The sequence below is a fragment of the Blastococcus sp. CT_GayMR16 genome, assembly GCF_004570875.1.
Classification (GTDB): domain Bacteria; phylum Actinomycetota; class Actinomycetes; order Mycobacteriales; family Geodermatophilaceae; genus Blastococcus_B.
In genome coordinates, this window is the sequence record NZ_SPQK01000017.1 from 1 (window position 1) to 57,046 (window position 57,046).

Consider the following 57,046-nt stretch of genomic DNA (forward strand, 5'->3'; position numbering starts at 1 on the left):
CGCGGCGGCCAGCGCCCGCGCCCGGCACCGCTCCTCGACGCGCGCCACGACCACCGCGTGCGGGCGATCGAGGTCGGCCCCCAGCCGGCGGGCCCGCTCCCGCAGGCCGTCGGGGTCCCGGACCGTCGGGCCGAGCAGCTCCTCGAGCAGCTCCCCCCGGACCCGGTTCTCCGCCTCGCCCGCCGTCCGGCGGATCAGCAGCAGGAGCGCGGTCACCAGCGCCGCACGCTCGAGGATGCGCTGGTCGGCGTCGGACAGCTCGTCGTCCCGGTGGAGCACCAGACCGCCGAGCAGCTCGCTGTCGACGGTGACGGCCGCCGTCCACCAGCTGCCGTCCCGGACGGTGCGGCCGGTCGCGCGGGAGCGGGTCAGGCCGCCGGCCGGGTCCGGTGGCAGCCCGGCGTCCCCGGGGGTGTCGGCCGGTGTTCCCCGGCCCTCCTCGTCCAGCACGGTGATGGTGCCGCCCAGCGCCTCGGTGACGGCCGCCGCGACGTCCTCCACCCCGCCACCCCGGAGGACGACGTCGATGAACCGGTCGTGCGCCCCCGCGGCCCGCTCCACCGACGCGGTGTGGGCGCGCAGCTCCCGGCTCGCGGCCGACAGCTCGTCCAGCGCGGCCCGGGTCTCCTCGAGCAGGCGGGCGTTGTCCAGCGCGATCGCCGCGTGCGCCGCGAGGGAGCCCAGCAGCGACACCTGCGCCCGGTCGAAGGTCCGCTCGGTGCGGTCGGCGGCGAAGAGGACCCCGATCACCTGGGACCCCCGGATCAGCGGCACGCCCAGGATGGCGACGAGCCCCTCGTCGCGGACGCCGTCGTTGATCTCGTTGGTGTGCCGGAAGCGGGCGTCCTTGAAGTAGCTGGCCGTGGCGTACGGCGCGGCGGTCTGGGCGACCAGGCCCCCCAGGCCGGCCCCCATCGGCAGCCGGAGCGCTTGGAAGCGGGCGGAGACCGAGCCGTCGGTCACGCGCATGTAGGTGTCGCGCCGGGCCAGGTCGTTGAGGGTCAGGTACGAGACGTCGGTGCCGAGCAGCTGCCGGGCGCGACGCACGATCGCGCTGAGCACGGAGTCGACCCCGCGCAGGGCGGCGAGGTCGCTGGCGGTGTCGAAGAGCGCCGACAGCTCCGACTCGCGACGGCGGCGCGCGGCGAAGGCCCCCCGCACCTCCAGGGCGAGGAACTTGACGCGCTCGAGCTCGGCCAGCTCGTCGCCGTCCGCGCCGGCGGCCCGGGCGCGGACCAGCGGCCGCTCGTACTCGATGGCCGCGGCGCCATCCAGGAGCAGCTCGAAGAACTCGATGGCCGACATGGCGAGCATTCTCGTCGGCCCCCTGCCAGGTTCCGCCGCGAGCCTGCGAGCGGTGGGGGGCAGGGGGTCCTTCATCAGTGCGCGCTCCAACCGCCGTCCATCACCAGGGACGTGCCGGTGATGGACGCCGCGGCGGGGGAGCAGAGGTAGGCCACCGCCCCGGCGACCTCCGCCGGCTCGATGAGCCGTTTCACCGCGGCCGGGGCGAGCATCACCTGCTCGACGACCTGGTCCTCCGACAGCCCGTGGGCCTTGGCCTGGTCGGCGATCTGTCCCTCGACCAGGGGTGTCCGCACGTAGGCCGGGTTGACGCAGTTGGAGGTGACGCCGTGCTCGGCGCCCTCGAGCGCGATCACCTTCGAGAGCCCCTCCAGGCCGTGCTTGGCGGTGACGTAGGCGGACTTGAACGGCGAGGCGCGCAGGCCGTGGATCGAGCTGATGTTCACGACGCGGCCCCAGCCCCGTTCGTACATGTGGGGGAGCGCGCCCCGGACGAGCCGGAACGGGGCCTCGAGCATCAGCCGGAGGATGTAGGAGAAGCGGTCGACCGGGAACTCGTGCAGGGGCGCCACGTGCTGGAGCCCGGCGTTGTTGACCAGGATGTCGACGGCGAGGTCCAGCCCGTCGACGGCGGTCAGGTCGGAGAGGTCCACGGCGACCGCCGTGCCGCCGACCTGGGCGGCCGCGCTCTTCGCCGCCTCGGCGTCACGATCGACCACCACGACGTCGGCGCCCTCGTCGGCCAGGCGCACGGCGCAGGCCAGACCGATGCCCGACGCCCCGCCGGTGATGAGCGCACGTCGTCCGAGCAGCGGTCCGGTAGCGGGCATGAGGGGGACGGTAGACGGCGACCGTGACGAGCCACACGGATGTCACCCACACAGTCGAGGGTCGGTGTGTGGCGCCGAGACACATCTGATTCCACGTCGGGGCATGGGGCGATGCCACATGACTGCCGTCACGACCGCAGGCCCGTCGGTGCCCGGCGGGCGTCCGGTCGGCTGAGAGACTCGGCCCCCGACGACGAGCCAGCGGAGGTTCTCCCATGCGCGTGCCCGACCCCGACCGGCGGAACCTGCTGGAGGGCCAGGTCGCCCTGGTCACCGGCGGTGGCGGCAGCCTCGGGCGGGCCACGGCGAGGCTGTTCCTCAAGGAGGGCGCCCGCGTCGTGCTGGTCGACCGCAACGCCGACTCGCTGAGGACGGCGCAGTCCTCGCTGGACGACGTCAACGTCTGGGCCATCACCGGTGACGCCAGCGCGGAGGCCGATGTGGCCGCCGCGATGGACAGCGTGATCGACCGGCACGGCCGGCTCGACGTCGTCGTGGCGAACGCGGGAACCCCGGCGGCGGTCGCCCCGATCACCGAGTTCGACGTCGACGAGTTCGACCGCACGCTGGCGGTGCACGTGCGCGGCGTCTTCCTGGCCTGCAAGCACGGGCTGCGCGTCCTGAGCGACGGCGGCAGCGTGGTGATCGTGTCCAGCGTGGCCGGGGTGCGCGCGGACGCCGGGGTGAGCGCGTACGCCGCGGCCAAGCATGCCCAGGTGGGGCTGATGCGATCGGCGGCCAAGGAGGCCGCGGCCCGCGGCATCCGGGTCAACACGATCCACCCCGGGCCGGTGGCCAACGAGTTCCAGTCCGGGATCGAGACGGGGCTCAGCACCGTCCTGGGCACCGACGCCACCGCGTTCCTCGACCGGCAGATCCCGCTGGGCCGGCACGCGCGGCCGGAGGAGATCGCGCGGTCGGTGCTCTACCTGGCCTCGAGCCAGAGCAGCTTCACCACGGGCAGCACCCTCGTCGTCGACGGCGGGATGAGCACGTGATCAGCCCGGATCGTTGCCCGGGCGCACGACGCCGTCGTCGGCCTGGGCGTCCTCGTCGGTCGTGAGCGTCGCGCTGCCCTCGGGACCGTCGTCGGTCTGGTCCTCGCCGACCGGGCCGTCGGCGGTGTCGGGCGAGTCCTCGTAGCCGGTGCTCTCGGGCTCGGTCATGCGCGCTCCTCGTGGTCGGTCCGGCTGCCGTCTGGGAGCCCATGCCCGGCACCCGGGTGACGAAACAGCGACGGCCGCCGTCCCGGAGGGGACGACGGCCGTCAAGGGGGTCCGCTCAGAAGACGGCCTCGTCGATCTCCATCAGCGCGTTGTCGGTGTTCTCGACGATCGCCCGCTCCGAGGACAGGCGCGGCAGCACCTGGGTGGCGAAGAACCGCGTCGCGGCGAGCTTGCCCTCGTAGAAGAACCGGTCCTTCTCGCCGACCTCGCCGGACAGCGCGGCCAGGGCGACCTCGGACTGGCGGACCAGCAGCCAGGCGGTGATCAGGTCACCGGTGGCCAGCAGCAGCCGGCTGGTGTTCTGGGCGACCTTGTAGAGCGAGGTCATGTCCTCCTGCGCCGCCGTCAGGTGGCCGAACATCGCGGTGAGCATGCCCTGCACGTCGTTGAGCGCGGCGCCGAGGAGAGCGCGCTCCTCCTTGAGCCGGCCGTTGCCGATCTCGCCGTCCACCGTCGCCTTGATCTGCTCGGCCAGCCAGGTCAGTGCGACCCCGCCGTCCTTGACGATCTTCCGGAAGAAGAAGTCCTGACCCTGGATCGCCGTGGTGCCCTCGTAGAGGGTGTCGATCTTGGAGTCGCGGATGTACTGCTCGATCGGGTAGTCCTGCAGGTAGCCCGAGCCGCCGAGGGTCTGCAACGACTCCGCGGTCAGCAGCTGGGTGGCCCGCTCGGAGCCGAAACCCTTCACGATCGGCAGCAGCAGGTCGTTGACCCGCTCGGCCAGCTTCGCCTGCTCGCTGTGGCCCTCGCCCGCCGCCTCTGCCTCGATGACCTGGTCACGGAAGCTCGCGGTGTAGAGGTACAGCGCGCGCATGCCCTCGGCGTAGGCCTTCTGGATCATGAGCGAGCGGCGGACGTCCGGGTGGTGGGTGATGGTCACCCGCGGGGCGTCCTTCGTCGTGGCGGTGAGGTCCGCTCCCTGGATGCGGGTCTTCGCGTAGTCCAGAGCGACCTGGTAGCCGGCCGAGAGGGTCGCGATCGCCTTGGCCCCGACGAACATGCGCGCGTGCTCGATGACCTTGAACATCTGGGCGATGCCGTCGTGCACCTCGCCGACCAGCCAGCCCTGCGCGGGCACCGGTCCGTCGCCGAAGGTGAGCTCGCAGGTCGTGGAGACCTTCAGGCCCATCTTCTTCTCGACGTTGGTGACGTAGACGCCGTTGCGCTCGCCCAGGGCACCGGTCTCGGTGTCGACGTGGAACTTGGGGACGACGAACAGCGACAGCCCCTTCGTGCCGGCCTTCGCGCCCTCGGGGCGGGCCAGGACCAGGTGGATGATGTTGTCGCTGAGGTCGTGCTCGGCGGAGGTGATGAACCGCTTCACGCCGGTGATGTGCCACGAGCCGTCGGCCTGCTGCACGGCCTTGGTGGTGCCGGCGCCTACGTCGGAGCCGGCGTCGGGCTCGGTGAGCACCATCGTGGCGCCCCAGCCCTTCTCCAGCATGAGCCCGGCCAGCTTCTTCTGGTCGGGAGTGCCCAGCTCGTCCAGGACGGCGGCGAACGCCGCACCCGAGCCGTACATGAAGACGGCGGGGTTGGCGCCCAGCACCATCTCGAACGCGGCCCACGTCAGCGCGTGCGGGGCGCCGAATCCGCCCAGGTGCTCGGGGACGTCGAGCCGCCACCACTCGCCGTCGTTGATCGCCTTCATCGACTTCTTGAACGACTCGGGCAGCGTCACCGAGTGCGTGGCGGGGTCGAAGACCGGCGGGTTGCGGTCGGCGTCGGCGAAGGACGCGGCGATCGGCCCCTCGGCCAGCCGGCGGATCTCGGTCAGCACCCCGCGCGCGGTGTCGACGTCCATCTGCTCGAACGGTCCGGAGCCGAACCGGTCCTTGGTGTCGAGGAACTCGAACAGGTTGAACTCGAGGTCCCGCAGGTTGGCGGTGTAGTGCGTCATTGCGCTGGGCTCCCGTGCTCCGTGCTGGTGAGCGGCGGTTTCCTACTCACCAGTAACAAACGGTATTACTCACGGGTAGCAACGAGCAAGTGCTGCGGTGGTGACACGCCCGGAGGGGTTGATTTCGGGAAGCTCGCTACTCAGCGGCTCCTGCGCCGCCCCCGCGCGGCCAGCACGGCTCCCAGCAGTGCGGAGACCAGCCCGCCCAGGACCGCGGCGATGAGGAGCGCCAGGACCAGCGGCGCGTTCACGTCGGTGAAGACGAGGCTGATGTCGACGTTCTGGGTGTTGAAGACGACGAACAGCACCAGGACGACCGTCACGAAGATCAGCAGGGCGAGCGCCACCGTGCGGCCGATCGTCCGGCCGGTGTGGCGGGCGGGCTTCGCGGGACCGGTCTGCGCCGGGCCGGACGGCGGGCCGCCCGCGGAGGGGGCGGTCGTGCCGGCGGGCGCGGACGACGTGCTGGCGGGGAAACCGGCGGTGGGGTCGGAGCCGGGGACTCCGGCCGGGCGCTGTTCGGGAGTGGTCACGTCGCTGAGTGTGATCCGGTCCGGGGCCGTCCGCAGGGCGCGGCTGCACCCGGACCGGGAAAGTTGCCGTTCCGCAACGCTCGACCGACGTCAGTCGCGGTGCGCGTCGGGCTCGGTCTCCGCCGGCGGGTAGCTGGGGCCGGCGACGCCGTCGGGGCCGCCCTGCGACTCCTCGTCCCCCGGCGGCGCCACCTCGCTGCCGAGCGGGCCGGCTTCGCGATCGTCCTTCTCCTCGGGCATCGTCATGAGGCCGAGTGTGCGTCGAATGACGAGACGCCGCTCTGTCGGGGTCTCCCCGCGACGCAGGCCCCGGTGCGCTGGCTGTGGATCTTCGACTCTGTCCTCGAGTGCGGGTCAGTCCTCGAGTGCGGGTCCGGCCTCGTGGTGGGGGTGGCCCGTCGTCCGTTCCGACTGCTTCATGCGCGCCTCGAAGACGTGCCGGTCGCCGTCGGCCAGTTCCTCGCGCGCGCGGGCGTCGAAGTCCCGGAAGGCGGTCCAGTAGTTCGCGTCGAAGTCCTCGACGATCTGGAAGGTCCAGCGGTCGGCGATGACGTTGCGGCCCACCAGGTCGCGGTCGACGTCGTCGGCGAGCGCGGTGTGCCCGGCATTCCGCAGCAGCTCGACGGCGTCCTGGAGCACGCGGTCGGCCTTGCCGGTCAGCTGGTGGAAGCCGTACAGCAGGCCGCGGGCCTGCTCGACGGTCTCGAGGGCCTCGGAGAGCTTGCCGAGCCCCTCGACCGTGGTGTCGTCGAGCTCGGGACGGGTGCGGTCGTTCGTCACCGGCCCATCGTGCGGGGCCGGCGGGGTGAGCGCCTGGTCAGAGGCGGGCGGCGGAGAGGTTGATCAGACGCTCGGCGAGCTGGCGCCCGTGCGACGCGGGGCCGTCGGGACCGAGCAGACCGCCCGAGAGGTACATACCGTCGATGATCAGGTGGATCTGTGCGGCGAGGTCCTCACCGGCGCCGGGCACGATCTCGTCGGCGAGCCGCTCGAGCCGGCCGTAGAGCTCGAACTTGTAGTCGGCGGCCGCGCTGCGGGCCGGGTGCTGCGGGTCGTCGTACTCGCTGCTGACGTTGTTGAACGGGCAGCCGCGGAAGCCGGTGCGGGTCACGTCGCGCTCGACGGCGTCGACGACCGACAGCAGCGCGGCGCGCGGGTCGCCCTCGAGGCGGACCAACTCGGCGTCGATGAACGCCAGCACCGTGGCGGCCTTGCGGGAGAGGTAGGCCCCGACGAGGTCGTCCTTGCTCTTGAAGAGCCGGTAGACCGTCATCTTGCCGAGCCCGGTCTCGCGGACGAGCTCGTCCATGCCCACGCTGCGGGAGCTGCGGCCGGCGAAGAGCCGCTCCGCGGTGTCCAGCACGATCGCCTGACGCTCGGCACGACTCCGGCGCACCGGGGCCCCGGCGTCTGCGAGTGCGTTGTCTGCGGGGGCGAGGGACAGGGCAGCGGTCACGTCAGGGATGGTGCACCACACCGTGACGGATCAGTTCGCGGCACGCCGATGAATGTCGCTCTGTGTGACGAGAGGCGCCCGGGTTGTGCGGGACGCCGGGGAGCGGTGGGGCCGCTGTGGCAACGGAGAGTGACTTCCTTCAGTTGCGGCGCACGCGCCGCGGGTTGGCCAGCATGCGGGTGACGGTGGCGGTCGCCTGCTCGGGGGTGCGCGACTCCTCGGTCTGAGCCTCGGTGGAGTCGTCGGATACTCGGATCTCGTTCTGCATGTCCGCCATGTACACAGCCTGCCCTCGGCGGGCCGATCGGGAAACGCCCCGGACCGGTGATCCTCCCCGTTGGGGCTGAGAGATCGCTCACGTCCCCGCAGGTCAGTGCGGGTGGTGGGTGTCCAGGAGGGGCTCGGCGGGCCGGTTGCGGCGCCGTCCGACGACGGCCAGGACGACGACCCAGGCGAGTACGGCGAGTGACACGATGAAGAAGCTCGGCGGCAGATCCACCATCGCCGACAGCACCAGGCCGCCCCACACCGCGGCCAGCGCGAGCGCCACCGAGATCAGTGCGACCCGCCCCGGCCGGGCCGTGATCCGGAGCGCGGTCGCCGCCGGCGTCACCACCAGCGCGAAGAGCAGCAGGGTGCCGACCACCTGGACGGCCATCGTGATCGTCAGGGCCAGGAGGACGACGAACGCGAGCCCGAGCGCACGCACCGGCACACCGCGGGCCTCGGCGACGGCGGGGTCGACCGAGGCGAACACCAGGGGCCGGGCCAGGACGGCGAGCGTTCCCACCACCGCGGCGGTGAACGCGCCGTAGACCAGCAGCTGGTCGTCGGAGATCGCCAGCAGGTTGCCGAACAGCACCGACGTCGTCGTGCTCGCGTTCGCGCTGGCCAACGAGGCGAACAGGACCCCGAGCGCGGTGGCCAGGGCGAGGATCGTGCCGGTGGCCATCTCGCGGTCGGCCACCTTCCGGCCGAACAGCCCGATGAGCAGCCCGCCCCCGACGCAGAAGACGGCGAGGCCCAGGGTGACCGGTGCGCCGACCAGGATCGCGCCGGTCGCTCCCGGGAAGCCGATGTGGGCCAGCGCGTGCGCGGCGAAGGCGTTCTGCCGCGTGATGACGAAGTAGCCGAGCAGGCCCGCCGCGACCGCGACCAGCGAGCCCCCGATCAGGGCGTGCTGCATGAACGGGCTGCCCAGGATCTCCAGCCAGTTCGACTGGAACTGGACACCGGCGAGTGCACTCATCGCTGTGATCCAGGGGCGGGGTCCCGCCACGCGGCGCGGGTGAACAGGTCGCCCTGCGCGGTGCGGACGACGCCCACCGGGGTGCCGTAGAGGTGGGTGAGGAGCTCCTCCTGCACGACGTCGGTGATCGGGTCGTGGTGCGGATGCCCGTCGAGCAGGTAGATCGCCTCGGAGAGCACCGGCAGCAGGGGGTTCAGGTCGTGCGCCACCACCATGATCGTGACGTCGCGCTCGCGGTGCAGCTCACCGAGCAGCTGGACGATCTCCTGCTGGTTGCGCAGGTCCAGGTTGGCCAACGGCTCGTCGAGGAGCAGCAGCTCGGCGTCGTCGACGATGGCCTGGGCGATGGCGACCCGCTGCTGCTGGCCGCCCGAGAGCTCCGACATGCGGCTCTCGGCGTAGTCGTAGGCGCCCACCCGGCGCAGGGCCTCGTCCACCCGGGCGCGCTCGGCGGCCGAGGTGGGCCGCAGCCCGAACCGGCTCCCCGTCAGCCCCAGCGTGACCAGGTCGCGACAGCGGATGGCGTGCCCCAGGGCGGCGGTGTAGTTCTGCGGGACGTAGCCGATCCGGCGGTTGCCGCGGCGCGGCGGCGCGCCCAGGACGTCCACGCGGCCGCCTGCCACCGGGAGCAGGCCGAGGGCGAGCTGGAACAGGGTCGTCTTGCCGGCGCCGTTGGGACCGATCACGCCGACGACGGCGCCCGCGGCGACGCTGAACGTCCCCTCCGACCAGACCGTGCGGCCCCCGCGGACGACGCTCACGTCCACCATCTCCAGCGCGGCCGGACGGTCGCCACCGGTCGCGGGAAGCACCGTCACGGCGCCCCGGCGAGGGCGTCGGAGACGTCGGAGAACTGGGCGAGCTGCCACGCGATGAAGGAACCGCTCGCGTCGGGCGGCGATTCCGAGACCTCGACCACCGGCACCCCGGCGGCCTCGGCGGCGGCGCGCAGCTGCTCCGGCACGCTGCCGCTGGTCTGCGTGTTGTAGATCAGGACGTCGACGGAGCCGTCGGCCAGTGCCGACTCGAACGCGGCGAGATCACCGGGCGCCGGGTCGCTGTCGTTGCTCGAGGCGCGGCGGTACCCCTCCGGCGTCGCGTCGACCAGCCCGAGCGCCGCGGCCATCCGGTCGAACACCGGCTCGGTCGCGGCGTACGTGCGGCCGGAGACGCTCGAGCCGAGGGCGAGGACGGCGTCGAGGTAGGGGCGCAGGCCCGCCTGCCAGGCGGCGGCGCGCTCCTCGAAGAAGGGAGCGGCGTCGGGGGAGGCCCGGGTGAGCTCGTCGGCCAGGGCCGGGCCGATGGCGTGCACCGCCTCGGGCTCGTACCAGAGGTGCGGGTCGGCGCCGTCGGGAGCGTCGACGAGGTCCGCCACGTCCAGCACCGCGGGCGCGGGGTCCTGGGACTCCACGGCGTCCTCGGCCCAGGAGTCGTAGTCGGCGCCGTTGACGACGACCAGGTCGGCGTCGGAGAAGGCGGCGAGATCGGCCGTGCCGGGCTCGAAGTCGTGCGGGTCCACCGCGCCGGACGCCACGATCGTCGTGACGTTCGCGCAGTCACCCCCGATGGAGCGGACGACGTCGCTCCACTGGCCGACCGAGACCACGACGTCGACGACCTCGCCGGGGCACGCGTCGGCATTGCCGGTCGCGACCGTCGATCCGTCGTCGGATCCGCCGGAGCAGGCGGCGACAGCGAGAGTGGTGAGCGCGACCGCCGTGCGGACGGCGGTGGTGCGGGCGCGGGGCACGACGGCGGTTCTCCTCGTAACTGACAATGATTCCCACTACCAGTATGCCCGACGGGAGCGTCCCGCCGCACGGGGGTCAGGAAGGGCGTCAGCGGGAGCCGGCGACCAGCGGATCCCAGAGGTCCAGGGCGGCGGGATAGGACGCGTAGACGCTGAACCGGTCGATCACGCCGTCGAAGCGCCGCACCACCTCGGTCGGCACGTCCTGTGGCTCGGCGACGACGGCGAACGCGGCCAGGACCTCGTCGTCGACCAGGTCGCGCATCGCCGTCCACTTGTCCTCGCGGCGGCTGACCGACAGGGCGTGCAGTTCGTCGGCGAGGGACTCCCAGCCGTGCACCTCGAGCACCGGGCGGTAGGCAGGCGTACTGCCGTAGAACGCGATCGTCGCCTTCACCGCAAGGGCGGCCGCGGCCATCTCCTCGGCGTCCCGGCCGGTCACGACCATCCCGGGAAGCGTGACGGCGACCTGCTCCCGGGTCCGGCCGGCGGTGGCCAGGCCCTCCTCCAGCGCCGGGATCGTGCGCTCGCGCAGGTAGCGCTCGGTGGTGAACCCGTGCACCAGCAGACCGTCGCCGACCTCACCGGCCAGCCGCGTCATCGCCGGGCCGACCGCCGCGAGGTACACCGGCGGGGGGCCCCACTCGTGCGCGGCGGGGGCGAACATCGGCGTCATCAGGGTGTGCCGGTAGTGCTCGCCCTGGAAGCGCAGCGGGGTGCCATCCTGCCACGCGCTCCAGATGGCGTTCAGCGCGTCGACATACTCGCGCATCCGGGCGACCGGCGGGCTCCACGGCATCGAGAACCGCCGCTCGATGTGCGCTTTGATCTGCGTCCCCAGGCCGAGTACGAACCGGCCGCGGGTGTAGCGCTGGAGGTCGTAGGCGGTGGTGGCGAGGGTCATCGGGGAGCGGGCGAACGCGACCGCGATCGCCGTCCCCACCTGCAGCCGTTCGGTGGCCAGCCCGGCCGCCATCAGGGGAAGGAAGGGGTCGGAGTCGACCTCGGACGCCCACACCCCGGCGTAGCCGCGGGCCTCCAGGTCCCGGGCGGTGGCCGGGATGTCGTCGTTCCCGGTGGACAGCAGCGCGGCGTCGAGGAGCACGGCTGCCGAGCTTGCCCGACAGGGGACCCCCTGGCGAGGTCCGGACCGCCTTCCGTAGGTTCTGCGCCCAGTGGCCGGCAGCGTCGCCGGCCGGCAGGAGGTCGTCGTGGCGCAGCTGGCACCGCTGCTCGCCGACCTTCGGGCCGAGGGGGACGCACTGGACGGCGTCGTCGCCGCGCTCGAGGAGACGGCGTGGCTGGGCCAGACGCCGGCCGAGGGCTGGACCATCGCCCACCAGATCGCCCACCTCGCCTGGACCGACGAGCAGGCGCTCCTCGCCGCGACCGACCCCGAGGGGTTCACCCGTGCGATGACCGACGCCGCTCCCGGCCTGACCGCCGCCGTCGACGACGCCGCGGACACGGGCGCGACCGACGCGCCGGAGCGGTTGCTGGCGCGGTGGCGGGACGGGCGGGCGGCGCTGGCCGAGCGGTTGGCCGCCCTGCCCGCGGGCGCCCGGCTGCCGTGGTTCGGGCCGCCGATGAGCGCGGAGTCCATGGCGACGGCGCGGCTGATGGAGACGTGGGCGCACGGCCTCGACGTCACCGATGCGCTGCACCACCCGCCGTCGGTGTCCGGGCGGTTGCGGCACGTCGCGCACATCGGCGTCCGCACGCGCGATTTCGCCTTCCAGCAGAACGGGCTCCCGCCGCCGACCGACGAGTTCCGCGTGGAGCTGACCGCGCCGGACGGCGGCACCTGGACCTGGGGACCCGAGGACGCCGACCAGCGGGTCACCGGCCCGGCGCTGGACTTCTGCCTGCGGGTCACCCGCCGGCGGCACCGTGCCGACCTTGCTCTCGAGGCCACCGGCCCCGATGCCGACCGCTGGCTGGACCTCGCGCAGGCCTTCGCCGGGCCGCCCGGCGAGGAGCGCCCGCCCGCGGACGCCGGTACGTGAGCGGACCGCTGCGGATCGGCAACGCGTCGGGCTTCTACGGGGACCGGCGGTCGGCGGTCCGGGAGATGCTCGAGGACGGGCCGCTCGACGTCCTCACGGGTGACTACCTGGCCGAGCTGACCCTGCTGATCCTGGGCCGGGACCGGGCGAAGGACCCCTCCCGCGGGTACGCGCGCACCTTCCTGTCCCAGATGGAGGAGTGCCTCGGGCTGGCGCACGACCGGGGCGTCCGGATCGTGGTGAACGCCGGCGGGCTGAACCCGGCCGGCCTCGCGGACGCGCTGCGGGACCTGGCCGGCCGGCTGGGTCTGCCGAGCGCCGTGGCGCACGTGGAGGGCGACGACCTGCTGCCCCGCGCGGCGGATCTGGGGCTCGGGGCGCCGCTGACCGCGAACGCCTACCTCGGCGCGTTCGGGATCGCGGAATGCCTGCGTGCCGGGGCGGACGTCGTCGTCACCGGCCGGGTCACCGACGCCTCGCTGGTGGTCGGGCCGGGTATCGCGTACTTCGGCTGGGGCCGCGACGACCTGGACGCGCTGGCCGGTGCCGTGGCGGCCGGTCACGTGCTGGAGTGCGGTGCCCAGGCCACCGGCGGCAACCTCGCCTCCTTCGACGAGCACCCGCTCGAGCAGCTGCTGCACCCCGGCTTCCCGCTGGTCGAACTCGCCGCCGACGGCTCCTGCGTGATCACCAAGCACCCCGGCACCGGCGGCGTGGTCGACCGCGACACCGTCACCGCCCAGCTGCTCTACGAGATCGGCGGCCCGCGGTACGCCGGCCCCGACGTGGTCGCGCGGTTCGACACGATCCGGCTGGACGACGACGGTCGCGACCGGGTGCGGATCTCCGGGGTGCGCGGCGAGCTCCCGCCGCCGGAGGCGAAGGTCTGTCTCAACGCACTCGGCGGGCACCGCAACGAGGTGACGTTCGTGCTGACCGGCGACCGGATCGACGCGAAGGCAGCCTTCGCCCGTGCGCAGTTCGAGGCCGGCCTGCCCGTGCGGCCGGCCGAACTGGCCTGGTCGACGGTCGGGGTCGAGCGACCGGACGCCGGCACCGAGGCCGGCGCCAGCGTGCTCCTGCGCTGCTCGGCGCTGGACCCCTCGCCCGAGGTCGTCGGCCGCGCGTTCAGCGGGGCGGCTGTGGAGATGGCGCTGGCAAGCTATCCGGGCTTCCACCTCACCGCGCCGCCGGGCACCGGATCCCCGTTCGGCGTCTACACGGCCGCGTTCGTGCCGCAGGACGCTGTCCCGCACGTCGCCGTCCTGCCCGACGGCAGCCGCGTGGACATCGCCCCGTCCGTGCAGACCCATCCCCTCGAGGAGTTGTCTTCGGCACAGTCGTGCTCTGCTTCGCCAGGTAAGCAGAGCACGACCTTCGCCGGACCCACCCGCCGGGCGCCGCTCGGCGCCGTCGCCCGCGCCCGCAGCGGTGACAAGGGCGGGACGGCGAACATCGGACTGTGGGCGGGCACCGACGAGGCGGCTGCCTGGCTCGCGGCCACCCTCACGCCCGACCGCGTGCGCGAACTGCTGCCCGAGGCCGCGGCGCTGCCCGTCACAGTCCACGCGCTGCCGAACCTGCGGGCGGTCAACGTCGTCATCGACGGGCTGCTCGGCCGCGGTGTGGCGGCCAGCAGCCGGTTCGACCCCCAGGGCAAGGCGGTCGGTGAATGGCTGCGCGGCCGCACCCTCGACATCCCGGAGGCCTTGTTGTGACCGTGTTCCGCTCGGCGCTGGATCCGGCGTCGGCGCAGTTCGCCGCCAACCGCGAGGCGATGCTCGACGCCCTCGCGGCCCTGGACGCCGAGCACGCCAAGGCGCTCGCCGGCGGAGGGGAGAGGGCGGTCGCCCGGCACCGGACGCGCGGCAAGCTCCTGCCGCGCGAGCGGATCGAGCTGCTGCTCGACCCCGACAGCCCGTTCCTCGAGCTCTCCCCGCTGGCCGCCTGGGGCAGCGACTTCGCCGTCGGCGCCAGCGTGGTCACCGGCGTCGGCGTGATCGAGGACGTCGAGTGCGTCCTGGTCGCCAACGACCCCACCGTCCGCGGCGGCGCGAGCAACCCGTGGACGCTGAAGAAGACGCTGCGCGCGATGCAGATCGCCCGCGAGAACCGGCTGCCGCTGATCAACCTGGTCGAGTCCGGCGGCGCCGACCTGCCCACGCAGAAGGACATCTTCATTCCAGGCGGGCAGATCTTCCGCGACCTGACCCGGCTCTCGGCGGCGGGCATCCCGACGATCGCGCTGGTCTTCGGCAACTCGACTGCCGGCGGCGCGTACGTGCCCGGCATGAGCGACCACGTCGTGATGGTGGACGGGGGCGCGAAGGTCTTCCTCGGCGGGCCGCCGCTGGTGCGCATGGCCACCGGTGAGATCGCCGACGAGGAGGAGCTCGGCGGGGCCGCGATGCACGGCCGGGTCAGCGGACTCGCCGACCACGTGGCCCTGGACGAGGTCGACGCGCTGCGGATCGGACGGCGGATCGTCGCCCGGCTGGACTGGCGCAAGCGCGGCCCGGTCCCGGGCGCGTCCGTCGCCCTGCGCTACGACGAGGAGGAGCTGCTCGGCATCGTCGGCACCGACCTGTCGCGCCCGTTCGACCCACGCGAGGTGCTCGCCCGGGTGGTCGACGACTCGGACTTCGACGAGGTCAAGCGCCGCTACGGGCCGAGCCTGGTCACCGCCTGGGCACGGATCCACGGCCACCCGGTCGGCGTGCTCGCCAACGCGCAGGGCGTGCTGTTCAGCCAGGAGGCGCAGAAGGCCGCGCAGTTCATCGCGCTGGCCAACCAGAGCGACACCCCGCTGGTCTTCCTGCACAACACCACCGGCTACATGGTCGGCCGGGAGTACGAGCAGGGCGGGATCATCAAGCACGGCGCGATGATGATCAACGCCGTCGCCAACAGCCGGGTCCCGCACCTGTCGGTGCTGCTCGGGGCCTCCTACGGCGCCGGGCACTACGGGATGTGCGGCCGCGCCTTCGACCCCCGGTTCCTGTTCGCCTGGCCCTCGGCGAAGTCGGCGGTCATGGGGCCGGCGCAACTGGCGGGCGTGCTGTCGATCGTCGCCCGCGCCGCCGCCGAGGCCCGCGGGACGGCGTTCGACGAGGAGGGTGACGCCGCGCTCCGGGCTGCGGTCGAGGCCCAGATCGAGGCCGAGTCGCTGCCGCAGTTCCTGTCCGGCCGCGTCTACGACGACGGCGTCATCGACCCCCGCGACACCCGCACCGTGCTCGGCCTCTGCCTGTCGGCGATCGCCAACCGCGAGGTCGAGGGCGTGGGCGCAGGCAGAGGAGACGCCGGCTTCGGCGTCTTCCGGATGTGAGCGCCGTGATCTCCAGAGTGCTCGTGGCCAATCGGGGCGAGATCGCCCGGCGGGTCTTCCGCACCTGCCGCGACCTGGGCATCGGCACCGTGGCGGTCTACTCCGACGCGGACGCAGACAGCCCGCACCGCGCCGAGGCCGACCGCGCCGTGTGGCTGCCGGGCTCGGCGCCTGCCGACACCTATCTGCGGGCCGACCTGCTGATCGACGCCGCCCGCACCGCCGGCGCCGACGCCGTCCATCCGGGCTACGGGTTCCTGTCGGAGAACGCCGCGTTCGCGCAGGCGGTGATCGACGCCGGCCTCACCTGGATCGGGCCGCCGCCGGCCGCGATCGCCGCCATGGGCTCCAAGGTCGAGGCCAAGAAGCTCATGGCCGCCGCCGGAGTGCCGGTGCTGCCCGAGCTGGACCCGACCGCCGTCACCGAGGCCGACCTGCCGGTGCTGGTCAAGGCATCGGCGGGCGGCGGGGGCCGCGGCATGCGCGTCGTGCGGACCCTCGCCGACCTTCCGGCGGCGCTCACGACCGCCCGCGCCGAGGCCGCCTCGGCCTTCGGCGACCCGACCGTGTTCTGCGAGCCCTACGTCGAGGCGGGCCACCACCTCGAGGTGCAGGTGCTCGCCGACACCCACGGCACCGTGTGGTCCCTCGGCGAGCGGGAGTGCTCGCTGCAGCGCCGGCACCAGAAGGTGGTCGAGGAGACGCCGTCCCCCATGGTGGACGACGCCCTGCGCGCCGAACTGGCCGCCGCGGCGGTCGCGGCGGCGAAGGCGATCGACTACGTCGGCGCCGGCACCGTCGAGTTCCTGGCCCGCGACAACGGCACGTTCTGGTTCCTCGAGACCAACACCCGCCTCCAGGTCGAGCACCCCGTCACCGAGTGCGTCACCGGCCTGGACCTCGTCGCCGAGCAGCTGCGGATCGCCGCGGGGGAGCGGCTGCCGGCCACGCCCCCCGAGCCGCGGGGCGCGGCGATCGAGGCGCGGCTCTACGCGGAGGACCCGGCGCAGGGCTGGCGGCCCACCGGCGGCACGGTCCACCGGTTCGCCGTCCCCGGGGTGCAGGCGGAGTTCGACGTGCTCGCCCGGCCCGGCGTCCGGCTGGACGCCGGGATCGTCGACGGCACGCCCGTCGGCACGTCCTACGACCCGATGCTGGCCAAGGTGATCGCCTGGGCGCCGACCCGCGCGGAGGCGGCCGCCCGGCTCGCGGCGGCCCTGGCCGGCGCCAGGGTGCACGGCCCGACGACGAACCGCGACCTGCTGGTGCGCACCCTGCGCCACCCCGACTTCCTGAGCGGCCGCACCGACACCGGGTTCTTCGACCGGATCGGCCTGGACGTCCTCGCCGCCCCGCTGGCCGGTCCGGCCGAGACCGAGCTGGCCGTGCTCGCCGGTGCCCTCGCGAGCGCCGCGGCCCGGCGCCGTGCCGCCCGCGTGCTGGGCGAACTACCGGGCGGGTGGCGGAACGTCCCGTCACAGTTCGCACGAGCGGAGTTCGAGGTGGCCGGGAGGACTGTCGAGGTCGGCTACCGGCACACGCGTCAAGGCCTCCTGGTCGAAGGCCGCAGCGACGTCGTGCTGGTGTCCGCGACCGCCGACGAGGTGGTCCTGGAGGTCGCCGGTGTGGAGCACCGGCTGGACGTGACGATCGCCGGGAATGCCGTCGACGTCGACGGGGACGGCTGGGCGGTGTCGCTGACGGCGCTACCCCGGTTCCCGGACGCGACGACGGCGGTGGCGGAGGGCTCGCTGGTCGCGCCCATGCCCGGGACGGTCACCGCGGTCCATGTGGCCGTCGGCGACGAGGTGCGGGCGGGTCAGCCCCTGCTCGTGCTGGAGGCGATGAAGATGCAGCACCCCGTTGTGGCCGGGAGCGACGGCGTGGTGCGCTCCCTGGACGTCGTCCCGGGGGCACAGGTGGACGCGGGCGCGGTGCTCGCCGTGATCGAGGCAGGGGAACAGTGACGCTGGACTTCGACGAGGGCGACGAGCTGCGCGCGCTGCGGGCGGCGGTGGCCGAGCTCGGCGGCCGCTACGGGCAGACCTACTTCCTGGAGCAGGCTCGGTCCGGCGGCCGCACCGATGCGCTGTGGGCCGAGGTCGGCAAGGCGGGCTTCCTCGGCGTCAACCTGCCCGAGGAGTACGGCGGCGGGGGCGGCGGCATGGTGGAGCTCTCGATCGTCCTGGAGGAGCTCGGGGCGGCCGGCTGCCCCTTGCTGATGATGGTGGTGTCGCCCGCGATCTGCGGCACCGTGATCGGGAGGTTCGGCACCGCCGAGCAGAAGCAGCGCTGGCTGCCGTCGCTGGCCGACGGGTCGAAGACGATGGGCTTCGCGATCACGGAGCCCGACGCCGGATCGAACTCCCACGAGATCACCACCGTGGCCCGCCGGGACGGCGACGAGTGGGTGCTCCGCGGCCAGAAGGTGTGGATCAGCGGCGTCGACCAGGCCGATGCGCTGCTGGTCGTCGGGAAGATGGCCGACAGCGGGAAGGGCACGCTGCGGCCGGCGCTGTTCGTCGTCCCGACCGACGCCCCGGGGCTCACCGCCCACCGGATCCCGATGGAGATCATCAGCCCGGAGGGGCAGTTCCAGCTGTTCTTCGACGACGTCCGGCTGCCCGGCGACGCCCTGGTCGGGCACCCCGACCAGGGCATCGCGCAGCTGTTCGCGGGCCTCAACCCCGAGCGCGTGATGGCGGCCGCCTACTCCCTGGGGGTCGCGCGGCTCGCGATGCGCAAGGCCACCGAGTACGCCCGCACCCGTCAGGTCTGGGGCACCCCGATCGGCGCCCACCAGGGCCTGGCCCACCCGCTCGCGGCCTGCCAGATCGAGATCGAGCTGGCCCGGCTGATGACGCAGAAGGCCGCCTGGCTCATCGACTCCGGCGCCGATGCCGGAACCGCGGCCAACAGTGCCAAGTACGCCGCGGCCGAGGCCGCCGCGCACGCGGTCGACCAGGCGATCCAGACCCACGGCGGCAACGGGCTCTCCCAGGAGTACGGCGTCGCCGCTCTGCTGGCGATGTCCCGCGTCAGCCGAATCGCCCCCGTCAGCCGCGAGATGATCCTCAGCTTCGTCGCCCAGCACGACCTGCAGCTGCCCCGCTCCTACTGACCTGAGGACGACGATGTCCGCACCGCGCATCCACACGAGCGAGTTCCCACCGGTGGAGACCCCGACGACGCCGATCTGGCATACGGTGCTGGCCGGCGCCGCCGAGCGGGGGAACCACCCCGCGCTGATCGACGGCGTCAGCGGCCAGACGATCACCTACGCGCAGCTCGCGCAGATGGTCGACCGGATGGCGGCCGGCTTCGCCGAGATCGGGGTGAAGCCCGGCGACGTCGTCGCTCTGCACAGCCCGAACACCGTTCTCTACCCGGTCGTGTTCTACGCAGCCAGCCGGGCCGGCGCGACGGTCACGACGCTGTCGGCGCTGGCGACCGCCAAGGACATGGCCACGCAGCTCGACGACAGCAAGGCCACGATGGTGATCACCGTCGCCCCCCTGCTGCCGGTGGCGGTCGAGGCGGCCGGCGACCGGCCGGTCTGGACCTGCGACCAGGTCGAGGGGCACCGCAGCGTCCAGGAGCTGCTGGCCGCCACCGGGCCCGCGCCGGAGGTGCACGTCGACGCCGCCGAGGACGTCGCCGTGCTGCCCTACTCGTCGGGCACCACGAGCCTGCCCAAGGGCGTGATGCTGACCCACGCCAGCATCGGCGTGAACCTGGCGCAGATCGACGCGCTGCACACGATGGGCACCGAGGACCGGATCGTCGCCGTCCTCCCGTTCTTCCACATCTACGGCATGACCGTGCTGATGAACGTGGCGCTGCGGAAGGGCGCGACCGTGGTCGTGCTGCCGCGGTTCGACCTCGCCCAGTTCGTCGACGTGCTCGAGCAGCACCGGATCACCCGCGCCTACGTGGCTCCGCCGGTGGTCCTCGCCATGGCCAAGCACCCGGCCTTCGAGGGACGCGACTTCTCGGCGCTCACCTTCATCCTGTCCGCCGCCGCGCCGCTGGACGCAGAGCTCGGCGCGATCGCCGCCCGCCGGATGGGCGCGGAGCTCGGGCAGGCCTACGGGATGACCGAGCTCTCGCCGGGCACCCACCTGGTGCCCGACGGGACCGCTCACGAGGCGCCGGCGGGGACGATCGGCAAGCTCTTCCCCGCCACCGAGGCCCGGCTCGTGGACACCGAAACCGGCGAGGACGTCGGGTTCGGCGAGCCCGGCGAGATCTGGATCCGCGGGCCGCAGCGGATGAAGGGCTACTTCGGCCGCCAGGAGGAGACCGACACCCTCATCGACGCCGACGGCTGGCTGCACACCGGCGACATCGGCACGGTCGACGAGCACGGCTGGTGGCACGTCGTCGACCGGGTCAAGGAGCTGATCAAGTACAAGGGCTACCAGGTGGCGCCCGCCGAGCTGGAGGCCGTGCTGCTGGCCTCGCCCGACGTGACCGACGCCGCGGTGATCGGGGTCTACGACGAGCGGGGGGACGAGGTGCCGAAGGCGTTCGTCGTCCGGGCGCCGGGCAGCACCGCCACGGAGGACGACGTCATCGCCTTCGTCGCCGAGCGCAGCGCGCCCTACAAGCGGGTCCGGCTGGTGCAGTTCATCGACGCGGTGCCGAAGTCGGCCAGCGGGAAGATCCTGCGCCGCGAGCTGCGGGCGCAGGAGAAGGCCGGATCCGCCTAGGCGTCGCCGGTGTCCTCGCCCTCGGCCGGCTGTTCCGGATGCGGGGTGCGGCCGCCGGTCTCGTCGTCGCCGGGCTCGTCGCCCTCGGCGCTCTCGGTGCTGTGCGGCGTCCGTTCGGGCTCGGTCATGGCGGTCCTGTGCCCGGCGGTCCGCGGGGGAAACGCGGGTCAGGCGAGCGGGACGACGGCGGGCGTCCGCGGCAGCAGCGCCTGGACGTCGCCGTCGTCCGGCAGCGCGCCGCGGGCGCCCGGACCGGTGGTCGACAACGCTGCCGCGGTCACCGCGTACCGCACGGCCTCGGGGAGCTCCGCTCCGCGCGCGAGCGCCTGGGCCAGCGCGCCGCAGAAGCAGTCCCCGGCGCCCGTGGTGTCCACAGCGACCACCTCCGGCGGCGCCTGCAGCAGCGCGGGAGTGCCGTCGCGGCGCACCAGCAGCGCGCCGCGGGCGCCGAGGGTCACCACCACGACCGGGCCGACGATGCCGCGGGCAAGGGCGGCCAGCTCGGCAGGCGTCCGGGCGCCGGCGGCGGCGCCGGTCAGCTGCACCAACTCGTGCTCGTTGGGGACCAGCAGGTCGACCAGGCCCAGCAGCTCATCCGGCAGGAGGCAGGGAGGCGCGGGGGTGAGGACCACGGTTCCACCGGCCGCCGCCGCGGCGGCGTAGACGGTGTCCAGCGGCACCTCCAGCTGCAACAGCAGCACGGCCGCCCGGCGCACGGACTCGACGTCGGCGTCCTCGGGGGTCAGCTCCGCGTTCGCACCGGGGACGACGACGATCAGGTTCTCGCCGCTGCCGTCCTCCACCGGGATGGTCGCCGACCCGGTCGGGACCCCCGCGGTGCGCTGCACGCGGCTGACGTTCACCCGCGAGCCGGCGAGCGCGGCCAGCTGACGGTCGCCGGCGGGGTCCTCGCCGACCCGGCCGACCATGTGCACCCCGGGGCCCAGCTGCCCGGCGGCCGCGGCCTGGTTCGCGCCCTTCCCGCCCGGCGCCAGCTCCGCCGATCGGCCGATGACGGTCTCGCCGCGTCCGGGCAGCCGGCCGACCGCGACGAGCACGTCCTCGTTGAGGCTGCCGACGACGGTGACGGACACGGGCACGACCTCCGGGAGCACGAAGCGGGGAACAGCAGCGATCATGGTGCCGTGACCGCCGCCGCGCCCCGCAGAGTGGTCCCGGCGCCGTGACGGCGGCGAGGCGGCCGCGCAACGACCCGGCCCAGTACGACGAGCTGGTGGGCGAGTGGTGGCGGCCGGACGGGGAGTTCGCGGCGCTGCACTGGCTGGCCGCCTCGCGGGCGGAACACATCCCCCCGGCTCCGAGCCCCGACGCGGTGCTGGTCGACCTCGCCTGCGGCGGAGGCCTGATGGCCCCGCACGTCGAGCGGCTGGGCTACCGGCACGTGGGCGTCGACATCGGACGCGCCGGCCTGGAGCTCTGCCGCGCGCACGCGATGCTCCCGGTGCGGGCCTCGGTCCTGGCCGTGCCGCTGGCCGACGGATGCGCCGACGTGGTGGTGGCGGGGGAGATCCTGGAGCACGTCGAGGACGACGTCGGCGTCCTCGCCGAGTGCGCCCGCCTGCTGCGTCCGGGCGGAACGCTGGTGATCGACGCCCTGGCGGCCGGCCGGTTGTCGGTCCTGGTCAACGTGCATCTCCTCGAGCGACTGCCCGGAGGACCACCGCCCGGGCTGCACGACCCCGCGTTGTTCGTGGACCGGAAACGGCTACTCGCCGCCGCCGACCGGTTGGGCCTCGACCTCCGGCTGGTGGGCCTGCGTCCCTCGTTGCGGGAGGCGATCGCCTGGAGGTTCGGACGTCGACCGATGGTGCGGATGAAGCAGATCCGGTCGACGGCCGTCGTCTTCGCGGGTTACGGCCGGAAACGATGAGGCGGCGGACCGGTTGGGCGCCACGTACCGTCGGGGGCATGACGCCGAGCCCGCGCGCCCGCGAGACCCCCGGATGAGCAGCGCGGTCGTCACCGGCGCCGGCTCCGCACTCCCGGCCACGCTGGACCAGGACGCCGTCTGGGAAGGCTATTTCGCCCACCACTACGAGGGTGTGCGCGCGGCCCGCAGGATCTTCGCCGGGGCGGGCGTCCGCCGCCGCCACGCGGTCGCCAGCCCGCTGGACGAGGACCTCAGCGGCTGGGGCACCGGCGCCCGCATGGAGCGTTACGTCCAGGAGGCGCTGCCGCTGGGCAAGCAGGCGGTGGCCGGTGCGCTGGACGCCGCCGGGCTCGCACCGGGGGACGTCGGCCTGTTCGCCGTCGCCACCTGCACCGGGTACGCGACCCCGGGCCTCGACATCCGGCTGGCCAGCGACCTCGGGATGCCGGCCGGCCTGCAGCGGCTGCTGGTCGGCCACATGGGCTGCTACGCCGCCATCCCCGGCCTGGCCGCCGTCAGCGACTTCGTCGCCGCGCGGTCCCGCCCCGCGGTGCTGCTCTGCTGCGAGCTGACCAGCCTCCACGTGCAGCCCGCGCAGCCGGACCTGGAGCAGGTCGTCGCGCACGCGCTCTTCTCCGACGCCGCCGCGGCGGTCGTCGTGGAGCCGGGTGCCTCCCGCGGCCGGCGCATCGCCGGGATCGTCGCGCGCACCGACCCCTCGACCGCCGATCACATGACCTGGGACGTCACGGACCTCGGCTTCCGCATGGGGCTCTCGCCGCGGGTGCCCGACGTGCTCTCCCGGCACGTCGGCGGCGTCGTCGACGAGCTGCTCACCGAGGCGGGCCTGCGGGTCGAGGACGTCGCCGGCTGGGCGGTGCACCCCGGCGGCCCGCGCATCCTCGACGTCGTCCGCGACGAGCTGGGCCTCGCGGAGGACCAGATCGCTACCTCGCGGCGGGTGCTCGCCGAGCACGGCAACTGCTCGTCTGCGACGGTGCTGTTGGTGCTGCAGGAGATGGCCGACGTGGACGGTCCGGTCGTGGCGATGGCATTCGGCCCGGGCCTCACCCTCTACGCGGCCCTGCTGCTGCCCGCGTGACCGAAGCGGTTCCGGTGGGTCCCGGGAGCCCCTAGGCTCCGCACCCCTGGAGCCCCCGCGAGCCGGGAGGAGGCGGTGGCATGGACCCCGTCTCCCCGCCCGTGCGCGTGTTCCTCGTCGACGACCACGAGGTCGTCCGCCGCGGGGTGGCCGAGGTGCTCGAGGACGACCCCGGCATCACCGTCGCGGGGGAGGCCGGGTCGTGCGCCGAGGCGCTGGCCCGGGTGCCGGCCGTGCGGCCCGACGTCGTCGTCATCGACATGCGCCTGCCCGACGGGGACGGCGCGGAGCTCTGCCGCGGTCTGCGCGAGCGGGTGCCGGGGCTGCACTGCCTCGTGCTGACCAGCTACTCCGAGCAGGACGCGTTGGACGCCGCCGTCCGGGCGGGTGCGGCGGGCTTCCTGCTCAAGCAGGTCCGTGGGCCGGCCCTGGTGTCCGCGGTACGCACCGTGGCGGCAGGGGGCAGCCTGTTCGACGACCTGGCGCCGGCCGCGCCGCGCAGCCGGGGACCGGCCACCGCCGGCCGCGAGCGGCTGTCCACGCTCACCGACCAGGAACGTTCCGTGCTGCGGCTGATCGGCGAGGGGCTCACCAACCGGCAGATCGGCGAGCGGATGGGCCTGGCGGAGAAGACGGTGAAGAACTACACCAGCCATCTGCTGGCCAAGCTGGGTCTGGAGCGGCGGACCCAGGCCGCCATCCTCGCCACGCAGCTGCGGGACACCGCGACGGGCTGACCCGCTCAGGCCGCGGCAGGCCGCGGCACCGACCAGGCGACCTCGGTCCCGGAGTCGCCGCTGGAGATCGTCAGCCGGCCGCCGCGGCGTTCGGCGCGGTCGGCGAGATTGGTCAGGCCGCTGCGGACCGTGATCGGCGGCAGCCCGCGGCCGTCGTCGGTGACGACGACGGACACCGCGTCGGTGACCGTCACCGCCACCGTCAGGCGGGTCGCCCGGGCGTGCCGCACCACGTTCGTGACCAGCTCCCGGACCACCGCCACCACGTCGTTGACCAGATCGGGGAGAAGATCCTCCACCTCGTTGCGGATCCGCAGGTCCGGGCGCAGGTCGTGGGCCTCGGTCACCGACCGGACCACCTCACCGATCCGTCGCCGGACCGCCACCGGCGAGGCGTCCTCGGCCTCCTGGAGCTCGAAGATGGACGAGCGGATCCGGGAGATGGTGCCGTCGAGCTCGTCGACCCGTTCGCTGATGCGGGAGGCAACCTCCGGGCTGGTCTCCTCCAGGGAACGGCTGATCCGGTCCAGCGCCAGGCCGGTCGCGAAGATCCGCTGGACGACGTGGTCGTGCAGGTCGCGCGCGATGCGGTCCCGGTCGGTCTGCACCTGCAGCCGGCGCTCGCGCTGCTGGGCGCGCGCCAGCTCCAGGACGACGGAGGCCTGGGCGGCGAAGGCCGACAGCAGGTCGAGCTCGTCGGGGGAGAACGGTTCGCGTCCGGACGAGCGAAGCACGGCGAGCAGGCCTCTGCCGGGGGCGTTGCCCATCGGCGCGACCATGCCCGGGCCGAAGGCAGCGGTCAGCTCGACGACGACCGCCGCGCGCGTGCCCATGACAGGCATCGTGCTGATGTCCTCCATGAGCCGGGAGTCACCGGCCTCGTGGAGTGCGCCCAGGTACGTCCCGGTCAGCGGCAGCCGGACACCCTCGTAGTCGGCGGCCGCATGGCCGACGGCGCTCACGATGGTCATGGAGGAGTCGTCGTCCAGGCTCGGTGCGAGCACGCCGGCCATGTCGGCGTTCGTGAGCGTCGAGACCTGGAGGGACACGGCCCGGAGCACGTCGTCGGGGTCGGCGCCCGACAGCAGGGCCGTGGCCATCTCGGTGGCGGCCTGACCCCATCGCCTGCGGGCCTCGGCGCGCTCGGCCAGCCGGGCGTTCTCGATCGCCATGCCGGCGACCGCGGCGAGCGCCTGGGCCACCTCGACGTCGGCCGGGGTGAACGGGCCGCCGGTGCTCTTCTCGGTGAGGTAGAGGTTGCCGAAGACGGAGTCGCCCACCCGGACCGGGACGCCGAGGAAGGACCGCATCGGTGGGTGGCCCGGCGGAAAGCCGGAGGACGCCGGGTGCTCACCGAGGTCGTCGAGGCGCAGCGTCTCCGGCTCGGCCACCAGCAGGCCGAGGATCCCGTTCCCCGCGGGCGGCTGCCCGATCCGCTCGCGGTCCTCGGGACCCATGCCGACGATCACGAACCGGTCCAGCCGGCGGCCGTCCGGCGTCAGCACACCCATGGCGCCGTAGCCCGCGTTCACGTGCCGTACCGCCGCCTGCACGATGTCGTGAAGGGTGGCTTCCAGCTGGCTGCCGGAGGCCGCCGCCCGGAGGGCAGCGGTGAGCACCGGCGCGACGTTCACGTCGGTGGTCGGCGGATCGGCCAGGTGGTCGGGCGGGGGCACGGCCCGACGGTAGGTGGCCTGGCCGGGATCAGGAAGCGGTCCCGGGACGTGCGATCGGCGGGGAGCGGCGGCCGGTGGGCTGCGGTGGAGCTCAGGCGCCACGGGCGAGACGGCGAGGGGCGGCCGGACGCGCGACCGCCTGGCGCAGCAGGGTCTTGCCCCGCGCACCGACGACGACGAGGTCGGCACCGTGCGTGGCGGCCATCAGCGCCTCGAAGACCGGACGCTCGAGGACCGCGGTACGGGTGCGGCCGTGGACGCCGGTCTCGGCGATCGCACGGAGCACCTGGGCCTCGAGCCGGTTGTGCGCGGCGAGGTGGGCGCGGACCTGGACCCGCGCGGAGCCGTCGAGAGGATCGCCGTCCGGAGCCTGGAGCACGCTCACCGCGACGACGGTCGCCTCCCGGCGCGCGGCCTCGCGCAGCGCCCACACGAGGGCGCCGTGGCCGGCAACCGAGCCGTCCACCTCGACGACGAGCCACGGGTTCTGCCGGCGGGGGAGGAGCGGGGGGAGGCGGAGGGGTTCGACGCCCGGGCTCTGACCCCGTCCGGACGCCGTCGGCCCAGCCGACTGCGGCTCCGTTCCCGGTGCCGAGTCCGGCTCCCAGGACGGTCGGGTGTCGCTCATGAACTTGATCGTTGCGGCACTCTCGGCAGTCCGGCAGGGACCAAGGGCCCGACGGCCGATACGGGAAGCGTACCGACATCGTTTCGCGTGGCTCGGGCTGCGTGTCCACACCCACAGTGACTTCCCAGGCGCTTCCGGGTGACCGCACAGCGCACCGCAGCGCGCCCGGACGTGCGCGAACCGCACAGTCGCAGCGAATCGACGGCTGCGTGGCGATGCTGACGGCCCGCGCCGGCGCCCGAGCGTCACGTTCGCCCGCACGGCTCGTTGACGTCGCGTGCCCGAGCTCTCGAGCTGCGGCGGAGGTGCTCGGAGCCTGAGGGTCGGGGTGTTCCGGATTCGCTCGTGCCCTGGTGAGGAGCGTGGAGCGGGTGACGAGAATCGAACTCGCACTGTCAGCTTGGGAAGCTGATGTTCTACCATTGAACTACACCCGCGAACGCCCGCCAGACTACCTGGCGGCCCTTCCGCAGCGGCCATAGACCCCTCCTCGCAGCACTCCGCTGGACATGGCTGCGCCCCGTCCGCACTGGGGAAGTCGGACGGGGCGCAGCGGTACGGAGGGGTCCCTAGATCGCGACCCCGCTGCAGGACGCCGAGCAGTCCATCGACCAGATGGAGCCCAGTGCGGCGAACTTCGTCGTCCGCACGAGCCGCTCCCCGCCCGGCCCGGTGGCGACGACCGGACCCGCGGAGCCGCCGGAGCCGCCGGAGCCGCCGGAGCCGCCGGAGCCCGAGCCGCCGGAACCGGATCCACCCGTGCCCGAACCGCCGGAGCCGGACCCGCCGGTCCCGGTGTCCGAGCCGCCGGATCCGCCCGCGCCGGTGCCGGTGCCGGTGCCCGTGTCGGGGGTGCCGGTACCGGGCGTGCCGGTTCCGGCGCCGTCGACGTAGGTGAGGGCTGCCGTGAGCACGTCCGTGGTGCCATCCGTGGCGAAGACGTGCACGTCGTAGGCGCCGGCCGTCCGGGCCGGAGCCCGGAAGACCACGCTGGTGGCCGAGGACGAGATCACGACCGCCGACGCCGAGTCCCCGACGCGGACCCGCGGGCTCGTGGGCAGCGCCGATCCGGTGATGGTCACGAGCGTGCCGCCGGCGATGTCCACCGTAGCGGGGCTCATCGAGGTGATCCCGAACGGACCGGAGCCGGGGAACGTCGCACTTCCGCCGACCTCCGGCGCCGGTGCGCCACCACTCCCGGATCCACCGGACCCTGAGCCGCCCGAGCCTGAGCCGCCCGAGCCTGAGCCGCCAGAGCCGCCAGAGCCGCCGGTGCCCGTGTCAGGCGTGCCGGTGCCGGTGCCCGGCGTGCCGGTGCCCGGAGTGCCCGTGCCCGGGGTTCCGGTGCCGGGGTCGGTCGTATCCGGCGTCGTGCCGGAACCGTTCCCGGTGCCGCCCGACCCAGATCCGCCCGACCCGGAGCCGCCACCGCTTCCCGTGCCGGGAGTGCCCGTGCCGGGGGTGCCGGTGCCAGGGGTGCCGGTGCCCGGCGTGCCCGTGTCAGGTGTGCCGGTGCCCGTCGCGCCCGTACCCGGAATACCGGTACCCGAGCCGCCGGTCCCGGGGGTGCCCGTGCCCGGGGTCCCGGAGCCAGGCGTGCCCGTACCGGGGGTGCCCGTGCCCGGGGTGCCTGAGCCGCCGGGCGTCGTCACAGCAGTGCCGACGAGCAGCGGCGCGGCGTAGGTCCGCCCGAGCACGGTCCCGTCCCGGTAGAGCTGCACGGTCAGTACGTAGCGGCCGTCGCCGAGCTCCATGGACGGCGAGAGCGCCAGGTCGTCGAGCGTGTCGGCCGCGCCCAGGGCGAAGACCGCCTCACCCGAGTCGTCGGTGGTCAGCGTGGTGCCGCCCAGCGACAGCTCCTTGTCAGCGACCGCCCAGACCTCACCGTCCTGCTCCATGCCGAGGCCCACCGACAAGGAGTAGTCGCCGCTCACGTCGTCGCCGGTGGCGGTGACGCCGGGCTCGACGACGCCGGCCGGCGCCGTCATCGACGTGAACGTGTAGCGCACGGCGCCGAGCGCGCCGTCGGCCAACGCACCGATCGACAGCCGTCCACCGGTCACCGACTTGCCGGCGAGGGCGGGCACGGGGTCGACGTCGTCCAGCAGTGCCTGCCGGAGCTGGGCGAACGTCGCGTCCGGCCAGGCGGCCCGGTAGAGCGCGTAGGCGGCCGCGACCTGGGGCGCGGCGATCGACGTGCCCGAGACCAGCCGGAAGTCGCCGTCGTTCCAGGTCGTGAAGACCAGGTCACCCGGGGCGAAGAGGTCCACGGCCGTGGCGCCGTAGGCCGAGCTCGAGCTGATCCCGTCGCCGGCGGTCGAGTTGCCGACCGTCACGACGTTGGGCTCGGTCAGGCTGGCCGGGTACAGCAGCGAGCTGTCGCGGTTCCCGCTGTCGTTGCCGGCAGCGGCGACGACGATCACGTCGTGGGCCGCGGCGTAGGCGATCGCTGACCGCAGGTTGTCCAGGGCCCAGCCGGAGGTGGGCCCGCCCCAGGAGGCGTTGATGACGTCCGCGCCGTGGTCGACGGCGTAGCGGATCGCCTCGGCGCCCAGGGTGACGTCGACCGAGGAACCGCTGCCGATGACCAGCGGCATGATCGTGACGTCGGGGGCCACGCCGGCGGTGCCCAGGCCGTTGCCGACCCGCCCGCCGATGACGCCCGAGACGCTGGTGCCGTGCGAGCCGTAGCTGCCGTTGTCGACGTCGGCGGAGTTCGTCGTGAAGTTCCAGCCGTGACAGTCGCCGGCCTTGCCGTTGCCGTCGGTGTCGGCCGCCCCACAGGACTCGGCGGGGTTGTTCCACAGCGCGCCGGCGAGCTCGGCGTGATCGGAGTCGTACCCGGTGTCGACGACGGCGACGATCCGGCCGTTGCCCGTTCCGCCGTCCCAGCCCTCGGGGGCGTCGACGTCGGCGCCGGCCACGGCGGGCAAGTTGCGAGAGTTCGCGCCGGTGTTGTCCAGGTTGTAGCCGTATTGGGGGAAGTAGGGGTCGGTGACCGTGCCGAGCACCGGCACCGAGGGGGAGAACTCGGCGTCCGCGACGCCCGGGAGCACCTCGAGGTGCTGCGGGGCCATGCCCTTGGTGGCCACCAGGGCGCGGCCGTCGCTCAGTCGCTGCGCGCTGACGACGCCGTCCGTGGCCTCGAGGCCCGCAAGGAGGCCGGAGGCGTCGCCCGAAGCGGCGGTGAGCACGTAGCGGGTCAGGCCGTCGTCCGGCCCGAAGTCGGACGCGATCGCGACCGAGGGCAGGGCCCAGGCCGAGTACGCAGCTGCGCCCGCGTATCCCGCGGCCACGGCAGCGGCCAGGATCAACGCCTGGACCCGCTTGCTCTTCATCCATCGCCCCCCGGACGCGCGCCCCCGGACCGTCCGGAGCCGTCCGCCACCGGTGGCCGGCAGCGGACGTGCGTCTTCTCCGGTGATCAACGGCGTGCCGCGGCCGGGGGTTGAGAAGGTTCGCCCGGAGGAGTGACGGGGGCGATTCCCTAGACTCCGCGCCATGCTGCTGTCCGACCGCGACATCAAGGCCTCGATCGCCGAGGGCCGGCTCGGTCTCGAGCCCTACGACGCGGAGCTGGTGCAGCCCTCCAGCATCGACGTCCGGCTCGACCGGTTCTTCCGGGTGTTCAACAACTCCCGGTACACCCACATCGACCCGGCACTGCAGCAGGACGACCTGACGACCGAGGTCGAGCCGGACGGCGACGAACCGTTCGTGCTGCACCCGGGTGAGTTCGTCCTCGGGTCGACCCTTGAGGTGGTCAGCCTGCCGGACGACCTGGCAGCGAGGCTCGAGGGGAAGAGCAGTCTCGGGCGGCTCGGGCTGCTCACCCACTCCACCGCGGGGTTCGTCGACCCGGGGTTCTCCGGGCACATCACGCTGGAGCTGTCCAACGTCGCGAACCTGCCGATCACGCTCTGGCCGGGCATGAAGATCGGCCAGCTGTGCATGTTCCGGCTGACCAGCCCGTCGGAGCACCCGTACGGCTCGGCCGTCTACGGCTCCCGGTACCAGGACCAGCGCGGCCCCACGCCGTCGCGGTCCTACCGCAACTTCACCCGCGCGGAGACCCGTCGTCCGACCTGACCGGGGTCACCACCGGCGGTTCCGCGCCGGCCGCCTCGACGACGTGGGTCGGCGCCGCCCCCGCTGACCAGCCCGGGACGGAACGGTCCACCTCGTCGTCGACGTACCGGGGCCGGGTGACCACCCGGCCGAGGATCGTCAGGCCGACGACGCCGGCGAGCACCAGCACGAACATCCCGGTGTAGCCCCCGGTCACGCCGCGGAGCACCCCGACCAGGAGCGGGCCCGCGGCGGCCAGGAGGTAGCCCAGCCCCTGGACGACCGTGGCCAACGCGGCGGTCGTCTCCGCCGTCCGGGCGCGCAGCGGGATCAGGGTCAGCACCATCGGGAACGTGCCGAGTCCGAGCCCGAGCACGGCCATCCAGAGCCACGGCGCCGCCGTGGGCGCGACCCAGAGCCCGATCCAGCCGGCGGTGTAGCACCCCATGAAGGCGAGCAGCATCGGCCACTGGAGCCGGGGCCGGACGGTCAGGGTCGGGACGAGCATGCTGAACGGGATGCCGATGAGGGTGTTCAGGCCCAGCAGCAGGCCTGCGGTGGCCGCGCTCAGTCCGGCCTCGCGCAGGTACTGCGCCGACCAGCCGACGATGACGTAGGCCTGGGTCGCCTGGATCCCGAAGAACACGGTCAGGGCCACGGCGGTCCGGCTGTGCACCAGTGACCGCATCTGCACGGCGACGTGCGTCCCGCGGGATCCCCCGGCCGTGGCGGGCACGAGCAGCCACGCCAGGACGCCGACGAGGGACAGGACGGCCCAGATACCCAGGGCCCAGCGCCACCCGTCGGCGCCGACCGACGCGGCGATCGGCTGGGTGGCCACCGAGGCCGCCGTCCCGCCGATGCTGAGCGCGGTGCTGTACGCACCCACCAGCAGGCCGGTGCGGTGCGGGAAGTAGCGCTTCACCAGGCTCGGCAGGAGGACGTTGCCGAGGGCGCCGCCGGTCATCGCCAGCACGGTCCCGACGACGAACAGCCAGAACGACCCGGCGACGCCGCGCAGGACGAGACCGCCGGTCATGGCCAGCAGGGCGCCCGCGAGCACGGTGGCGTCCCGGAACCGGGCCGACAGGGCAGGCCCCGCGAAGCCCAGGACGGCGAAGCAGAGCACCGGCAGCGAGGTCACGAGCCCCGCGAGGCCGCTGGAGAGACCCAGGCCGGCCTCGATCTCCTCCAGCACGGGGCCGACGCTGTTGACCGCCGTCCGCAGGTTCAGCCCGGTGAGGACGATCGCGACGCCGATCAGCACCAGCCCCCGCCGGTTCTCTCCGGCGGCGGGGGAGGGGGTCCGTGCGGCGGTGCGGGTCACCCCGGCATGGTCCTCCACCGCGCGCCGCGGGCCGCGCGGGGGCCGTCCGCCCTCAGTGGCCCCCAGCAGCGGGCACTGACGGCAGCATGCGGGGGACCCGGCGCCAGACGGCCCGTTGGAGCGCAAGCGTCGCGGTGGCCGCGACGATGATCCCGGCCAGGTTGATCCCCAGCTGGGTGGCCGCGCGGACGAACTCCGGACCGCCGCCGAGCGCGAGGGAGATCGCCATGTCCGCGGCGGCCGGCACCGTGGTGACGGAGATGAAGACCCCGACGAGCGCCCCGCTCTTCGACGAGGTGAGCGACAGGACCCCTGCGACGCCGGCGAGCACGGCCACGACCAGGGACCAGCGGTCCGGTGCAGTGATGAAGCCCGTCTCCGGACGGTCGGCGCTGAGCAGTTCGGTGCCGAACCAGCCCAGGCCCCGGCCGACGAGGGTGACGGCGGCCGTGAGCCCGATGGCCACGACGAAGCCGACCACCAGGGTGACGGCAGCGCGTCGGGCACTCCGCCTGCGGCCCTGCACCGCGGCGACGGCGAGAGCGGCGAGCGGGGCGAACTCGGGGCCGAGCACCATCGCGCCGATGGTGAGGATCGCGGAGTCGTTGATGATCGCGACCGCGGCCAGGAGCGTCGCGATCGTGAGGAACGCCAGGTAGGAGACCGAGAGCGCGGAGTCGGCGTCGGTCGTCCGGACGATCTGCTCCCAGACCACCGCGTCCGCGGCATCCCCGGGTGCGTCGACCTCCGCCTTCCGGGCGGCGCTGGACACGGCGGCGTCGACCGCTGACATGACGATGGCCCCGTCCTGGTGCACCCGAAGCTCCCGCAGTGCCGCGACCAGCCCGTCGGCCGACTCCCGGGCGACGTCGGCGAGCACCAGGTCCCCGGGTGGGGAGACGGAGGCACCGGGGAGGACGACGAGGTGCGCCGTCCCCGGATTGCTCTCGAACAGGTCGCGAACCCGGTCGGTCCGGTCGGACGGCACGGTCACCCGCAGTTGCATCAGCACGGGCGCAGTTCTAGCCCGGAACGGCGACGGCGCGCGTCACCCGGAGGTGTCGCGCGCCGTCGTCCGACCTCGTCAGGCCTGGGGCCCGTGCTCCGTGGCAGGCGACCCGGCGCCCGCGGGGTCGTCGGCCACGGTGCCGACCTCGGGGCCGGAGTCGGTGCCCGGGGCGCCGACCGGCGCCATCGAGCGGAGCAGGATCTGGCTGACGTCGAGGACCTCGACGTGGTCCTTGGCCTCGCCGTTCTGCTTCTTCGTGTTCAGCGCGTCGCTCAACATCGTGATGCAGAACGGGCAGGCGGTGGAGATGACGTCGGGATCGAGCTCGAGCGCCTCCTCGGTGCGCTCGGCGTTGATCCGCTTGCCGATCTTCTCCTCCATCCACATGCGCGCGCCGCCGGCGCCGCAGCAGAAGCCGCGGTCCTTGCAGCGGTGCATCTCCTGGGTGGACAGGCCCTGGACGGAGTCGAGGATCTCGCGCGGCGGTGTGTAGACCTTGTTGTGCCGGCCCAGGAAGCAGGGGTCGTGGTAGGTGACCTTGCGGTCGACCGGCGTGACCGGGGTCAGCCGGCCCTCCTCCACCAGCGTGCTGAGCAGCTGGGTGTGGTGGATGACCTCGTACTCGCCGCCGACCTGCGGGTACTCCCGCCCGAGGGAGTTGAAGCAGTGCGGGCAGGTCGCGACGATCTTGCGGGTGCCCGGCACGCGGCCCTCGAACGCGGCGTTGAGCGTCTCGACGTTCTCCATGGCCAGCTGCTGGAAGACGAACTCGTTGCCCATGCGGCGGGCCGGGTCGCCCGAGCAGGTCTCGCCCGAGCCCAGGACGGCGAACTCGACGCCGGCGATGTGCATGAGCTCGGCGACGGCCTTGGTGACCTTCTTGGCCCGGTCGTCGATGGCGCCGGCGCAGCCGACCCAGAACAGGTACTCGACCTCGTAGGGGATCGGGCCGTCGACCATCCGGACCTCGAAGTCGAGCTCCTTGATCCACTCCTCGCGGACGTTGCCGCCCACGCCCCACGGGTTGCCCCGGTTCTCCAGGTTCTTCATCATCACGCCGGCCTCCGAGGGGAAGCTCGACTCGATGAGCACCTGGTAGCGGCGCATGTCGAGGATGTGGTCGACGTGCTCGATGTCGACCGGGCACTGCTCGACGCAGGCGCCGCAGTTGGTGCAGCTCCACAGGACGTCGGGGTCGATGACCCCGCCCTCCTCGAGGGTGCCCACCAGCGGGCGGTGCGCCTGGGCGTCGTTGGTGCCCTCAATGCGGGCGTAGCCCGACGCCCAGGCCTGCTCGTCGCTGGGACGAAGGACGTCGTAGTCGGGTGCGGTCTCGCTCGCGGTCTGCGCGCCGAGCAGGTACGGGGCCTTGGCGTACAGGTGGTCCCGCAGGTCCATGATCAGCATCTTCGGCGACAGGGGCTTGCCGGTGTTCCAGGCCGGACACTGGCTCTGGCACCGCCCGCACTCGGTGCAGGTGGTGAAGTCCAGCATCCCCTTCCAGGTGAAGTCCTCGATCTTGCCGCGACCGAAGACGTCGTCCTCGCCGGGATCCTCGAAGTCGATCGGCTTACCGGCCGACGTCATCGGCTGCAGCGGGCCGAGCGCCACGCCGCCGTCGGCCTCGCGCTTGAAGTAGATGTTGAAGAAGGCGCTGAACCGGTGCCAGGCGACGCCCATGTTGAGGATCCGGCTGATGACCACGAGCCAGGTCAGCGAGACCACGATCTTGACGAACGCGACCACCGTCAGGAGGTCGGGGCTGTCGGGCAGCAGGTTCGCCAGGGCGCCGGAGATCGGGTGCGACCAGGCGGGGGCCTCGGTCAGGTCACTGGAGACCTTGAGTGCGCGGATGAGCAGGATGCAGACGCCGACGGTGAGGACGACGGCCTCGACGAAGTAGCCGCGGCCCTCGTTCGACCCGGCGAAGCGGCTCTTCCGGCCCTGGCGGCGCGGGTGGTCCTTCTGGCGCCGGTAGATCAGGTAGAGGATGCCGAGGATCGTGCCGGTGCCGATGATGTCGGCGAAGAGGTTCCAGAGGAACCACTCCCCGATCAGGGGTAGGTGGAAGGACGGGTTCCAGACCTCGCCGAAGGCCTCGACCAGGGTGAGGAACAGGCCGTAGAACCCGACGAACACGAACCAGTGGGCGGCGCCGATGGCCGACCACTTGAGCATCCGGGTGTGGCCCAGCGACTCGACCAGCAGCGTCTTCACGCGGCTCTTCACCGGGCCGAAGCGGGTGCCGTCGGGCTGGCCGGTGCGGATGATCCGCACCATCGCGCGGACCGCCCGATAGGCGAGGACCGACGACACGATCAGGAACAGGACGCTGATCGTGCCCAGCACGACCTGCAACGGGCCCGTCATGTTTTCCTCCCGCGTACGCCTGGTGGCGTTGGTTGCTCACGTCCGCCACACGGCGACGACAGGGTGATCATCGGAGCACCTGGCGTCCCCCGCACCGGCGGGGAGCCGGCGCGCGGATCGCGTGCGGGCAAAGCTGCCTGCACTGCTCCGCACGATAGCTGGCGCCGCGTTCGGCTACTCACCGGTAACCCCGGCGCGCCCGGACGCCTGGAACGGGTCATCGGATCAGGGTGTCCTGGCCGAGCGAGGCCGCGAGCGATCCGTCGGCGGTGTGCACGGTGCCGCGCACGGTTCCCCGCTGATGACTGTTGGAGACCGACTCCAGGTTCAGCAGCGTCCACTCGTCCGCCCGCACGGGGCGGTGCCACCACAGGGCGTGGTCCAGGCTGGTCAGGACGTTCGCCCGCCGGTACAGCCCGGCGGTCACCGACGAGGCGATCGTGACCCCGAGGTCGGAGGCGTACGCGATCGCACTGGCGTGCACCGCCGGGTCGTCGGGCAGCGGATCGGCGGCCCGGAACCACACCCGCCGGCTGAACTCCCGGGTGCCGTCGGGGCCCTCCGGAGCCGGCGGGAGCTCGCGCAGGTCGAACACCGAGAAGTAGTCGGACTCGGCGAGGTACGGCGACCAGGCGCCGGCGGGCTCCTCCGCGTCCGGCGCGGCGGGACGGGCCAGCTGGTACTCCACGCCCTCGGTGTCGGGCCCGGTGCGGTGGAAGGACACGGTCGCGGTGAAGACCCGGCGGCCGTCCTGGTCCGCGTCGACCTGCCGCAGGGTGAACGACCGGCCGTCCCGGACGCGGGAGACGCGGTACTGCAGCGGCCGGCTCGGTAGGGCGACCGCCAGGAAGTGCGCGTGCATCGAATGGGGCGTTCGGTCGCCGTCCGTCGTCGCCATGGCTGCGCTCGTCGCCTGCGCGAGCTGTTGGCCGCCGAAGACGAATGCCGAGTCCCACTCCGGATAGACCGCCGGGACGAACACGTCGTCCCCCCGGGACTCCAGCGTGACCAGGTCGGTGAAGGTGTGGCGGTTGCTCACGGCTGCGAGGAACTCGCGATCGTCTCCGCGGCGAAGGCGTCGATCCACCGGCGGGCCTCGTCGAGGGTGGACTCGGCGGTCAGCCCCGGGATGTGGGTGATCACGCGGGTGACCCCGGCCTGTTCCAGTGCCCCGAGGTCGCCGCCCTCGGGCGCGAGAGACGCGGTGATCTCGAACGGATGGTCGCCCAGGCCGGCCTCGCTCCGGGCCTTGGTGAGCCCGGCGATCCGCCCTGCGATCTCGTCGACGTCGCTGGAGCCCAGTTCCATCCACCCGTCACCCATGAGCGCCGCCCGGCGCAGGGCGGCCGGCGAGGTGCCGCCCAGCTCGATCGGGATGGACGGCTTCTGGATCGACTTGGGGCGGAAGTGCACGGGCCCGAAAGAGAAGTGCTGCCCCTCGTGCGTGATCGGGTCCTGGCCCGACCACAGCCGGCGCAGCAGCGGGATGATCTCGTCCATCCGGCTGCCGCGTTCGGCGAACGGGACGCCGGCCGCGTCGAACTCGTCCTTCAGCCAGCCGACCCCTGCACCGAGGGTGACGCGCCCGCCCGACAGCCGGTCGAGCGTGACGACCGAGCGGGCGGTCACCAGCGGGTGCCGCAGCGGGAGGACGTAGACGTTCGTGCCGAGCCGGAGGGTCGTCGTCGCGGTGGCGATCCCCGCGAGCATCACGAACGCGTCGTACAGCGGGCTGTCCGGCGTGATGGGGGCGTTGCCGTCGGACGCGTACGGGTACGTGCTCGGCAGCGTCGCCGGCAGGACCAGGTGCTCCCCGAACCACACCGACTCGAAGCCGGCCGCCTCGACCTGCCGGGCCACGTCCGTGTACCAGCGGGGCCGCAGGCCCACCAGCGTCAGTCCGAACTTCATCTCTCCGCCTTCGTCTGCCCAGGTCGTCGGGACACGCGGCGCTGCCGGAAGGCGGGGGCCGTGGACGCGTCGTCCCCGATATCGACAGGTGCTCGGTATCTCCCCGAGGAAAGCAGGCCGCGTCCGAGTTGTCGATAGGCATTCGATAACTGCGGACGCCGAACCGAATGTCGCCGTGTGGTGGCCAGGTCCGCGCTGCAGCGCGGCCTTGGCCACGACACCCCGGTACCGGGTCAGCTGACGCGGAGCACGCCTCGCTCCCGCGCGGTAGCGCTGTAGCGCCGTCCGGAGGGCCGTGGACGCGCCAGGAGACTGCGGAGGGGGTCCTCGACGCGCCTCCAGTTCGCTCCCAGGTCTGCCTCCGCGATCCGCACGACACCGATGTCCAGAGCCCGGAGTTCGTCCTCGCGGCGCTTCTCGTCCCACAGCACCTGCTCGGGCGAGCGACCGCGCCAGGGGTCGGTGTACTTGACCCGGCCGTCGAACTCCACCGCGACCGCCGCCTCGTCGAACCAGGCATCGACGACGGCGATCAGTCGGCCGCCCACTCTGATCTCGACCTGGAGCTCGGGTGAGGGCAGTCCCGAGCCCACGATCCGCAGCCTGCCGCGCGTCTCCAGGGGCGACTCGGCACGGCCGTCGGTGAGCGAGAGTGCCCGCTCGGCCTGGCGCCCCCCGGGCCACCGACGGGACCGGGCGGCCGCGTCCAGGAGTTCCGCGGGCGTCACCTTCCCGGTGAGCACGCCGGCATCCATCGCGACGACGGCGTCCTCCAGTGGCCAGTCGCGGGCGCAGTCGATGAGGGTGCGGGCCGCCGTGGTGAACCGGAGCGCACCCCGGGTGCCGATCTCGTCGGGACCGAGCGGTGCGCGGGTCACGAGGAACCCGCTGCCGCGACGCCCGTGCGCCGGGTCGGTGAGCCGGACGTCGGAAGCCTGCTGTCGCCGAAGCGGGACGCCCCACAGGCGGGCGGCCGAGAGGTGGCTGATCGCCGCCGTCGGCCGGTCGAGGGCAAGGAGCACCGCCAGGCACTCGAGCCGGTGCCGCCGGCTGCCGGTGTCGGCGCGGGCGAGCTCGTCGGCCGTGACGTAGATGCCGCGCCGGAGTCGGTGCCAGCGACCCGACGCGCAGAGGTGGCGGATCTCAGGGTGCCCGTACCCGGCCCGGCGCGCATCGACCGCGGTGAAGACGCCGTACTGGCGTTCGGCGACGGCGCGCAGGAGGGGATGCACCCGTGGAGTCTGCGATCTTGCGCGTCGTGGCGGCGGGTGCCTGTGGACGACGCCGCCAGGGCCGCGCTGTGGTTGCGAGGACCGCGCTGCAGCGCGGTCCCGGCGACTGCACCGCGGTACCGAGGTCACGGAGATCGACCCACAGGAAATTGGTCGGGACCCGGGAACACGGCCCGGATGCCTGCCGTTATCGTGGGCAGGAAAGTTGAGCGGACCACGCGCAAGATGGTGAGAGCCCTCAGCTCCTGGACCAAGCACCACCCCAGCACCCGGAAAGAGAGGCCATCCCCATGGCTCGAGCGGTCGGAATCGACCTCGGCACCACCAACTCCGTCGTCACCGTCCTGGAGGGCGGCGAGCCGACGGTCATCGCGAACTCCGAGGGCTCGCGCACGACGCCGTCGGTCGTGGCCTTCGCCAAGAACGGCGAGGTCCTCGTCGGCCAGTCGGCCAAGAACCAGGCGGTCACCAACGTCGACCGCACCATCCGCTCCGTGAAGCGGCACATGGGCACGACGTGGAGCACGGATGAGATCGACGGCAAGAAGTACACGCCGCAGGAGATCTCCGCGCGCATCCTGCAGAAGCTGAAGCGGGACGCCGAGACCTACCTGGGCGAGCCGGTCACCGACGCCGTCATCACCGTCCCCGCCTACTTCGAGGACGCCCAGCGCCAGGCCACCAAGGAGGCCGGTGAGATCGCGGGCCTCAACGTCCTGCGCATCGTCAACGAGCCGACCGCGGCCGCACTGGCCTACGGCCTGGACAAGGGTGAGACCGAGCAGACGATCCTCGTCTTCGACCTCGGCGGCGGCACCTTCGACGTCTCCCTGCTCGAGATCGGGGACGGCGTCATCGAGGTCAAGGCCACCGCCGGCGACAACCACCTCGGTGGTGACGACTGGGACGAGAAGGTCATGACCCACCTGGTCAAGACCTTCAACGCGTCCAACGGCATCGACCTGTCCAAGGACAAGCTGGCCATGCAGCGCCTCCGCGAGGCCGCTGAGAAGGCCAAGATCGAGCTCTCCGGCGCCCAGTCGACCAACATCAACCTGCCGTACATCACGGCCGGTGCCGACGGCCCGCTGCACCTCGACGTCACGATCACGCGTGCGGAGTTCCAGCGGCTCACGCAGGACCTGCTCGACCGGGCCCGCGCGCCGTTCAACCAGGCGATCCGGGACGCCGGCATCTCCGTCGGCGAGATCGACCACGTCGTCCTCGTCGGTGGCTCCACGCGCATGCCGGCCGTGTCCGACCTGGTGCGTGAGCTGACCGGCGGCAAGGAGCCCAACAAGGGCGTCAACCCGGACGAGGTCGTGGCCATCGGTGCCGCGCTGCAGGCCGGTGTCCTCCGCGGTGAGGTCAAGGACGTCCTGCTCCTCGACGTCACCCCGCTGTCCCTGGGCATCGAGACCAAGGGCGGAATCATGACCAAGCTCATCGAGCGCAACACCACGATCCCGACGAAGCGCTCCGAGATCTTCACGACGGCCGACGACAACCAGCCGTCCGTGCAGATCCAGGTCTTCCAGGGCGAGCGCGAGATGGCGGCCTACAACAAGAAGCTCGGCATGTTCGAGCTGACCGGTCTGCCCCCGGCGCCCCGCGGCGTCCCGCAGATCGAGGTGGCCTTCGACATCGACGCCAACGGCATCGTCCACGTCCACGCCAAGGACCTCGGCACGGGCAAGGAGCAGTCGATGACCATCACCGGCGGCTCGGCCCTCCCGAAGGACGACATCGAGCGGATGATGAAGGACGCCGAGGCGCACGCGGACGAGGACAAGAAGCGCCGCGAGGAGGCCGAGACCCGCAACCTGGCCGAGTCGCTGCAGTACCAGACCGAGAAGTTCCTGGCCGAGAACGGCGAGAAGATCCCGGCCGAGAAGAAGGACGAGCTCGGCGAGGCGCTGACCGACCTGCGCAGCGCCCTCGGCGGATCCGACATCGCCGCGATCAAGGCCGCGCAGGAGAAGGTGGCCCGCGTGTCCCAGGAGGTCGGCGGCGCGCTCTACGCGCAGCAGGCCGAGGCGGCCGGCTCTCCCTCGGGCGACGCCGGTGACGGCCCGGCGGCGGAGGGCTCGTCGAGCTCCGACGACGACGTCGTCGACGCCGAGATCGTGGACGAGGACACCGACAAGAAGTGATGACACCGCCGGACGCTTGGGGAGGGCGGCCATGACAGAGCCGCGGGACGAGGAGACGCCACGGGTCGTGATCCGCGACAAGCGGCGCATCGATCCGATCAGCGGCACGGTCCGGGTGCCGGCCGGCGAACAGCCGGCCGGCACCACCCCCGCTGGAACCACAGCCCCGGTCCGAGAGGAATCCATGAGCGAGCACGAGACCCCGGTCGTCGACGAGGTGCCGGCCGTCCAGCCCCCCGGCGGGGCCGGGGGAGGGGACGTCGCGGCCCAGCTGGCCGAGCGGACCGAGGACCTGCAGCGGGTCAGCGCCGAGTACGCCAACTACCGGCGGCGGGTCGACCGTGACCGCTCGCTGGTCGTCGACCAGGCGGCCGAGAAGTTCGCGCTGCAGCTGTTCCCGATCGTCGACGACATCGAGCGGGCCCGTGACCACGGTGACCTGACCGGTGCCTTCAAGGTCGTCGCCGAGCGCGTGCTCGGCCTGCTCGACGGCCTCGGCGTCGAGGCCTTCGGCGCCTCGGGCGACGCGTTCGACCCGGCACTGCACGAGGCCGTCATCCACGACACGTCGTCGGAGGTGAGCGTCCCGACCGCCACGACGGTGCTGCGGCAGGGTTTCCGCCGCGGGGACCGTGTCCTGCGGACGGCGATGGTCGCGGTGACCGACCCCGAGTCGCCGGCACCGGCGGCCTCCGCGCCGCCGGGCGACGAGCCCCCCGCCGGCTGACCGTCGGCCCAACACACAGAAAGGGGGCGCCCGATGAGCACCCGGGACTTCATCGAGAAGGACTACTACGCCGCCCTGGGCGTCCCGAAGGACGCCGATGCGGCGGCCATCAAGAAGGCCTACCGCAAGCTGGCCACGGAGCTGCACCCGGACAAGAACCCCGGCAACTCCGAGGCCGAAGCGCGCTTCAAGGACGTGTCCGAGGCCTACGACGTGCTGTCGGACACCAAGCGCCGCGGCGAGTACGACGACGCGCGGCGGCTCTTCGGCGCCGGCGGACGCGGCGGGGGCTTCCCCGGCGGGTTCCCCGGTAGCGGCGGCACGCAGGACTTCGACCTCGGCGATCTGTTCGGCGCTGCCGGTGGCACCGGCGCGGGCGGTCGGGGCGGCGGCGGTCTGGGCGACCTGCTGGGCGGCCTGTTCGGCGGCGCCGGTGGCGCGGGGTCGGCCCGATCGCGCAGCCAGGCGGCGTCCGGCCCGGCGCGGGGCCAGGACGTCGAGACCGAGGCGACGCTCTCCTTCGACGAGGCCGTCCTCGGCGTCACCGTGCCGCTGCGCATGCAGAGCCCGGGCACCTGCCCGACCTGCCACGGCAACGGCGCCAAGCCGGGGACGAGCCCGCACACCTGCCCGGTCTGCCAGGGCGCGGGCGTCACCAGCCGCAGCCAGGGCGCGTTCGCCTTCTCCGAGCCCTGCCGCAACTGCCGCGGCACCGGCTCGGTCGTCGACGACCCCTGCCCGACCTGCTCCGGCAGCGGCGTGACCACCCAGACCCGCACCATCACCGTCCGGATACCGGCCGGCGTCAAGGACGGCCAGCGCATCCGGCTGGCCGGCAAGGGCGCGCCCGGCCGACGCGGCGGACCGTCCGGCGACCTCTTCGTCGTCGTCCACGTGTCCGAGCACCAGCTGTTCGGCCGCAAGGGGGACGACCTCACGCTGACCGTGCCGCTCACGTTCGCCGAGGCGGCCCTCGGGACGACGCTGACGGTGCCCACCCTCGACGGGACCGTGTCGCTCAAGGTGCCGGCCGGGACCGCGAGCGGCCGGACGCTGCGGGTGCGCGGCCGCGGCGTGCCCGGCAAGGGCAAGGCGGGCGACCTGCTGGTCACTCTCGACATCGCCGTCCCGGTGCGGCTCACCCCGGCGCAGCGCAAGGTGATCGAGAACCTGGCCGAGGAGATGAACGAGGACCCGCGGCCGCAGATCACGGCCGCGGTGCAGGCGGGGAGCGAGAAGTGACCGAGCCGGCGGAGGTCGCAGGGTCCCAGGACGCCGCGCGCGCCGTGGCCGAGGACGCCGCCGTCTTCGTGATCTCGGTGGCCGCCGAGCTGGCCGGCATGCACGCCCAGACCCTGCGGCAGTACGACCGGCTCGGCCTCGTGAGTCCCGGCCGCACGGCCGGCGGAGGCCGCCGGTACAGCCCGCGGGACGTGGCGCTCCTCCGCGAGGTGCAGCGGCTCTCCCAGGAGGACGGCGTCAACCTCGCCGGCATCAAGCGGATCATCGACCTGGAGTCGCGGGTCGAGGCGCTGCAGGCGCGGGTGCACGAGCTGCTGGAGGAACTCGAGATGTCCGAGACGCGGCGGATGGCCGCCGAGGCCGCTGTCCCGGCCGGCTACCGCCGCGACCTCGTGCCCCAGCGCCGGCCCAGCTCGGCGCTGGTCGTGTGGCGTCCCCGGACCGACCGATGACCGGCCGCCCCGCGCCCGACGCGCACGAGGCCTTCGTGCAGCTGGAGCGCGAGATCGGCCTGCTCCTGCGCCGCTCCCGCGCGATCTCCGCCCGCCTGGCCGGGGAGTTGCACCCCGACCTGGACGGCGCGGCCTACGGACTGCTGGCCCTCCTCCAGGACACCGGTCCCCTGCGGGCGAGCGACCTGGTCGCGCGGCTGGGCCTGGACAAGAGCACGGTCAGCCGTCAGGTCGCCAACCTCGTGGACCTAGGTTTCGTCGACCGCGCGGCCGACCCCGTGGACGGTCGCGCCCAGGTGCTCACCCCCTCGGCCGAGGGGTCGGCGCGGCTCGCCCGCGTGCGCGACGTCCGCCGGGCGCGCTGGGAGGCCGATCTCGCCGACTGGCCCGCCAGCGACGTCGCCCTGCTGGGGGAGCTGCTGAACCGCCTGAACCGGCTCGGCGAGGCCCGCGAGGCCGAGGTCGGCGCGGGCGGCACCGTCCGCTGACCACGACGGACTGTCCGAGCGGGAAGTCAGCAAGCGCCCCACCCTGAGCCACCCCTACCTGGGGACACGCCGAACGACAGAACGTTGTAGACGCCAACCAACTAGGTGTATGGTTGCGGTCTGCAAGTATCCGTCGCAGCAAGGATCCCCATGCCCATCACCCCGGAAACGCGCGACCGGCTGACGTCGAGCGTCGCCCAGCTGGTCCGTACCGGCCGCCACGTGAGCGCGCGTGCCGCCACCCAGCTCTACGGCGAGCTGCCCTCCTACGGCTGGGCGTTGCTCGTGCCGCTGCAGCGCGACGGTGACCAGCGCTGCAGCGCCCTGGCACTGCAGGTGGGCGTCGACGTCTCGGTCGTCAGCCGCCAGCTCGCCGTCCTGGAACGTCTCGGGTACGTCGAGCGGCGCCCCGACCCGCACGACGGGCGGGCCAGCCTGCTGCGCCTCACGCCGGCCGGCGCCGAGGCGCTGGCCGCCACCCGCGCCCTCCGTGCCGACTGGGCCCTCACCGCCCTGGCCGGCTGGGACGAGTCCGAGGCGAGCCTGCTCAGCGACCTCCTCGACCGTCTGGTGACCGATCTCGACCCGGTCGGCGCCGTCCACCCGACGGCCGCCCGTTCCGCCGTCCCCAGTCCCCGATGACCTCCACCCGCACCGAGCTTCCCTTCAGGAGAACCGTGAGCAGCACCATCGCGCGCCCCGCCGACACGTCGGAGGAGGCAGTCGCCGCGCCCAGGGACGTCGTCCCCGCCGTCCAGCAGGGCCAGATGACCCACCGGCAGATCCTCGAGGCGCTCTCGGGGATGTTGCTGGCGATGTTCGTGGCGTTCCTGTCCTCGACCGTCGTCTCCAACGCCCTCCCCACGATCATCACCGACCTGCGCGGCAGCCAGAGTCAGTACACCTGGGTCGTCACCGCGACCCTGCTCTCCTCGACGGCCTCCACCCCGATCTGGGGCAAGCTCGCCGACCTCTTCAGCAAGAAGCTGCTGATCCAGCTCTCGATCGTCATCTTCATCGTCGGCTCGATGCTCGCCGGCTCGTCGCAGTCGGTGGAGACGCTCATCGCCTGGCGTGTGCTGCAGGGCCTGGGGCTCGGCGGGCTGCAGGCACTGGTGCAGATCGCGATGGCGGCGATGATCAGCCCGCGCGAGCGCGGCCGGTACTCCGGTCTGCTCGGCAGCGTGATGGCGGTCGCGACCATCGGCGGCCCGCTCCTCGGTGGCCTCCTGGTGGACACGAGCTGGCTCGGCTGGCGCTGGTGCTTCTTCGTCGGCGTGCCCTTCGCCGCGGTGGCCCTGGTGCTGCTGCAGCGGACCCTGCACCTGCCGGTGACCAAGCGGGACGTGTCCATCGACTACCTGGGTGCGGCCTTCCTCACCGCAGGCGTCTCGGCGCTGCTGATCTGGGTGACCCTGGCCGGTGACAGCTTCGCCTGGATGTCGACCGAGACCGCCCTGTTCGTCGGCGGCGGGCTGCTCGCGATCGCGGCATTCATCGTCACCGAGCTGCGGGCCAAGGAGCCGATCGTCCCGCTGCGCCTGTTCCGCGACCGGACGACGACGCTGGCCATCGTGGCGAGCATGGCGGTCGGTGTGGCCATGTTCGGTTCGTCGGTCTTCCTCGGCCAGTACCTGCAGATCTCGCGCGGCTACTCGCCCACGGCGGCCGGTCTGCTCACGGTTCCGATGATCGCCGGGCTGCTGCTCTCCTCGACCGTGTCGGGGATCCTGATCACCAGGACCGGCCGCTGGAAGCACTTCCTCGTCGCCGGCTCGATCCTCGTGGTGGCAGGCTTCGCGATGCTGTCGACCATCGACCACGAGACGAACATCGTGCTGCTCGGCGGTTTCCTGTTCGTCCTGGGCGTCGGCATCGGCATGACGATGCAGAACCTCGTGCTGGCGGTGCAGAACACCGTGGCCGCCACCGACCTGGGTGCGGCGAGCTCGGCAGTCGCCTTCTTCCGCAGCCTCGGCGGCACGATCGGCGTCTCGGTCCTGGGCGCGGTGCTGAGCACCCACGTCGGCGATCTGATCGTCAAGGGTCTCGCCGCCGTGCCGGGTGCCGCGGCGGCGGCCGCGGGCTCCGGCAGCGTCGGCCTGGCCGACTTCGCCGATGCCCCGCGGGTCATCCAGGACCTCATCCGGGTCTCCTACGGCGACGCCACCGGGCGGATCTTCCTGATCTCGGCGGTCGTCGCTGCGATCGCCGTGGTCGCCATCGTGTTCATCCGCGAGATCGCGCTGCGCACCCAGAGCGGCACCGAGCGGCTGGCGGAGGAGACGGTCGACGCCTGATTCCGAGCGAGCGCGACGGCCCGTCTCCCCTGCGGGAGACGGGCCGTCGTCGTCTCACTGCTCCAGGGCAGCGTCCAGCGTGATGTCGACGCCGGCCAGCGCCTTGCTGACCGGGCAGCCGGCCTTGGCCTCCTGTGCAGCCTTCTCGAACTCGGTGGCGTCGAGGCCCTCGACCCGGCCACGGACGGTCAGCTTGATCCCGGTGATCATGAACCCTCCGCGCTCCTTGTCCGGCCCGAATCCCACGTCGGCGGTCACGTCGAGGCTCTGTGGCGTACCACCGGCTTTGGCGATGCCCCCGGAGAACGCCATGGCGTAGCAGGACGCGTGGGCCGCGGCGATCAGTTCCTCCGGGCTGGTGCTCCCGCCGGCCTCGTCCGACGTCCGCTTCGGCCAGGAGACGTCGAAGGTTCCCAGGCCGGAGCTGGCCAGTTCTGTCCGGCCGGACCCTTCCTGCAGGGTGCCGTTCCAGGCGGTGCGTGCGGTGCGAGTGGGCATGGGACTTCCTCCGGACCGGGCGCTGCCCACTGTTGGACGGCGCATCCTCCGGCCCTTACCCCGGCGCCGTGCGCCCTACCGTCCGCAGGTCAGGTAGGGGCGACCGGGGAGGTGACCCGCTCGGTCAGCAGCCGCAGCTTCGCCTTCAGGTCGTCGAACTCGCCGGTGTCGAAGCCGATCGCGCCGATCATCTCCTCGGAGATGGTGAACGCCTTCTCCCGCAGGGCGCGGCCCTCGTCGGTGAGCGCGATGGAGACCGAGCGCTCGTCCTCGACGCGCCGGTGGCGGGTGACCAGACCGGCGGCAGTGAGACGCTTGAGCAGAGGCGAGAGCGTGCCGCTGTCGAGCGCCAGCCGTGATCCGAGCTGCCCCACGGTCTGGTGATCGGTCTCCCAGAGCAGCATCATGACCAGGTACTGCGGATAGGTCAGGCCGAGCGCGTCGAGCATGGGCCGGTAGCGCGCCGTCACCGCTCGGGAGGCGGCGTACAGAGCGAAGCACAGCTGGTCGTCGAGCGCCACGCTCGGCGACGGCAGGGCGGTCATGCGTGAAGTCTAGGACGCCGGAGCCCGGCGGGTCGCGGCGTCGCCTCTCGGTGGCGTAGCGGCCCGGCGAGTGGACGTCCTGAGGTTGAGCGGAACAGACTCAACTTGGTATCCGTTGCACCCAGCGACGACACGCGGCCGGCAGTCCCGGTCGCCCGACAGCCGAGAGGACGCGCGCCCCCGACCATGGAGAGCAAGCTCACCACCCGTTCCCAGGAAGCCATCGCCGCCGCTCAGCGGCTCGCCGTCGACCGCGGCCAGGCGTCGCTGGAACCGCTGCACCTGCTGTCCGCGCTGCTCGAGCAGACCGACGGCATCGCCGGCCCGCTGCTGAAGGCGGTCGGCGCCGACCCGGCCGACGTGCGCGCCAAGGCCGAGGCCGCGCTGCGGCGCATGCCCAGCGTGAGCGGCGCGACGGTGTCGGCCCCCTCGCCGTCCCGTGAGCTGCTGCGCGTCATCAACGCAGCCGGGGAGCAGGCCAGCGCCCTCGGCGACGAGTACGTCTCGACCGAGCACCTGCTGGTCGGGCTGGCCGGGTCCGAGGGCGAGGCCGGGAGCGTGCTGGTCGGCTCCGGCGCCACCCGCGACACCCTGCTGGCCGCCTTCCGCACCGTCCGCGGCAACCGCAAGGTCACCACGCCGGATCCCGAGGGCACCTTCCAGGCGCTGGAGAAGTACGCCGTCGACCTCACCCAGCGGGCGCGGGACGGCAAGATCGACCCGGTCATCGGTCGCGACAACGAGATCCGCCGCGTCGTCCAGGTGCTGTCCCGGCGCACCAAGAACAACCCGGTACTGATCGGTGAGCCCGGTGTCGGCAAGACGGCGATCGTCGAGGGCCTGGCCCAGCGGATGGTCGCCGGCGACGTCCCGGAGAGCCTGAAGGGAAAGCGCCTCATGGCGCTGGACCTGGCCTCCATGGTGGCCGGGGCCAAGTATCGCGGCGAGTTCGAGGAGCGACTGAAGGCCGTCCTCCAGGAGATCTCCGATTCCGAGGGGCAGGTCGTCACCTTCATCGACGAGCTGCACACGATCGTCGGCGCCGGCGCGACCGGCGACTCCGCCATGGACGCCGGCAACATGATCAAGCCGATGCTGGCCCGCGGCGAGCTGCGCATGGTCGGGGCGACGACGCTCGACGAGTTCCGCGAGCACATCGAGAAGGACCCGGCCCTGGAGCGCCGCTTCCAGCAGGTCTTCGTCGGCGAGCCCTCGGTCGAGGACACGATCGGCATCCTGCGCGGGCTCAAGGAGCGCTACGAGGTCCACCACGGCGTCCGGATCACCGACACCGCCGTCGTCGCCGCCGCGACCCTGTCCGACCGCTACGTCACGGCCCGCTTCCTGCCGGACAAGGCGATCGACCTCGTCGACGAGGCGGCCAGCCGGCTGCGCATGGAGATCGACAGCCGGCCCGTCGAGGTCGACGAGGTCGAGCGCGCCGTCCGCCGGCTCGAGATCGAGGAGATGGCGCTGACCAAGGAGGACGACGAGTCCTCCCTGCAGCGGCTGGCCGCGCTCCGTGAGGACCTCGCCAACCGGCGCCAGGAGCTGGCCGAGCTGACCTTCCGCTGGCAGCAGGACAAGACCGCCATCGAGCGGATCCAGCGGATCAAGGAGGAGCTCGAGCACGTCCGGCTCGACGCCGAGCGCGCCGAGCGGGACGGCGACCTCGCCCGGGCCGCAGAGCTGCGCTACGGCCGGCTGCCCGAGCTGGAGAAGGCCCTGACGTCCGCCGAGGAGTCGGTGCAGACGGGGGAGTCGATGCTCAAGGAGGAGGTCGGCCCCGACGACATCGCCGAGGTCGTCCAGGCCTGGACGGGCATCCCCGCCGGCCGACTGCTCGAGGGCGAGACGCAGAAGCTGCTCCGCATGGAGGACGGGCTGGGCCGCCGCGTGGTCGGCCAGCCGGACGCGGTCCGCGCCGTGTCCGACGCCGTCCGCCGGGCGCGTTCCGGGGTGTCCGACCCCGACCGTCCCACGGGATCGTTCCTGTTCCTGGGCCCGACCGGTGTCGGCAAGACCGAGTTGGCCAAGGCGCTGGCGGAGTTCCTGTTCGACGACGAGCGGGCGATGGTCCGCATCGACATGAGCGAGTACTCCGAGAAGCACTCCGTGGCCCGGCTGGTCGGGGCTCCCCCCGGCTACGTCGGCTACGAGGCGGGCGGGCAGTTGACGGAGGCGGTGCGCCGTCGTCCGTACACCGTCGTGCTGCTCGACGAGGTCGAGAAGGCGCACCCCGACGTCTTCGACGTCCTGCTGCAGGTGCTGGACGACGGCCGGCTGACCGACGGGCAGGGCCGCACGGTCGACTTCCGGAACACGATCCTGATCCTGACGTCGAACCTCGGCTCGCAGCTGATCGCCGACCAGTCGGTGCCGGAGGAGCGACGCCGCGAGGCGGTCCTCGAGGTGGTCCGGACGCACTTCAAGCCGGAGTTCCTCAACCGGCTCGACGACATCGTGGTGTTCCGCGCCCTGGGCAGCGGGGAGCTCACCGGCATCGTCGACATCCAGGTCGGCGTCCTGGCCCGTCGCCTGGCGGCGCGCCGGCTCACCCTGACGGTCACCGACGCCGCCCGGGAGTGGCTGGCGCTCAACGGGTTCGACCCCGTGTACGGCGCCCGTCCGCTGCGCCGGCTGGTGCAGTCGGCGATCGGCGACCAGCTCGCCAAGGCGCTGCTCGCCGGCGACATCCGGGACGGCGACGAGGTCGTCGTCGACGCACCGGAGGACTTCACCGGTGCGGGCGAGGGTGGATTGTCGGTCGCCCGCGGCTGATACCCGCAGGCATCGGGTCGCCGGTGTGGTGGCCGGAGGCCCACCACCCCCTGTGGACGGCGCCAGCAGCCCGGGCGCAAACCGTCCTGCCGTGCCCGGGCGGCTGCGCGCCGCGGACGGACGTCGGGCGGAAGTCCCCGCTGTCGCCGTCGGTCACGAGGAGGCAGCCGATGTCCCTGGGTTCCCGCTGGCGCCGGGTCGACGCCGAGCACTGGGTCCACCGGCTGGGCATGCTCCAGACGACGCTGCTGGTCCTCCTCGCCGGATGGACGGTGCTGTCCGGCTTCGTGGTGGGCCTCGTCGCGGCCGTGGTCCCCGCGGCGCTGGCCGCACTGGCCGGCTGGATGACCGCGGCCTGGCGGCGGGACGAGCCCTGGTCCTGGCCGGCCTGGGTGTGCGCCAGCGGTGCCGGCGCCGTCCTGTCGGCCACGCAGCTCGTGGTCGGCGGTCCCACGTGGGCGAGCTGCAGCGGCCTGGCCCTCGCCGTGCTGACGCTCGTCCTGCTCGCCCACCCCGACAGCCGGGCACGGTGGCTCTCCCCGTCGCCGCCTGCCGTGACACGGTCGGGCGACGACACGCGTGCCGACGCTGGTGAGGGCCGCGGCCGTGGTTCATGATCGCCGCAGTACCGGAGATCGTCGAAGGGCATCGCAGATGACGTCAGGACAGGGCGAGAACCAGCCGGGGGGCCCGTACGGCCCGCCGCAGGGCTGGAACGCACCCCCGCCTCCCGGCCCGCAGTACCCGGGTTACGCGCCGGCGCCCTCGGCGCCGACCGGCTACGGGGGGCCGCAGTCGATGGAACGGCCGACCACCGTGCGAGCGGGCATCGGTGCGTTCGTCGCCAGCCTGCTCGTCGGGTTGATCTCCTCGGCGGTGACGTTCGCCGACTTCGACGCCTTCGTCGCCCGGGCGATGGCAGCCTCCTCCGACACCCCGGACGTGACGGAGGACCTCATCCGCACCTCGCTGATGATCGGCATCGTCGTCGGGCTCGTCTTCGTGGCGCTGGAGGTGCTCTTCCTCTGGTTCGCGTGGAAGGGGCACCAGTGGGCGCGGATCGTCCTCTGGGTGCTCGGCGGCCTGTCCCTGACGTTCGGCCTGATCGGACTCGCCGGCAGCAGCGGACAGACGGGCTTCACCACGTCGATGGGGGCGTTCGGGCTGCTGTTCACCGCCGCCGGGGTGCTGCTGCTCGCGATGAAGCCGTCGAACGAGTGGTACCGGTTCCGCAGCTGGCAGCGGGCGACCGGCCAGGGCTGAGGCGGCCTCAGGCGCGGCTGCGCAGCCGGGGCACCCACGTCCCGGTCGTGCGGGACAGCAGGCTCGTCACGGCGGCCGCCGAGAGCACGAACAGCAGCAGGGACGAGACGGTGATGCCCCCGGCGGCGAGCATGGAGAAGAGGGTGAGGAGCGCGAGCACGAAGCTCGCGGCCAGCCCGATCCAGCGCGCCCAGGGCTGACGGCGCGGCAGGAACCACGCGGCCAGCGCGAGGATCAGGCCGATCCCCAGGTAGGGGATCAGGGCGAGCAGCACGAACCGGCGGGCCTCCGCCTCGGTGACGCCGTCGCCCTCGCTCACAATGCGGTCGACGGTGACCCCGAAGCCGTACCAGAGCAGTCCCGCGTTCACGAGGAGCAGCGCGGCGAGGACGCCCATGGTGATCGCGGCGACCCGCACGGACACGGGCATCACGGACGGCGCGTCGCCTGCAGCAGGATCGTTGCCCTTGGCGGGCTCGGACGCGGCGGGCTGGAGTGGGGTCGGCACGCCGCAAGCCTGACAGACCGACCCGAGGCCGCCGACGGGACGCGGTCGGCCGCGCACCACGACTGCGCAGCCTGCCGGCCATCCGGATCGGGGCCGAGGGGCGAAGCTAGGGCGTGACCATCTCCGTGCAGGCTCCCGCTCCCGTCCCGGGTGCGGCTCCTGGGCAGGGCGGTGGCCGGGGCTCGCGGCGTGCGCTCGGGGCGCTGGCGGGCCTGCTCGCCGCCGCCGTGGCGCTCGGGGCGGCCGAACTGGTCGCGGGCGTCGTCGGCCCGGCGTCCTCGCCCGTCGTCGCGGTCGGGGACGCCGCCATCACCCTGACGCCGGAATGGCTGAAGCAGTTCGCCATCTCCACCTTCGGCGCGAACGACAAGGTCGCCCTGGTCGCCGGGACCCTGATGGTGATCGCGCTCTACGCCCTGGCCGTCGGGCTGCTCGGCCTGCGCAGCCCCCGCCTCGGGGTGCTCGGGATCGCCCTGTTCGGGGGGATCGGCGCGGTCGCCGCCCTCACCCGGCCCGAAGGCGGACCCCTCGCCGCGCTGCCCTCGGTCGCCGGTGCCGCCGCCGGCGCCGTCGCGCTGCTCGCGCTCCTCGCCCCGCTCACGCGGCCGGCCACCTCCACGGCCGAACCTGCCCGGAACGGCCCGCCCGGCGACGAGCGGGTGATCGACCGGATGCGCGGCATGCTCGGATCGGTCGACCGCAAGGGCACGGCGATCGACCGGCGCGGCTTCTTCCTCACCAGCGGCGTGGCCCTGGGCGCGGCCGCCGTCGCCGGGGGCGGCGCGCGGCTCCTGCAGCGTCGCTTCGCCGTCGCCCAGGCCCGGGACGACCTCGTGCTCCCGGTGCCCGCGTCCCGGGCGCCGGCGCTCCCGGCCGGAGCGGACCTGGCCGAGACGATCGACGGCGTCACCCCGCTGTTCAGTGCGAACCGCGACTTCTACCGCGTGGACACCGCGATCGTCGTCCCGCAGGTGCGGCCCGCGGACTACCGCCTGTCGCTCACCGGGATGTTCGACTCCGCCCGCAGCTTCACCCTGGCCGACCTCTACGGCCGCGCCGACCTCATCGAGCGCGACATCACCCTGACCTGTGTCTCCAACGAGGTCGGCGGGACGCTCGCCGGCACGGCCCGCTGGATCGGCGTCCCCCTCGGGGCGTTCCTGCGCGAGAACGGGGTCGGGCCGGGCAGCACGCAGCTCGTCTGCCGGTCGGTCGACGGGATGACGATCGGTGCGCCGACCCGCTCGGCCCTCGACGTCGGGGACGCGATGCTGGCCATCGGCATGAACGGCGAGCCGCTACCCGTGGAGCACGGCTTCCCGGTGCGGATGATCATCCCCGGCCTCTACGGCTACGTCTCGGCCTGCAAGTGGCTGACCCGCATCGAGGCGACCACGTTCGAGGCCTACGACGCGTACTGGGTCGAGCGCGGCTGGGCGGCCGACGGCCCCATCAAGATCGCTGCCCGGATCGACACCCCGGCACCGTTGCGCGCCTTTCCCGCCGGGCGGCGGGCCGTCGCCGGGGTCGCGTGGGCGCAGACCCGTGGCATCTCCCGCGTCGAGGTGCAGGTGGACGACGGCGACTGGATCGACGCCGAGCTCGCACCCGAGGTCGACGCCGATCTGTGGCGCCAGTGGGTGCTGCGGCACGACTTCGCGGCTGGGCGCCATACCGTCAGCGTGCGCGCCACCAGCTCGGACGGCGAGGTCCAGACCGACACGCGGGCCGACCCGTTCCCGGCCGGTGCGAGCGGCCGGCACACCATTCAGGTGGACGCTCGCTGACCGCAGCGCCCCGCCGGGACCGCTTCCGCGGCCTGCGCCCGCCCCGTCCGCGACAATGCGGACCACGGACAGGACAAGGAGCACCAACCACGTGAAGACCACACTTCCCGGCCGCGGCGTCCTCGTCGCCGCCGTCTCCACCCTCGCCGTCACGCTGAGCGCCTGCGGCTCGGACGAGCCATCCGACGGCAGCGCCTCCTCCGGCTCTGCCGCCACCGCGAGCGAGACCGCCGAGAGCACCGCGCCGGCGGCCGCCGCCGGACCGTTCGGCCCAGGCTGTGCCGCCGTCCCCGCCGACGGGCCGGGCAGCTTCGCCGGCATGGCAGCAGCCCCGGTCGCCGCCGCGGCGAGCGCCAATCCGGCGCTGTCGGCGCTGGTGCAGGCGGTCACCGCGGCCAACCTGGGCGACTCGCTCAACACGCAGCAGAACATCACGGTCCTGGCGCCGGCCAATCCCGCCTTCGAGGCCATCCCGGCCGACGCGCTGCAGGCGCTCCTGGCCGACAGCGCCCAGCTGACCGCCGTCCTGACCCACCACGTCATCCAGGGCCGCCTGACCCCCGAACAGTTGGCCGGCACGCACACCACGCTGAACAACGACGAGGTCACCATCGAGGGGGCCGGCCAGAGCTTCACCATCCCCGGCGAGGGCACGATCGCGGGCACGGACGCGTCGGTGATCTGCGGGAACGTGCCGACGGCGAACGCCACCGTCTACGTCATCGACCAGGTGCTCACGCCCGCCGGCTGACCGCGCCCGGATCCGGGCGCTCAGTAGGGTCGGGCGCATGACGGCTCCTGCGCACCTGCCCGACCGCGACCGGCTGCTCGAGCTCATCGTCTCCCTGGCCGTGGTGCACGGGAAGGTCACGCTCTCCTCGGGGCGGGAGGCCGACTGGTACATCGACATGCGCCGGCTGACGCTGCACCACGAGGGCGCGCCGCTGGTCGGCCGCGTGATGCGTCAGCTCACCGGCGACCTGCGCTACGACGTCGTCGGGGGGCTCACCCTGGGCGCCGATCCCGTCGCGACGGCGATGCTGCACGCGGCCGCCGACGGCGAGGGCTGGCTGGACGCGTGCGTCGTCCGCAAGGCCGGCAAGGCGCACGGGCTGCAGCGCCGGATCGAGGGACCGGACGTCGAGGGCCGCACGGTGCTCGTCGTCGAGGACGTCTCCACCACCGGCAGCAGCCCCCTCACGGCGGCTGAGGCGCTGCAGGAGGCCGGCGCGGAGGTCATCGGGGTGGCGGTCATCGTGAACCGCGGCGCCCGGGAGGCGGTCGAGGCGGCCGGCTTCGAGTACCGGGCCGCCTACGAGCTGACGGACCTCGGCCTCGCCTGACCCCGGGAATGATCAGGAGACCTGATCATTCGGGGTCCTGGCTCACCACCGATGCTGAGCCAGGACCCGAAACGATCAGGTGACCTGATCATCAGAGCACGTCGTACGGTTGAGCGGTGACCACGGCAACGGCGGCGTGGGTGACCGAGCTGCAGGACGCGCTCGGCACCGGGAGCGTTCTCCTCGATCCCGATGTCACGGCGGCCTACGCCCGTGACCAGGCCATGCTCGCGCCGGCCGGGATGCCCGCGGCCGTCGTCCTCCCGCGGAGCACGGCCGACGTCGTCGCGGTGATGCAGGTGGCGTCCCGCCACGGTGTGCCGGTCGTGCCGCGCGGCGCCGGGTCGGGGCTGGCCGGGGCCAGCAACGCCGTGGACGGCGCAATCACGCTCGTGATGACCCGGATGGACGCCGTCCTGGAGGTCGCTCCGGCCGACCGTCTCGCCGTCGTCCAGCCGGGTGTGGTGAACAAGGCGCTGCGCGACGCCGTCGCCGGGGTCGGGCTGTTCTATCCACCGGACCCCTCCAGCTACGACTGGTGCACGATCGGCGGCAACCTCTCCACCAACTCCGGCGGGCTGTGCTGCGTCAAGTACGGCGTCACCACCGACTACGTCCTGGGCCTGGAGGTCGTCCTCGCCGACGGTCGCGTGCTGCGCACCGGGCGGCGGACGGTCAAGGGCGTCGCCGGCTACGACCTGGCCCGGCTGTTCGTGGGCTCGGAGGGAACCCTCGGCGTCATCACCGAGGCGACGCTGGCCCTGCGTCCGGCACCGAAGCGCCCGGTCACCCTGGCCGCGACCTTCGCGACGACGGCGCAGACCGGCCAGGTGGTCGAGCGGGTGGTCACCAGCGGCCTGGTGCCCAGCCTGCTCGAGGTCATGGACAACACCTGCATCTGCGCCGTCGACGACCTGCTGAAGGCCGACCTCGACCGCGGCGCGCGGGCGCTGCTCGTTGCGCAGTCCGACGCGGGGGGCGAGGCGGCCGCCGCCGAGATCGCCGCCCTCGCCGACCTGTGCCGCGAGGCCGGGGCGGAGTTCGTGCACACGACCGACGACCCGGCCGAGGGCGACCTGCTGCTCACCGCCCGCCGGATGGCGCTGCCCGCGCTGGAGCAGCTGGGCTCCACGCTCATCGACGACGTCGCGGTGCCGCGGTCGCGGATCGCCGCCTTCCTCGACGGCTGCGACGCCATCGCCGTGCAGCGCGAGCTGATCATCGGCGTCGTCGGCCACGCCGGCGACGGCAACATGCACCCGACGATCTGCTTCGACCCGGCCGACGACGACCAGCGCACGCGGGCCTACGCCGCCTTCGACGACATCCTCGAGCTCGGACTCTCCCTCGGCGGGACGATCACCGGCGAGCACGGGGTGGGCGCGATCAAGGTCGACTGGCTCGAGCGCGAGATCGGCCCGGTGGCCCTCGACGTGCACCGCGCGATCAAGGACGCCCTCGACCCGGCCGGCCTGCTCAACCCGGGCAAGGTGTTCCGCCGGGTGCAGGTCGCGGACCTGGCGGCGGTGACGGGACTGGTCGGCAGCGCCTGAGCTGCAGGACGTCGGTGCCGGGTGCGACCCTGACCGCATGAGCAGGGAGCGACTGGTCGTCATAGGTGGGGACGCGGCGGGGTTGTCGGCGGCGGCCCAGGCCCGGCGCCTGCGCCCGGCGGAGGACCTCGAGATCGTCGTCCTCGAGCAGGGGCCGGAGGTGTCCTACTCGGCCTGCGGGATCCCGTACTGGATCGGCGGCCTCGTCTCCGACCGCGACCGGCTCATCGCCCGCACCCCGGAGCAGTTCGCCGAGAAGGACATCGTCGTGCGCACCGACACCCGGGCCGAGGGCATCGACCTCGCCGCCGGGAAGGTCGTCGCCGCCGGTGGTGAGCGGCTCGGCTACGACAACCTCGTGGTCGCCACCGGTGGCCGTCCGCTCCGCCCGAAGGTGCCCGGTCTGGACGCCGACGGCGTGTACGGGGTGCACCGGCTGGCCGACGGCGCCGACATCCGCGCCGCGATCGCCGCCGGGGCCGAGCGCGCCGTCGTGCTCGGCGGCGGCTACATCGGCCTGGAGATGGCCGAGGTGCTGCAGACGCGCGGGCTGCACGTCACGGTCGTCCTCGCCGATCCGCTCCCGATGGGCCAGCTGGACGACGACATGGGCGAGCGGGTCTGTGCCGCCATGTGCGACATGGGCATCGACGTGCAGACGAGCCAGCCGGTCCGCGAGATCGAGGTGGACGCCGACGGCGTGGTGCGGGCGGTGCGCACCGACGCCGGCAGCTACCCCGCCGACCTCGTCGTCCTCGGGCTGGGCATGGGCCCGGAGGTGGAGCTGGCGCGTGATGCGGGGCTGCAGATCGGGGCAACGGGCGCCATCGACGTCCGGCAGACCCAGCGCAGCCGCTCCCACCCGGAGGTCTTCGCCGCCGGCGACTGCTCCCAGACCATCCACCGGCTGACCGGCGAGGCCATCCACGTCGCGCTCGGCACGCACGCGAACAAGCAGGGGCGGGTGGCAGGCGCGGTGATCGGCGGCCGCCCCGCGCGCTTCGCCGGCGTCCTCGGTACGGCGATGACCAAGGTCGGCGATCTGGAGGTGGCCCGGACCGGGCTGTGCACGACGCAGGCCGAGGACGGCGGCTACGACTTCCGCACCGAGCTGATCGAGTCCTCGACGCGGGCCGGCTACTACCCGGGCGCCGCCCCCA

53 protein-coding genes and 1 tRNA gene (1 of these 54 cut by a window edge) are annotated in these 57,046 nt (G+C 73.1%); 26 read left to right on the plus strand and 28 right to left on the minus strand.

Features of this window, described 5'->3' with window-relative positions; genetic code table 11:
- Together E4P38_RS16680 and E4P38_RS16685 are read right to left on the minus strand one after the other, a co-directional pair.
- On the minus strand, positions 1-1,305 hold a 1,305-nt coding region (locus E4P38_RS16680; RefSeq protein ID WP_245161086.1), incomplete at its 3' end, for a GAF domain-containing protein.
- Between the two features lie 74 nt (positions 1,306-1,379).
- The gene (locus tag E4P38_RS16685) at positions 1,380-2,135 is read right to left on the minus strand and encodes a 3-hydroxybutyrate dehydrogenase (protein WP_135133083.1); all 756 of its coding nucleotides are present in this window, start codon (positions 2,133-2,135) and stop codon (positions 1,380-1,382) included.
- 215 nt (positions 2,136-2,350) lie between these two features.
- On the opposite strand from E4P38_RS16685, the gene E4P38_RS16690 reads away from it, so the two are divergent.
- Positions 2,351-3,133, plus strand: coding sequence for an SDR family NAD(P)-dependent oxidoreductase (locus tag E4P38_RS16690; RefSeq protein ID WP_135133084.1), 783 nt, complete (start codon positions 2,351-2,353; stop codon positions 3,131-3,133).
- Here the strand turns inward: E4P38_RS16690 and E4P38_RS22990 are convergent, their stop codons facing one another.
- The 11 genes from E4P38_RS22990 to E4P38_RS16730 form a co-directional block, all read right to left on the minus strand.
- A complete protein-coding gene (locus E4P38_RS22990) occupies positions 3,134-3,301 on the minus strand; it encodes a hypothetical protein (protein ID WP_167760601.1) in 168 nt (55 codons plus the stop codon). It abuts the gene before it with no gap.
- A 115-nt stretch (positions 3,302-3,416) separates the two neighbouring features.
- Positions 3,417-5,261, minus strand: coding sequence for an acyl-CoA dehydrogenase (locus tag E4P38_RS16695; protein ID WP_135133085.1), 1,845 nt, complete (start codon positions 5,259-5,261; stop codon positions 3,417-3,419).
- 140 nt (positions 5,262-5,401) lie between these two features.
- A complete protein-coding gene (locus E4P38_RS16700) occupies positions 5,402-5,794 on the minus strand; it encodes a LapA family protein (protein WP_135133086.1) in 393 nt (130 codons plus the stop codon).
- A 90-nt stretch (positions 5,795-5,884) separates the two neighbouring features.
- On the minus strand, positions 5,885-6,040 hold the full coding sequence (locus E4P38_RS22995; RefSeq protein ID WP_167760602.1) for a hypothetical protein: 156 nt from the start codon (positions 6,038-6,040) through the stop codon (positions 5,885-5,887).
- A gap of 108 nt (positions 6,041-6,148) precedes the next feature.
- Positions 6,149-6,574: a hypothetical protein gene (locus E4P38_RS16705; protein WP_135133087.1), complete on the minus strand. Its 426-nt coding sequence runs from the start codon at positions 6,572-6,574 to the stop codon at positions 6,149-6,151.
- Positions 6,575-6,611: 37 nt separating this feature from the next.
- Positions 6,612-7,250: a TetR/AcrR family transcriptional regulator gene (locus E4P38_RS16710; protein ID WP_245161087.1), complete on the minus strand. Its 639-nt coding sequence runs from the start codon at positions 7,248-7,250 to the stop codon at positions 6,612-6,614.
- Between the two features lie 139 nt (positions 7,251-7,389).
- Positions 7,390-7,527 carry a hypothetical protein gene (locus tag E4P38_RS23000; protein WP_167760603.1) on the minus strand — a complete coding sequence of 46 codons (138 nt, stop codon included), beginning with the start codon at positions 7,525-7,527 and terminating at the stop codon, positions 7,390-7,392.
- A 93-nt stretch (positions 7,528-7,620) separates the two neighbouring features.
- Positions 7,621-8,499 (minus strand): metal ABC transporter permease, encoded by an 879-nt coding sequence (locus tag E4P38_RS16715; RefSeq protein ID WP_135133088.1) that lies wholly within the window; start codon positions 8,497-8,499, stop codon positions 7,621-7,623.
- On the minus strand, positions 8,496-9,317 hold the full coding sequence (locus E4P38_RS16720) for an ABC transporter ATP-binding protein (protein ID WP_245161088.1): 822 nt from the start codon (positions 9,315-9,317) through the stop codon (positions 8,496-8,498). The genes E4P38_RS16715 and E4P38_RS16720 overlap by 4 nt, the downstream gene beginning before the upstream one ends.
- Positions 9,314-10,249 (minus strand): zinc ABC transporter substrate-binding protein, encoded by a 936-nt coding sequence (locus tag E4P38_RS16725; protein WP_135133089.1) that lies wholly within the window; start codon positions 10,247-10,249, stop codon positions 9,314-9,316. The genes E4P38_RS16720 and E4P38_RS16725 overlap by 4 nt, the downstream gene beginning before the upstream one ends.
- Before the next feature lie 88 nt (positions 10,250-10,337).
- Positions 10,338-11,354: a TIGR03617 family F420-dependent LLM class oxidoreductase gene (locus tag E4P38_RS16730; RefSeq protein WP_135133090.1), complete on the minus strand. Its 1,017-nt coding sequence runs from the start codon at positions 11,352-11,354 to the stop codon at positions 10,338-10,340.
- Between the two features lie 70 nt (positions 11,355-11,424).
- Here E4P38_RS16730 and E4P38_RS16735 point away from each other — a divergent pair, with 70 nt between their 5' ends.
- The 6 genes from E4P38_RS16735 to E4P38_RS16760 are packed head-to-tail and all read left to right on the plus strand — an operon-like array spanning position 11,425 to position 20,295.
- Positions 11,425-12,255 carry a TIGR03084 family metal-binding protein gene (locus E4P38_RS16735; protein WP_245161089.1) on the plus strand — a complete coding sequence of 277 codons (831 nt, stop codon included), beginning with the start codon at positions 11,425-11,427 and terminating at the stop codon, positions 12,253-12,255.
- Positions 12,252-13,973: an acyclic terpene utilization AtuA family protein gene (locus tag E4P38_RS16740; protein WP_135133091.1), complete on the plus strand. Its 1,722-nt coding sequence runs from the start codon at positions 12,252-12,254 to the stop codon at positions 13,971-13,973. The genes E4P38_RS16735 and E4P38_RS16740 overlap by 4 nt, the downstream gene beginning before the upstream one ends.
- Positions 13,970-15,583: a carboxyl transferase domain-containing protein gene (locus E4P38_RS16745; RefSeq protein WP_135133092.1), complete on the plus strand. Its 1,614-nt coding sequence runs from the start codon at positions 13,970-13,972 to the stop codon at positions 15,581-15,583. The genes E4P38_RS16740 and E4P38_RS16745 overlap by 4 nt, the downstream gene beginning before the upstream one ends.
- Positions 15,584-15,588: 5 nt before the next feature.
- Positions 15,589-17,550, plus strand: a complete 1,962-nt coding sequence (locus tag E4P38_RS16750; RefSeq protein WP_135133093.1) for a biotin carboxylase N-terminal domain-containing protein — start codon at positions 15,589-15,591, stop codon at positions 17,548-17,550.
- On the plus strand, positions 17,547-18,704 hold the full coding sequence (locus tag E4P38_RS16755) for an acyl-CoA dehydrogenase family protein (RefSeq protein WP_245161090.1): 1,158 nt from the start codon (positions 17,547-17,549) through the stop codon (positions 18,702-18,704). Before E4P38_RS16750 ends, E4P38_RS16755 begins: the two co-directional genes overlap by 4 nt.
- A 13-nt stretch (positions 18,705-18,717) precedes the next feature.
- The gene (locus E4P38_RS16760) at positions 18,718-20,295 is read left to right on the plus strand and encodes an AMP-binding protein (protein WP_135133094.1); all 1,578 of its coding nucleotides are present in this window, start codon (positions 18,718-18,720) and stop codon (positions 20,293-20,295) included.
- Here E4P38_RS16760 and E4P38_RS23890 read toward each other — a convergent pair.
- Together E4P38_RS23890 and E4P38_RS16765 are read right to left on the minus strand one after the other, a co-directional pair.
- On the minus strand, positions 20,292-20,423 hold the full coding sequence (locus E4P38_RS23890; protein WP_280791091.1) for a hypothetical protein: 132 nt from the start codon (positions 20,421-20,423) through the stop codon (positions 20,292-20,294). The genes E4P38_RS16760 and E4P38_RS23890 overlap by 4 nt on opposite strands.
- Before the next feature lie 39 nt (positions 20,424-20,462).
- On the minus strand, positions 20,463-21,434 hold the full coding sequence (locus tag E4P38_RS16765; protein ID WP_245161091.1) for a ribokinase: 972 nt from the start codon (positions 21,432-21,434) through the stop codon (positions 20,463-20,465).
- Positions 21,435-21,478: 44 nt separating this feature from the next.
- On the opposite strand from E4P38_RS16765, the gene E4P38_RS16770 reads away from it, so the two are divergent.
- From E4P38_RS16770 to E4P38_RS16780, 3 genes are all read left to right on the plus strand, one after another.
- Positions 21,479-22,186, plus strand: a complete 708-nt coding sequence (locus tag E4P38_RS16770; RefSeq protein WP_135133095.1) for a methyltransferase domain-containing protein — start codon at positions 21,479-21,481, stop codon at positions 22,184-22,186.
- A gap of 73 nt (positions 22,187-22,259) precedes the next feature.
- On the plus strand, positions 22,260-23,288 hold the full coding sequence (locus tag E4P38_RS16775) for a 3-oxoacyl-[acyl-carrier-protein] synthase III C-terminal domain-containing protein (protein WP_135133096.1): 1,029 nt from the start codon (positions 22,260-22,262) through the stop codon (positions 23,286-23,288).
- 80 nt (positions 23,289-23,368) lie between these two features.
- Positions 23,369-24,025, plus strand: coding sequence for a response regulator transcription factor (locus tag E4P38_RS16780; RefSeq protein ID WP_135133097.1), 657 nt, complete (start codon positions 23,369-23,371; stop codon positions 24,023-24,025).
- 5 nt (positions 24,026-24,030) lie between these two features.
- Here E4P38_RS16780 and E4P38_RS16785 read toward each other — a convergent pair whose 3' ends face one another.
- From E4P38_RS16785 to E4P38_RS16800, 4 genes are all read right to left on the minus strand, one after another.
- Positions 24,031-25,701 (minus strand): GAF domain-containing sensor histidine kinase, encoded by a 1,671-nt coding sequence (locus E4P38_RS16785; RefSeq protein WP_245161092.1) that lies wholly within the window; start codon positions 25,699-25,701, stop codon positions 24,031-24,033.
- 91 nt (positions 25,702-25,792) lie between these two features.
- A complete protein-coding gene (locus E4P38_RS16790; protein WP_135133098.1) occupies positions 25,793-26,329 on the minus strand; it encodes a universal stress protein in 537 nt (178 codons plus the stop codon).
- Between the two features lie 363 nt (positions 26,330-26,692).
- Positions 26,693-26,766 (minus strand) — tRNA-Gly (locus tag E4P38_RS16795).
- A gap of 132 nt (positions 26,767-26,898) precedes the next feature.
- On the minus strand, positions 26,899-29,667 hold the full coding sequence (locus E4P38_RS16800; RefSeq protein ID WP_167760604.1) for a S8 family serine peptidase: 2,769 nt from the start codon (positions 29,665-29,667) through the stop codon (positions 26,899-26,901).
- A 163-nt stretch (positions 29,668-29,830) separates the two neighbouring features.
- Here E4P38_RS16800 and dcd point away from each other — a divergent pair, with 163 nt between their 5' ends.
- Positions 29,831-30,418, plus strand: a complete 588-nt coding sequence (gene dcd, locus E4P38_RS16805; protein WP_135133100.1) for a dCTP deaminase — start codon at positions 29,831-29,833, stop codon at positions 30,416-30,418.
- Here dcd and E4P38_RS16810 read toward each other — a convergent pair.
- From E4P38_RS16810 to E4P38_RS16835, 6 genes are all read right to left on the minus strand, one after another.
- Positions 30,387-31,724: an MFS transporter gene (locus E4P38_RS16810; protein WP_135133101.1), complete on the minus strand. Its 1,338-nt coding sequence runs from the start codon at positions 31,722-31,724 to the stop codon at positions 30,387-30,389. The two genes, dcd and E4P38_RS16810, sit on opposite strands and share 32 nt — an antisense overlap.
- 52 nt (positions 31,725-31,776) lie before the next feature.
- Positions 31,777-32,730, minus strand: coding sequence for a DUF389 domain-containing protein (locus E4P38_RS16815; RefSeq protein WP_245161102.1), 954 nt, complete (start codon positions 32,728-32,730; stop codon positions 31,777-31,779).
- A 78-nt stretch (positions 32,731-32,808) separates the two neighbouring features.
- On the minus strand, positions 32,809-35,103 hold the full coding sequence (locus E4P38_RS16820; RefSeq protein ID WP_135133102.1) for a (Fe-S)-binding protein: 2,295 nt from the start codon (positions 35,101-35,103) through the stop codon (positions 32,809-32,811).
- Positions 35,104-35,320: 217 nt separating this feature from the next.
- Entirely contained in the window at positions 35,321-36,142 is an 822-nt protein-coding gene (locus E4P38_RS16825) for an acyl-CoA thioesterase domain-containing protein (RefSeq protein WP_167760605.1), read from the minus strand.
- The gene (locus E4P38_RS16830) at positions 36,139-37,014 is read right to left on the minus strand and encodes an LLM class F420-dependent oxidoreductase (RefSeq protein ID WP_135133104.1); all 876 of its coding nucleotides are present in this window, start codon (positions 37,012-37,014) and stop codon (positions 36,139-36,141) included. The genes E4P38_RS16825 and E4P38_RS16830 overlap by 4 nt, the downstream gene beginning before the upstream one ends.
- A 233-nt stretch (positions 37,015-37,247) precedes the next feature.
- Positions 37,248-38,246 carry a type IV toxin-antitoxin system AbiEi family antitoxin domain-containing protein gene (locus tag E4P38_RS16835; RefSeq protein WP_135133105.1) on the minus strand — a complete coding sequence of 333 codons (999 nt, stop codon included), beginning with the start codon at positions 38,244-38,246 and terminating at the stop codon, positions 37,248-37,250.
- Between the two features lie 290 nt (positions 38,247-38,536).
- Between E4P38_RS16835 and dnaK the strand changes: the two genes are divergently transcribed.
- From dnaK to E4P38_RS16870, 7 genes are all read left to right on the plus strand, one after another.
- Positions 38,537-40,399 (plus strand): molecular chaperone DnaK, encoded by a 1,863-nt coding sequence (gene dnaK, locus E4P38_RS16840; protein ID WP_135133106.1) that lies wholly within the window; start codon positions 38,537-38,539, stop codon positions 40,397-40,399.
- A 31-nt stretch (positions 40,400-40,430) separates the two neighbouring features.
- Positions 40,431-41,126, plus strand: coding sequence for a nucleotide exchange factor GrpE (gene grpE, locus E4P38_RS16845; RefSeq protein ID WP_135133107.1), 696 nt, complete (start codon positions 40,431-40,433; stop codon positions 41,124-41,126).
- 33 nt (positions 41,127-41,159) lie between these two features.
- The gene (gene dnaJ / locus E4P38_RS16850) at positions 41,160-42,368 is read left to right on the plus strand and encodes a molecular chaperone DnaJ (protein WP_135133108.1); all 1,209 of its coding nucleotides are present in this window, start codon (positions 41,160-41,162) and stop codon (positions 42,366-42,368) included.
- Positions 42,369-42,412: 44 nt separating this feature from the next.
- Complete coding sequence (locus E4P38_RS16855) at positions 42,413-42,820, plus strand: helix-turn-helix transcriptional regulator (protein WP_135133171.1); 408 nt, start codon at positions 42,413-42,415, stop codon at positions 42,818-42,820.
- Positions 42,817-43,308 carry a helix-turn-helix domain-containing protein gene (locus tag E4P38_RS16860; RefSeq protein WP_135133109.1) on the plus strand — a complete coding sequence of 164 codons (492 nt, stop codon included), beginning with the start codon at positions 42,817-42,819 and terminating at the stop codon, positions 43,306-43,308. Before E4P38_RS16855 ends, E4P38_RS16860 begins: the two co-directional genes overlap by 4 nt.
- 150 nt (positions 43,309-43,458) lie before the next feature.
- Entirely contained in the window at positions 43,459-43,950 is a 492-nt protein-coding gene (locus tag E4P38_RS16865; RefSeq protein WP_135133110.1) for a MarR family winged helix-turn-helix transcriptional regulator, read from the plus strand.
- A gap of 35 nt (positions 43,951-43,985) precedes the next feature.
- Positions 43,986-45,608, plus strand: a complete 1,623-nt coding sequence (locus tag E4P38_RS16870; protein WP_245161093.1) for an MFS transporter — start codon at positions 43,986-43,988, stop codon at positions 45,606-45,608.
- A gap of 54 nt (positions 45,609-45,662) precedes the next feature.
- On the opposite strand, the gene E4P38_RS16875 is transcribed toward E4P38_RS16870, so the two are convergent.
- Both E4P38_RS16875 and E4P38_RS16880 read right to left on the minus strand, forming a co-directional pair.
- Positions 45,663-46,106: an OsmC family protein gene (locus E4P38_RS16875; RefSeq protein ID WP_135133111.1), complete on the minus strand. Its 444-nt coding sequence runs from the start codon at positions 46,104-46,106 to the stop codon at positions 45,663-45,665.
- A gap of 89 nt (positions 46,107-46,195) precedes the next feature.
- Positions 46,196-46,651 carry a MarR family transcriptional regulator gene (locus tag E4P38_RS16880; RefSeq protein ID WP_135133112.1) on the minus strand — a complete coding sequence of 152 codons (456 nt, stop codon included), beginning with the start codon at positions 46,649-46,651 and terminating at the stop codon, positions 46,196-46,198.
- Between the two features lie 186 nt (positions 46,652-46,837).
- Here E4P38_RS16880 and clpB point away from each other — a divergent pair, with 186 nt between their 5' ends.
- The 3 genes from clpB to E4P38_RS16895 all read left to right on the plus strand — a co-directional run bounded on the left by clpB (position 46,838) and on the right by E4P38_RS16895 (position 50,695).
- Positions 46,838-49,432 (plus strand): ATP-dependent chaperone ClpB, encoded by a 2,595-nt coding sequence (gene clpB / locus E4P38_RS16885; protein ID WP_135133113.1) that lies wholly within the window; start codon positions 46,838-46,840, stop codon positions 49,430-49,432.
- Positions 49,433-49,602: 170 nt separating this feature from the next.
- Positions 49,603-50,049 (plus strand): hypothetical protein, encoded by a 447-nt coding sequence (locus tag E4P38_RS16890; protein WP_135133114.1) that lies wholly within the window; start codon positions 49,603-49,605, stop codon positions 50,047-50,049.
- 37 nt (positions 50,050-50,086) lie between these two features.
- On the plus strand, positions 50,087-50,695 hold the full coding sequence (locus tag E4P38_RS16895; protein ID WP_135133115.1) for a hypothetical protein: 609 nt from the start codon (positions 50,087-50,089) through the stop codon (positions 50,693-50,695).
- Between the two features lie 7 nt (positions 50,696-50,702).
- Here E4P38_RS16895 and E4P38_RS16900 read toward each other — a convergent pair whose 3' ends face one another.
- Complete coding sequence (locus E4P38_RS16900; protein ID WP_135133116.1) at positions 50,703-51,203, minus strand: hypothetical protein; 501 nt, start codon at positions 51,201-51,203, stop codon at positions 50,703-50,705.
- 113 nt (positions 51,204-51,316) lie between these two features.
- Between E4P38_RS16900 and E4P38_RS16905 the strand changes: the two genes are divergently transcribed.
- The 5 genes from E4P38_RS16905 to E4P38_RS16925 form a co-directional block, all read left to right on the plus strand.
- On the plus strand, positions 51,317-52,990 hold the full coding sequence (locus E4P38_RS16905) for a molybdopterin-dependent oxidoreductase (protein WP_209309155.1): 1,674 nt from the start codon (positions 51,317-51,319) through the stop codon (positions 52,988-52,990).
- A gap of 91 nt (positions 52,991-53,081) precedes the next feature.
- A complete protein-coding gene (locus E4P38_RS16910) occupies positions 53,082-53,741 on the plus strand; it encodes a fasciclin domain-containing protein (RefSeq protein ID WP_245161094.1) in 660 nt (219 codons plus the stop codon).
- Positions 53,742-53,778: 37 nt separating this feature from the next.
- Entirely contained in the window at positions 53,779-54,333 is a 555-nt protein-coding gene (pyrE, locus tag E4P38_RS16915) for an orotate phosphoribosyltransferase (RefSeq protein ID WP_209309156.1), read from the plus strand.
- A gap of 116 nt (positions 54,334-54,449) precedes the next feature.
- Positions 54,450-55,886, plus strand: a complete 1,437-nt coding sequence (locus tag E4P38_RS16920) for an FAD-linked oxidase C-terminal domain-containing protein (protein ID WP_135133118.1) — start codon at positions 54,450-54,452, stop codon at positions 55,884-55,886.
- 37 nt (positions 55,887-55,923) lie between these two features.
- Positions 55,924-57,046 carry the 5' portion of an FAD-dependent oxidoreductase gene (locus E4P38_RS16925; RefSeq protein WP_135133119.1) on the plus strand. It continues 230 nt past the right edge of the window, so only the first 1,123 of its 1,353 coding nucleotides appear in the window; the start codon lies at positions 55,924-55,926; the stop codon falls past the right edge of the window.

Bases quoted from the DNA above. Each gene is read 5' to 3' on its own strand.
- E4P38_RS16860 (WP_135133109.1), top strand. From the start codon at position 42,817: ATGACCGGCCGCCCCGCGCCCGACGCGCACGAGGCCTTCGTGCAGCTG.
- E4P38_RS16820 (WP_135133102.1), bottom strand. From the start codon at position 35,103: ATGACGGGCCCGTTGCAGGTCGTGCTGGGCACGATCAGCGTCCTGTTC.
- E4P38_RS22995 (WP_167760602.1), bottom strand. From the start codon at position 6,040: ATGACGATGCCCGAGGAGAAGGACGATCGCGAAGCCGGCCCGCTCGGC.
- E4P38_RS16690 (WP_135133084.1), top strand. From the start codon at position 2,351: ATGCGCGTGCCCGACCCCGACCGGCGGAACCTGCTGGAGGGCCAGGTC.
- E4P38_RS16775 (WP_135133096.1), top strand. From the start codon at position 22,260: ATGAGCAGCGCGGTCGTCACCGGCGCCGGCTCCGCACTCCCGGCCACG.
- E4P38_RS16765 (WP_245161091.1), bottom strand. From the start codon at position 21,434: ATGATCGCTGCTGTTCCCCGCTTCGTGCTCCCGGAGGTCGTGCCCGTG.
- E4P38_RS16695 (WP_135133085.1), bottom strand. From the start codon at position 5,261: ATGACGCACTACACCGCCAACCTGCGGGACCTCGAGTTCAACCTGTTC.
- pyrE (WP_209309156.1), top strand. From the start codon at position 53,779: ATGACGGCTCCTGCGCACCTGCCCGACCGCGACCGGCTGCTCGAGCTC.
- E4P38_RS16760 (WP_135133094.1), top strand. From the start codon at position 18,718: ATGTCCGCACCGCGCATCCACACGAGCGAGTTCCCACCGGTGGAGACC.
- E4P38_RS22990 (WP_167760601.1), bottom strand. From the start codon at position 3,301: ATGACCGAGCCCGAGAGCACCGGCTACGAGGACTCGCCCGACACCGCC.
- dcd (WP_135133100.1), top strand. From the start codon at position 29,831: ATGCTGCTGTCCGACCGCGACATCAAGGCCTCGATCGCCGAGGGCCGG.
- E4P38_RS23000 (WP_167760603.1), bottom strand. From the start codon at position 7,527: ATGGCGGACATGCAGAACGAGATCCGAGTATCCGACGACTCCACCGAG.
- E4P38_RS16880 (WP_135133112.1), bottom strand. From the start codon at position 46,651: ATGACCGCCCTGCCGTCGCCGAGCGTGGCGCTCGACGACCAGCTGTGC.
- E4P38_RS16715 (WP_135133088.1), bottom strand. From the start codon at position 8,499: ATGAGTGCACTCGCCGGTGTCCAGTTCCAGTCGAACTGGCTGGAGATC.
- E4P38_RS16875 (WP_135133111.1), bottom strand. From the start codon at position 46,106: ATGCCCACTCGCACCGCACGCACCGCCTGGAACGGCACCCTGCAGGAA.
- E4P38_RS16890 (WP_135133114.1), top strand. From the start codon at position 49,603: ATGTCCCTGGGTTCCCGCTGGCGCCGGGTCGACGCCGAGCACTGGGTC.
- dnaK (WP_135133106.1), top strand. From the start codon at position 38,537: ATGGCTCGAGCGGTCGGAATCGACCTCGGCACCACCAACTCCGTCGTC.
- clpB (WP_135133113.1), top strand. From the start codon at position 46,838: ATGGAGAGCAAGCTCACCACCCGTTCCCAGGAAGCCATCGCCGCCGCT.
- E4P38_RS16685 (WP_135133083.1), bottom strand. From the start codon at position 2,135: ATGCCCGCTACCGGACCGCTGCTCGGACGACGTGCGCTCATCACCGGC.
- E4P38_RS23890 (WP_280791091.1), bottom strand. From the start codon at position 20,423: ATGACCGAGCCCGAACGGACGCCGCACAGCACCGAGAGCGCCGAGGGC.
- E4P38_RS16815 (WP_245161102.1), bottom strand. From the start codon at position 32,730: ATGCAACTGCGGGTGACCGTGCCGTCCGACCGGACCGACCGGGTTCGC.
- E4P38_RS16830 (WP_135133104.1), bottom strand. From the start codon at position 37,014: ATGAAGTTCGGACTGACGCTGGTGGGCCTGCGGCCCCGCTGGTACACG.
- grpE (WP_135133107.1), top strand. From the start codon at position 40,431: ATGACAGAGCCGCGGGACGAGGAGACGCCACGGGTCGTGATCCGCGAC.
- E4P38_RS16800 (WP_167760604.1), bottom strand. From the start codon at position 29,667: ATGAAGAGCAAGCGGGTCCAGGCGTTGATCCTGGCCGCTGCCGTGGCC.
- E4P38_RS16895 (WP_135133115.1), top strand. From the start codon at position 50,087: ATGACGTCAGGACAGGGCGAGAACCAGCCGGGGGGCCCGTACGGCCCG.
- E4P38_RS16865 (WP_135133110.1), top strand. From the start codon at position 43,459: ATGCCCATCACCCCGGAAACGCGCGACCGGCTGACGTCGAGCGTCGCC.
- E4P38_RS16790 (WP_135133098.1), bottom strand. From the start codon at position 26,329: ATGAGCGACACCCGACCGTCCTGGGAGCCGGACTCGGCACCGGGAACG.
- E4P38_RS16780 (WP_135133097.1), top strand. From the start codon at position 23,369: ATGGACCCCGTCTCCCCGCCCGTGCGCGTGTTCCTCGTCGACGACCAC.
- dnaJ (WP_135133108.1), top strand. From the start codon at position 41,160: ATGAGCACCCGGGACTTCATCGAGAAGGACTACTACGCCGCCCTGGGC.